This window comes from Streptomyces sp. NPDC059695 (genome assembly GCF_042733785.1).
In the GTDB taxonomy this organism is placed as follows: Bacteria; Actinomycetota; Actinomycetes; order Streptomycetales; family Streptomycetaceae; genus Streptomyces.
Window position 1 is genome coordinate 141254 of the sequence record NZ_JBHWFF010000010.1, and the last position, 55630, is coordinate 196883.

Below are 55630 nucleotides of genomic sequence, written 5' to 3' on the forward strand. Positions count from 1 at the left end.
CGGGGGCCGCGGGGGCGGGGGGGCCTCCGGGGGGGCGGGCGCCGGGGGGGGGCGTGTGGTTCGGGGCGGCGGGGGGGGGGGCGGCGCGCGGCCCCCCCCCCCCCCCCCCCCCCACGACCTGCTCGTAGACGGAGTCGAGGGGGATCTGGAAGGTCTGCCCCGGGACGAGGAGGGCCGTGGGGGCGGTCGGGTCGGGGAAGCGGGCCGCGAGGCGCCGCAGCACACCGCGGGTGGAGGCGGCCGGGTCGTCGGGTTCGAGCACGGACTCCAGCATCTGCACGTCGGCCGAGTCGGCGAGCTGGGGCACGAGGAAGCGGACGGCCTCCTCGGCCGTCTGCCGGAGGTCCAGGGTCGTGCCGATCCGGGCCCCGGCCTCGGCGAGCAGCGCGAACCGGTGGCGGGCTCGCTCGACCTCGATGTGCGCCTCCTGGCTCTCCGTGATGTCGACCAGGGAGGCGATGAGCCCGAGCGGCCGCGTGCCGGCGCGGTCGACGAGCGGGGCGTACGAGCAGGACCAGATGTGGTCGCGGTCGGGGTCGGCGGGGGTGCGGCCGACCCTCCGGGCGTCCACCACGGCCGTACCGCTGTGCAGGACCTGGCGCATGAGCGCTTCGAGCGAGTCGGCGTTGACTCCGGGCACGACCTCGGTGAGCAGGTGGCCCACGTGCCGCGCGGCCGACACCCCGTTCATCCGGGCCAGGGCGTCGTTGACGCGCAGGAAGCGCAGATCGGGGCCGAGCAGCGCGAGCCCGATGGGCGACTGGGTGAAGAGGCTCTCCATGGCCGCCAGGTTCTCCCGCATCCGCAGGACCTCGGAGGTCTCCACGGCGATGAGCATCGCCCCCGGGCGCCCCTGCGGGTCGGCGGCCGGGACGATCCACATCTCCATGGCGATCGTGTGCCCGTCGCGGTGGCGGACGGGCAGGGTGCCGACCATGGTCTCGCCCGCCTGGACGCGGTCGGTGAGCCGGCCGGCGAGCTCGCGGTTCGCGTCGGGGACGAGCAGCGGGGTGGCGAGCCTGCCGATGACGTGTTCGGGCCGGTGGCCGAGGAGGTCCTGCGCGGCGAGCGACCACTCGACGATGCGCCCCTCGGCGTCCTCCCGCCAGAGGGCGATCGGCAGCAGCTCGCGGAGCACGCCCGCATCACCGACGGCCGCCCGGGGCGGCTGCGGAACCCTGCTCGACGACTGATCAGTCTCCAACGCCTCGACCTACGCATCGGCCTGGCCCCAGGGGGCGCAATCCCTACCGATTCACCCTAGCCGAGGAGCTGACGGCGGGCGCTGCGCAGTGCGGCCGATCGGTACGGACCCGGGGCCCACCCGTACCGACCGGGGCCGCGCGGTGCGGCCCATCCGTACGCACCCGAGCCCCATCCGTACGCACCCGGGCCTCATCCGTACCGACCGGCGCTGCACCGTCCGGCCCGTCGACACCGACCCGGGCCCCGCCCGTACCGACGGGGGCGCCCGCGACGGTTCCGTAGTTCTACGGATGTGCGGGGCGGGACCGGGGTGCGAGAGTCGGTCCGACCTCTGCGCACGGGCCTCCCGCCCCGTCCTTCCCCGCCTCTCCCCGGAGCAGCCCCGCATGAGCAGCCGCTCGCCCGACGACCTCCTCCCCGGCGTGCCCCGGTACGGCTCCGGGGGCCGCGCCGCCGAGGGACCGGGCGACCCGCACGAGCTGCTCCACCGGGCCCGGCGGCTCACCGCCGACGGACACCCCTCGGCCGGCGGCGCCTGGGAACGGGCCTCGACCGCCCTGCGGCGCGCGGGCCACACCCTCGCACCCGGCGACCACGCGGACGCCCTGGACGCGACCGCGCTCGACTGCCGGGGCCGGGCCCGGCCCGCCGCGGGGCCGCTCTTCGCCCGCGCCGCGGGCCTGCACGAACGGGCCGGCCGGCGCGGCAAGGCGCTCGTCTCGCGGGCGCGGGCCCTGCTCAGCGAGCCGGAGCCGGGAGCGACGGTCTGCGCCGGGCTCGCGGACCTCGGCGAGCGGGCGACGGCCCTGCACACCAGCGGGCAGGCCACCGCCGCCGAGACCGCCACGGTGCTCCTGCTGCGCTGCCGGGCCCGCGCGGACCTGCTCGACACCGGCCCGGACCCGGCCGCGGAGGCCGCCGACCTGCGCCGGGACCTCGCCCGGCTGATCGCCTTCGCCTCGCCGCACCGGAGCGACCCCGCCGTCCTCGGCGCGCTCGCCGAGGCCCGGGCGCTGCTCGGCCGCGTGACCGTGCCCGACGACCCGGCCGCCGCCCTCGCCGAGCTGCGGGCCGCGGTGGCGGACCACCGCGCCGGCGGCCGGCCGTGGCAGGCCGCCGAGAGCGAACTGCTCCTCGCCGGGGCGCTCCGCGCCACCGGCGCCCCTCAGGAGGCGGCCGCGGTCCTCCGGGCCGCCACGCCGCCGCGCGGTGCCGACCGGGCACGGCACTGCCTCGCGCTCGCGCGCACCCTCGCCCTCTCCGGCGGCGAGCCCGACGAGGGCGCGGAGACCGCGCTGCTGGCGGAGGCCGTACGGGAGGCCGACGCGGTCACGGGGGACAGCAGGCTGAGCACCCTCGCGCGCCTCGCGCTCGGCATCGCACGGGCGGAGCGGGGTCGTTGGCGTGAGGCCTCCGCCGTGCTGGAGGAGGCCCTGTCCGGGCTCGCCGAGGACGGCGACGACGACGAGACGGCACGGGTACGGGCCAGGTCCTGGCTCGCCTACTGCGCGCTGTGCCTCGGCGAACCCTGCCGGGCCGCGGGGGACTTCGCCCACGCCGCGGCGGAGGTCCGGCGGTGGGAGGACCGGCGCCACGGCGCGGCCCTGAGCCACCTCACCGCGTACGCCCTCTGCGCCGCCGGGGCTCCGGAGAAGGCGGCCCGCGCCTACGAACGGGCGGCCGACCTGTGGCGGTCGGCCGGCGACCACGCCGCCGCCGCGCACTCCCTGCACGCCCGGGCCCGGCGCGTGCGCGAGGTGTGGGGCGCGGACGCCGCCGACGTGGTCGAGGAGGAGGCCCTGAGGGAGGCCGCGCGCGGGCTGCCGGGCTGCGGCGGCGGAGAACCGGCCGATGCACGGGCCTCCTTGCGGGGCCTCCCCGAGCCGTACGGGCCGCCCGGGCGCTATCAGGTGGACGCGTACGGCGAGGTGGGCGGGGCCGGGACCGGGCGGCGCCCCGAGGAGCAGGGTGTGACGCGGGTGCGGGGGTGCGGGTGAGCAGGGTGATCGACGGCCGTTTCGCACTCGTGGAGCGGCTGGGCGGCGGCGGGATGGGAACGGTGTGGCGCGCCCGCGACCTGGCGCTCCACCGTGACGTGGCCGTCAAGGAGGTGCGTCCGCCGGACCCCGCGATGGCCGAGTACGACGTCGAGGGCGCCCGGACCCTGCGGGCGCGCGTGCTGCGCGAGGCGCGCGCCCTGGCCAGGATCGACCACCCCAACGTGGTGACGATCCATCACATCGTGGACGCGGGTGAGGGAACGTACCCGTGGCTGGTGATGGAGCTGGTCACCGGCGGCTCCCTCCAGGACCGGCTGGAACGGGGCACGCTGACCCCGGCCGAGGCCGCCGTGCTCGGCCGGGAGCTGCTGTCCGCGCTGCGCGCCGCGCACGAGCGGGACATCGAGCACCGGGACGTGAAGCCCGCCAACGTCCTGCTGCGGCCGGACGGCCGGCCGGTGCTCACCGACTTCGGCATCGCGGCGATCCGCGAGTCGACCGTCCTGACGGCCTCGGGTTCCATCATCGGCTCGCCCGACTACATGGCTCCCGAACGGATCCGGGGCGGCTCCGGCGGCCCCGCCGCCGACTTCTGGTCCCTGGCCATGCTGCTGTACGTGGCGGTGGAGGGCCACCATCCGCTGCGCCGGGCGAACACCCTGGCCACCCTCGCCGCCGTCCTCTCCGACGACGTGCCCCCGCCGCGCCGGGCCGGTGCGCTGGCCGGCGTCCTCACCCGGCTGCTCGTACGGGATCCGGCGGCCCGTCCCGACGCGGACGCGCTCGACCGCGCCCTCGCGGACGCGGTGCGGGAGACCCCTGCGGCGAGGACCCCACCCTCCGAGGAGCCCCCGTCCTCCGAAGCGCCGGTCGGCGAGGAGGGGGCCGCCCCCGGCGGTCCGGTCGCCACCGCGCCGGTGGCGGGCGGTCCGGTGCCCGTCGCCGGAGGGCGGCGGCGGGGGCGCGTCGGCCGGTTCCTGGGGTCGGCCGCGGTGGTCGTGCTCGCCTTCGGGATCCCCGTGGCCGCGATGGCCTGGGAATGGCGGCCTGCCGACCCGGGGAGCGGGCCGAGCGGCGCTCCGCCCTCGCAGCAGGGTCCCTCCGCTCGGCGGCCGGCGTCCTCGGCGCCCGCGAAGGGGACGGCGTCGCAGCCGCCCGACCTGTTCACGGCCCCGGGGGTCCGGACCGCCGTGGCGGCCGTGAAGGCGGCCTCGGGCGGGGCGAAGGTGACGGGTTTCGTCGTGTACCGGGACTACGCGGTGGCCGAATCGCTGGTCAAGGGCAGTACGAAGCGGTACGACCGGTACGTGTACCGGGGCGGTGACGTGGCCGTCCGGGAGGGTCCGGGCGGCACCGCCTTCCCCGGCGCCGTCCCGGCCGACCTGGACTCCTTCGCGTGGGACGCGCTGCCGGCGCTCATGAAGCGCGCCGACAAGGAGCTGGGCGTCGACGAGCCGACGAGCCGCTACCTCGTCCTCACCCCGGGGTCGACGCTCGTCGGGAACGAGGCGGGGCTGACCGTCTACCTGTCCGACACGTACGGGGTGGCCTATCTGAAGGCCGACGCCAAGGGCCGGGTGACCGCCACCTATCCCCGCGAGGACTGACCGCCCGCCGCCCCGCCCCGGACGACCAGCGAGGCCAGGCCCGCCCGGGTCTCCACCCCCGTCTTGCGGTAGACCCGGGCGACATGGCTCTCGACGGTGCGGGGGCTCAGACCGAGCCGGTCGGCCATCGCCTGGTTGGTGAGGCCCTCGGCCACCAGGGCCGATATCTCCCGCTCGCGCGGGGTGAGGACGTCCAGGAGTCCGCCCGCGCCGTCGCCGCGGGGCGGTGCGGGCCGGGTCCGGTCGGCCAGGTCCACCAGCATGCGGGCGCCCGCTTCGGCGGCCAGCCGACGGCCCCTGCGCCACGCGGCGGCGGCCTGCGGGCCGTCGCCCGAGGCCTGGAGCTGCGGGGCGGCGAGCAGGAGGCTGTGCGCCTCGCGCAGGACCGCCCCCGAGCCGGCGCCGCGCCGTGCCGCCGCCGTGAACTCCTCTGCGGCCGCGGACGGTTCACCCCGTTGGGCGAGGACCCGGCCCCGGGCGCGGTGGGCCGCACCGTGCTGCAGGGGCAGCCCGAGCGCGTCCGCCTCGGCCCGGGCGAGGCGGGCGGTGCGCGCGGCCTCCGGGAGGTCCCCCGCGGCGAGGGCCGCGCCGGAGAGGACTTCGAGGTAGCCGGGGCGCAGGGAGGGCTGGAGCCGGGAGAGGTCCCGGTCGCCCCCGGCCCGCACGAGCACCTCCCGGACCAGGTGCGGGTCCCGGTCGGGCGGGACGGTGTGGGCGAGCATGCAGCGGGCCTGGGTGGCCCACCAGCCCTCGGCGGTCCCGACGGTCGCCGCGGCCTCCGACGCGGCGGCGGGCGCTTCGGGGTCGCCGAGGGGACGGGCGTGCAGGAGCACGGTGGCCCGCATCGCCCCGCTGAAGCCGATGAGTTCGGCGCCGCCCAGGGTGCGGGCCACCGCGAGGGACTCCTCGGCCCGGTCGAGCGCGGTGGCGACCCTGCCGGTCAGGAGGTGGACGTACGCCGAGCAGAGCAGGAGCTGCGAGAGGGCGAAGGGACGTCCCGCGCGGCGGGCCAGGGCGATGCCCCGGGCGGTGTGCCGCTCGGCCGCGCCGTACCGCTCCAGGAAGGCCTCGCTCCAGCCGAGGCGCACCAACGACTCGGCGTGTTCGGCCAGTCGGCCGTCGGTGAGGGCGTCCGTGAGGGCGGCGGCTTCGGTGACGTGGACGCGGGCGGCCTCGGTCCCGCCCTCGTACGCCTCGCCGAGGGCGGCCAGGGTGAGCACCTCGGCCGTGCCGGTGTCGTCGTGGCGACGGCGGGCCGCGTCCAGGCTCTCGGCGACGGTGGCCCGGACCTGGGGGTAGCGGGCGGCGAACAGGGCGCGGCAGCCCCACTCGACGACGAGCCGGGTCCTCAGGTCCGGCCGGGGGCCGGGGCTCCGCTCCAGCTCGCGGCGGAGCAGGGCGTCGGCCTCGGGGTAGCGGCCGAGGTGGCGCTCGGTGAACGCGCAGAGCAGCACGGCGGAGGTCCGCGGTTCCGCGTCCCCGGGTCCGTCCGACTCGCCGTGGCCGCCGTCGATGAGGTGGTGGAGGAGGTCGCGGCTCTCCGCGACGCGCCCCGCGGCGCCCAGGGCACGGGCCCGCCGGAGCGTCAGCTCGCGCCGGGCGGCGCGGTGCTCGGCGGCGGCCGGCAGCAGGTCGAGCACGGCACCGAGCCATTCGGCGGCGCGGGCGGGGTCGGCGGCGCCGATCCGCTCGGCGGCCTCGGTCAGCTCGGCCGCGGTGACCGGGTCCCAGACGGCCGTGGCCCGGACGAGGTGTGGGGCGCGCTCGGTCACGGACGCCCCGGCCGCGGCGAGCGCCCCGGCCGCCCGCAGGTGGAGCTCCCGGCGCCGCCAGGGGTCGAGCGCGCTGAGGACCAGCTCGGGCAGGGCGGGATGCCGCAGCACGAGGCCGCGCCCGTCCGGCCCGCACCGGACGAGGTCCCGGCGCACGAGCTCCCGCAGGGTGGTCCCCATGTCCTCCGGAACGGCCTGCGGGGGCGCCGCGAGGCACGCCCGTGGGCCGGCCACCGCGCACGGCGCGCCGGACACGGCAGTCGCGCACCGGTCGCCGGACGCCGGGTGCGGGGGCTCGTCGGGCGCCGCCTCGGGGTCCGGGTGCGGGCCCTCGGGCGCGGGGCGCGCGGCCGCCTCCCCCGGTGCCGGCCGGTCGTCCGGGTCCGGCGTGTCCCCTCGCGCGGGGCTCCGGCCGGGCCGGGTGAGCGTCGTGAGCAGTGCGGTGGTCGCGCTGTCGCCGAGGACCGCCAGCGCCTCAACGGCCGACCTCTGCGCCGGTGCGAGCGGGGCGAGTTCGGCCAGGAGGGCGGCCACGGATCCGGGGTGGGGCGCCTCGGCCCCGCGCGTGCGGGTGTGCGCGAGCGCGCGGTAGTAGAGCGGATAGCCGCGGCTCGCGGCGTGGATCTCCCGCGCCAGCGCGGGTGGCAGCCCGGCGCCGAGGCCCGCGGCGCAGTCCTCGGGCGTCAGGGGGGCGAGCGCCAGCCGCGCGAGGGACCCCGTGTCCTCGGCGCGCGCGAGGGCGGAGGCCAGGGCGGGCGGGGTCTGGCGCTCGCGCCGGGCGAGGACCAGCAGGACGGGCGCCCTCGGCGGATGCCGGAGGAGGTGGTCGACGAGCGCGACGGAGGCGGGGTCCGCGGCGTGGAGGTCGTCGAGCAGGAGCACGAGCCCGGGTGCGGCGACCCGTGTCAGGGCGGCCGCGATCCGCCGCACCTCTCCGGAGGTCTCGACGAGCTCCGCGAGTTCGGCCAGGTCGGGGGCGGCGGCGCGGTCGTGGTGGTCCAGGTCGGCCAAGGCGTCCAGGAAGGGCTGGAAGGGCGGGGCGGGCTCGGGGACCGTTCCCGCGCGGCCGTGCGCGACCGTCGGACCGCTCCGCCCGGCCCGGAGCGCGAACTCGGTCAGCAGACGGGTCTTGCCGATGCCGGGCTCGCCCGTGACGTCCACGGCCGCCGGGCCCGTGCCGCCGGTCCGGGCGCGCAGCAGGGCGTCGAGCCGGTCGAGCTCCCGGTCGCGTCCGGCGAGGGGCGCGCGGTCGACGCGCCCCCGGTCCGCGAAAGTGTCCACGTACGGTCCCCCTGTCCTGCCGGTGCCCCGTTCTCAGTTGTACGGCACGCCACCGACAGCGGTCAGCCGGTGGCGAGGTCCTTGAAGGCGCGGGTCTGCTCCGTGATGGCCCGCTCCGTGGGCAGGCGTTCGATCGAGGACGCTCCGAAGAAGCCGACGACGCCGCTGGTGTGCTCCAGGACGTAGCGGGCGTCCTCGGGCTCGGCGATGGGTCCGCCGTGGCAGAGGACGAGGACGTCCGGGTTCACCCGCTTGGCCGCGTCGTGCATCTCCTGCACGGCGGCGGCCGCCTGGTCGAGCGTCATGGCCGTACCGGCGCCGATGGCGCCCTTGGTGGTGAGCCCGACGTGCGGCACGAGGACGTCGGCGCCGGCCGCGGCCATGTCGGCGGCCTGCCCGGGGTCGAAGACGTACGGGGCGGTGAGCAGGTCGCGCTCGTGGGCGGCGCGGACCATGTCGACCTCGAGGCCGTAGCCCATGCCGGTCTCCTCCAGGTTGACCCGGAAGGTGCCGTCGTACAGGCCGACGGTGGGGAAGTTCTGCACTCCGGCGAAGCCCATGGCCTTGAGCTCGTCGAGGAAGAGGTCCATCCGGCGGAACGGGTCGGTGCCGCAGACGCCGGCCAGGACGGGGGTGTCGCGGACGACGGGCAGCACCTCGCGGGCCATGTCCTGGACGATCGCGTTGGCGTCGCCGTACGGCAGGAGTCCGGCGAGCGAGCCGCGCCCGGCCATCCGGTAGCGGCCGGAGTTGTAGATGATCAGCAGGTCGACGCCGCCGCCCTCGGCGCACTTGGCGGAAAGGCCGGTTCCCGCGCCCGCGCCGACGATCGGGCGGCCCGCGGCGACCTGGGCGCGCAGCCGGCCGAGCACGTCCTGGCGGCTGATGGTGGTCCGGGTGTTCACGGTGGTCTCCTCGGTGTCCGGGGGGGCGGTGGCGCGGGCGTTCTCGGTGGGTCGGTGTCTCGGCGGCCGGGCCTCGCGGCGCGGGCGTTCTCGGTGGCTCGGCGGTCGGTGTCTCAGGGGTCGGACCGGGGCGGCGCGGGCGTTCTCGGTGGCTCAGCGGTCGGCGGCACGGGCGTTCTCGGTGATCAGCCGGTGGAGGCGGTCGGCCATGGCGACCGCGAAGGAGGGGTCGTTGACGTGGGAGTCGAGCTCGTGGACGCGGACCTCGCCGCCCCGGACGGCGGCGCGCAGCGCGTCGAGCCCGGCGCGGTCCGCCTCGGGGTCGGCGAAGGGCCCGTCCGGCACGGACACGGCCGAGACGCCGCGCAGGGGCCAGAAGACCTCGGCGGGGCCCCGGGCCGCGCGGAGCTTGCGGCCCATTCCGGTGCCGAGCGCGGCCATCTCTCCCGCGGTGGTGCGCATCAGGGTGACCGTCTCGTTGTGGACGAGGAGCCGGCGGCCGGCGAAGCGCTCGGGGACGGTCGCGGCGGGGCCGAAGTTGACCATGTCGAGCGCGCCGGGCGCGACGACCTGCGGGATGCCGACCGCCCCCGCGGCGGTGAGCCGGGACGGTCCGGCGCTGAGCACGCCGCCGACGAGCTCGTCGGCGAGTTCGGTCGTGGTCAGGTCGAGGACGCCGTCGAGCATGCCGTCCCTGGCGAGCTTCTCGACGGCCCGGCCACCGGCGCCCGTGGCGTGGAAGACGAGGACCTCGTAGCCGAGTTCGGCGAGCCGGGCGCGGGCCGTGTCGACGGCCGGAGTGGTCACCCCGAACATGGTGGCCGCGACGACCGGCCGTCCCCGGCCCGCGGGCTCGTCGTGGTTGCGCTCGTGGCGGCGGGCCATTCCGGCGGCGGCCGCGGCGGCGTTGCCGAGGACCTGGCGGGAGACGGCGTTGAGCCCGGAGATGTCGACGACGCTGTACATCAGGGTGAGGTCGCTGCTGTCGACGTACGGGGAGACGTCACCGCCCGCCATGGTGCTGACGAGCACCTTGGGGACGCCGATGGGCAGGGCCCGCATGGCCTGGGCGGCGATCGCGGAGCCTCCGCTGCCGGCCGCGGCGAGCACGGCGTGCAGCTTTCCCTTGCGGTAGAGGTCGACGACGATCCGGGTGAGGCCCTGTGCCATGGCCGTGACGGCCGCCCCGCGGTCCCCGGCGGCCCGGAGCCGCGCCAGGTCGTGTCCCGCGGCCCGCGCGACGACATCGGCGGGGACGTCGGCCACCGGTCCCTGGGCGGACGGCGGCATGATCCCGGTGTCGACGAGGAGGACGTCGCTGCCGTACTCCCTGAGCCGCTCGCGCAGCCAGGCGTACTCCTCCCCCTTGGTGTCCAGTGTGCCGACCAGCACGACGGTCGCCATGCCCTCACCCTTCTCCCGGTCCGATCCCCGTGTCCCGGTCCCGTGCCCCGGTCCCGCCGTGTCGATCCTCCGTCGGGTGACCTGCGGGGACAACGACCAGTCGGGGCGGATTGGCCTGCGCCGCGGAGAGGGTGGAGCCGGTGCCGTGGAGCAAGATGGGTGCCATGGCCAGGATTGCTTCGACCCGTTTGTCCCGACTCCTCACCGGCTGGTCGTCGGAGGGGCCGGGGCCGCTGCCGCGCCGGCTCGCGGACGCGCTGCGGGAGCTGGCCGAGCGGGGGGACGTCGCCGGTGGCAGCGTGCTGCCCTCGCAGCGCGAACTGGCGCTCGTCCTCGGGGTGAGCCGGTCCACCGTGACGGCCGCGTACGGGCTCCTGGAGAGCGAGGGGTGGGTGGAGAGCGTGCGGGGCAGCGGTTCCCGGCTGCGCGGGTCGGGTGCGCTCGACCGGTACGTCGCGGAGGGGCGGCTCGTGAGCTTCAACGCACGGTCGGGCGGCTCCGGCACCGCCGATCTGTCGAGCGGGGCGCTGCCGGGGCTGGGCGCGGTCGCCGAGGCCGTCGGGGCGCTGACCCACGGCGACCTGGGCGACCTGCTGGGGGACGACGGCTACCACCCGTACGGGATCGCCGCGTTGCGGGAGGGCATCGCCGCGTACTACCGGGCGGCGGGGGTGGCGACGGAGGCGGAGCAGATCCTGGTGACCTCGGGCTCGCAGCAGGCGGTGTGGCTGGTGGCACAGGCGCTCGTCGAACCCGGCGACACGGTGGTGGTGGAGAACCCCACGTACCGGGGAGCCCTGGAGGCGCTGCGCGCGCGGGGCGCGCGCGTCGTCCCGGTCGGCGGGGACGGGGCGGACGGGGCCGGGGCCGGTCCCGCGGAGCTGCGGCGGCTGTGTGCGCACGCGCGGCCCCGGCTCGTGTACCTCCAGCCGACGGTCCACAACCCGACCGGGCGCACGCTCGACGGCGCCGCGCGGCGGGAGTGGCGGCGGGTCCTGGCGGACCGGGAGCTGTTCGCGGTCGAGGACACGGCCTGCGCCGAACTCGCCCTGGGCGACGGGGAGGGTGACGACGCCACCGCCCCGGTTCCGCTCGTGGCCGGTCTCCCGATGGCGTCGACGGTGACCGTCGGCACGCTCTCCAAGCTGTTCTGGGGCGGACTGCGGGTGGGGTGGGTGCGGTCCTCGCCGCAGGTGGTGGCCCGGCTCGCGAAGATCAAGACCTCGGTGGACCTGTCCTGTTCGGTCGTGGACCAGCTCGTCGCGGTCCGGCTGCTCGACCGGCTGCCCGAGGCCCGTGTCCGGCGCAGGGCCGGGCTTCGCCGGCAGCGGGACGCGGCGGAGGCGCTGGTGCGCGGGGCGGCCCCGCACTGGGAGTGGACGCGGCCGGCGGGAGGCCCGGCGCTGTGGGTGCGGATCCCGGGCGCCGACACGGAGGCCCTCGCCCAGCTGGCGCGGCGGCACGGGGTCTCGGTCGTGCCGGGGGCGGCGTTCTCGCCGGTGGACGGTTTCCGGGACCGGCTCAGGCTGCCGTACGCCCATGGCACGGAGGCGCTGGCCGCCGCGCTCCCGACGCTCCTGGAGTGCGCGGACCGCGCGGCGGGCTGAGGCAGGGGTCGCCGGGACCACGCACCGGGCGAGGTACGGACGGGCCGGAGCTCAGGGGTGCATCCGGGCTCCCTTCAGTACCTTGTCGACGGCGTTTCGCGGCCCGTACACGGCGAGGCCCACCAGATCGAGCTGCCCGGTGCCGACGGCGCGTACGGCGGCGCGGTTGTCGCGGTCGTTGCCGGTGCTGAAGAGGTCGCCCGTGAACACCGCGCGGGGCAGTCCGCGGGAGAGGGCCCTGCCGTGGGCGGCGGTCAGGGTCTCCTTCGTCCCCTCGAAGACCAGGACGGGCTGGCGGAACATCGGCAGGTACGGGGTGTCGTCGGCGTCGGCGTACGGTGCGCCGATCACCTCGGGGAGCTCCGAGCCGAGGCCGCTGACCAGGAACGCCGTCACGTTCAGCCGCTGCCAGGTCTCCAGGTCCTCGCGCAGCAGCACGGCGATCCTGGTGTCGAATCGTACGGGGGCGTGGTCGTTCGTCGTCATGCCACGAGACTGCCGCCGGCCCGGTCGTACGGTCTTGTACATTTCTTGCATGGTGGCCCGTACGGAGACCCGGCAGGAGGTCTCGGCGTGGCGCCCGCGTGTGCCGGGTGTCGTGGAGGTCTTCCACGCGCGGTTCACCGAGCACGCGTATCCGATGCACGTGCACGACGTGTGGACGCTGCTCATCGTCGACGACGGCGCGGTCCGGTACGACCTCGACCGGCACGAGCGCGGAACGCCCGGCGACACGGTGTCCCTGCTCCCGCCGCAGGTCCCGCACAACGGCTCGCCCGCGACCTCCGGCGGCTTCCGGAAGCGGGTCCTCTACCTGGATCTGACGCAGCTGGACGAGAGCCTCATCGGCCCGGCGGTGGACGCGCCCGACCTGGTCGACCCGCTGCTGCGGCGGCGCGTCGGACAGCTGCACTCCGCGCTCGCGGAGCCCGGGGACGAACTGGAGGCGCAGAGCCGCCTCGCCCTCATCGGGGACCGGCTGCGCGGCCATCTGCGGCCCCGGCTCGTCCCGCCCGTGCGCGGGGCCGCCCCCGGTGTGGCGCGTTCCCTGCGGGAGCTGCTGGACGCGCGCCTCGTCGAGGGCGTGACCCTGGACGAGGCCGCCCTGCTGCTCCACGCCCACCCGGCGCATCTCGTACGGGCGTTCAGCGGCGCCTTCGGCATCGCACCGCACCAGTACCTGACGGCCCGGCGGATCGACCGGGCCCGGAGGCTGCTGCTCGACGGGCGGCCGCCGGGCGACGTGGCGGCCGCGACCGGCTTCTACGACCAGTCGCATCTGAACCGTTCGTTCAAGCGGATCGTGGGCACCACCCCCGGGCGCTTCGCATCCGCGCGCGGCGAGCCGCGACCGCCGGCATGATCCGGCCTGACATGGAGCGGCTTTCCTCGCATACGACCGAATTCTGCCCATGGGCGCTCAAACGGCTCAGATGACGCACTGGTAGTCATCTGATCCGGTCCACGTGATTCCCGCGCCCGGCCGCACGCCCTGTCGAAGCCGATCTTCCGCCCGCACCCTGATCGGCGTGACGAGCGAACGGGGAGCGGGTGACCGGGTGGCCGGACCCGAGGGCGTGGGCGGCGACGTGGACGTGTGCGTGGTCGGGGCGGGGCCGGCCGGCCTGACGCTCGCGATCGGCCTGCGCCGTCTCGGGCTGCGGGTACGGATCGTCGACAAGGCGCAGGGTGCCGGGCACGGGGCCCGCGTCCTGGTGCTCTGGGCGCGGGCCCGCGAGGCGCTCGACGCCCTGGGGGTCGGCGAGCTCCTCCGGCGCCACGGCGTGGAGCCGGACACGGTCACGATCCACGCGCGCGACCGGTTCCTCGGTGAACTCACCACCGGCTGGGCGCTGTCCGCCCACGCCCGCCCCCTGGCCGTCGCGCGGCACGACGTCGAACGCCTCCTCCGCGAGGAGCTGGCCCGGCTCGGCACCCGCGTCGAGTGGAACGCCGAGGTGACCGGCGTCGAGGTCCACGCGGACCGGGCCGCGTTCACCCTGCGCCACGCGGACGGCCGGGTCGAGTCCGCCGCCGCTCCGTGGATCGTCGGCTGCGAGGGGGCCTCCAGCGTGGTCAGGGACCGGCTCGGCATCCCCTTCGAGGTCCATCGCCGCACCGGCCTCCGGGTCGCCCAGGGCGACGTCCGCCCCACCGGGCCGCTCGGCGAACGGCCCGGCCGCGGGCACCTCTTCCTGAGCCCGCACCGTTCGCTGCTCGTCCTCCCGCTGCCCGGCGGCGGCTTCCGCTTCTTCTGCTTCCGCGACGGCCCCGGCCCGTCCCGGGCCACCGCGCACACCGGGGCCGGACTGCGCGACCTGGCCGCGGACGTCCTCCACGCGCCGGGGCTCCGCCTCGTCGCGACGAAGGCGCCCGGACGGGACCGGGACCGCTTCGGCGACGGGGTCGCCGCCCGGCTCCGGCACGGCCGCGGACTGCTCGCCGGGGACGCGGCGCACACCTGGGCCCCGGTCGGCGGCCACGGCGTGAACGTCGGCATCCTCGGCGCCCACAACCTGGCCTGGAAGCTCGCCGCCGTGCACCGGGGGCAGGCGCACGAGGGGCTCCTGGACACGTACAGCGACGAGCAGCGGCGGATGGCGGTCCGGTACGTCCGCGCGATGCGGTTCGACTTCATGGAGCTGCCGCTGCCCCCGCTGGGGCATCGGGCGTTCACCGCCGCGCTCCCCCGCCGCGGCCTCCGGCGCCGCCTCGACCTGCGCCGCGACCACCGGGGCGGGGCGCTGTCCTGGCACCTCGCCGCCCCGCACCGCCGCAGCGGGCCCCGGGCGGGCGACCGCATGCCCGACGTCAGGGTCGCCGTCGGCGGCCCCGTCGCCCGGCGGATGCACACCCTGCTGTCGTACGGGCGGTGGACGCTGGTCCTGCACGCGGCGCGGGCCGAGCCCGCGGTGGTCGACGCCCTGCGGCAGGAGTGCGCCCGGTTCCCGGCACCGGTGCGGATCCTGTCCGTGACGCCCCGGGACGGCGTCGAGGCCGCCCGGCTCGGCCACCCCGGCCACCTGTGTCTGGTGCGGCCCGACGGGTACGTGGGTCTCGTCGCGCCGCTCGCCCGCCCCGCCCTGCTCCGCGCCTACCTGGCGGCGCTCGGCCCCGCCGGCCAGGGAACCGCCCGCGGTCCCCGGCGGATCCCCCCGCGCCGTGCGCGGTGAGCGACACTGCCCCCACCGTCCCGGGAACCTCTCGCACCCCGGGCGCGTTATACCCCCCAAGGGTATACAGAGGAGGGGTCCCATGATCACCAGAAGGCTGCCCGCGCTCACTCCCGAGCAGGCACCCGGCCGCGCCGGCGAGCTGCTCACCGACCTCGTCGAACGGCACGGCTCCGTCGGCGAGATGGTGTCCACGATGGCCCACTCGCCGGCCCTGCTCGACGGCTATCTCGGCCTCTCGCGCGCCATGAAGCGGGTGCGGATCCCGCGGGCCCTGAGCGAGAAGCTGTCGCTCGCCGTCCAGGAGTGGATCGGCTGCGGCACCTGCCGCGAGGCGCACCGCGAGGCCGGCCGGGCGGCGGGACTGACCGCGACCGACATCGAGCTCGCCCGACAGGGCACCTCGACCGACCCGGGGGGGGGGGGCCCCCCCCGCCCCCCCCCGGGGGGGGCGCCCCCCCCCCCCCCCCCCCCCGGCCCCCCCCCCCCCCCCGCCCCCCCGCTGCGGGTCCTCGCCGAACCGGGCTCGCTCTCGGACGAGGACGTGGCGGAGGTGCGGGCGCACGGCTGGAGCGACCGGGTGATCGCCGAGGTGGTCGGCGTGGTCACCCTCAACCTGCTCACCGGCGCGTTCAACCTCCTCGCGGGCATCCAGCCGGAGCACGAGGAGTGAGGAGGGGCGTGCGGGCCTACCCCGCGGTCGGCGCCGTGAACGTCACGTCCGCCGCAGTGACCGTGGTCTCCGCGTCGCTCCCGAGGGCGTACGCGGCGACGCGGGAGACCGTCGCGGCCGGTACGGCCTCTCCGATGCCCGGCACCGCCGGGATGTCCTGGGTGGCGTGGGCGTCGCGCGGGACGACGACCCGGTAGCCGAGCGCCAGGGCCGTACGCGCCGTCGCCTGCACGCACATCTCCGACATGACGCCGCAGACGGCGACGGCCCGCACGCCGGCCCCGGTGAGCACCTCGCCCAGCGCGGTGTCCTCGAAGCCGTCGTCGTGGGGCTTGCGGATCACGACCTCGGCGGGGCCGGGCTCCACGGCGTGGTGCAGCTCCCAGCCCGGCGTGTGCGGCTCGTCCTCGGCTCCGGGCGGTCCGTCGTTCTGCAGGTGCGCGATCAACGCCCCGTCGCGCCGGGCCCGTTGGATCAGGTCGCTCGTGCGGTCGACGAGCCGGCCGGCGGCGGGCACGGCTCCCTCACCGGTGACGAAGGCCGACTGTACGTCGACGACGATCAGGGCATCCACGGGCACTGCGCGCTCGGTCATCCGGTCATCATCACGCCCACCGGCCGCGCGCGCCACGGGGTTTCGGCCGCTCCGGGGCGGACGGAAACCCCCGGGCGCGCGTCCGCGACCCGCGGCTAGCCTCATGGTCCGGAGATCAGGGGGAGGATCCGCATGACCGAGTCGTCGACGTCCGCGTGGTGGGAGCTGCTGCCGGACGGCATCCGGAGTCAGGTCGACGGGTACGTCCTCCAGGACGCCCGGCTCCAGGCGGTGAGGATCGTCTGGCAGACCTGCCGGAGCCGCGGTCTGGGGCTCCACGACGCGGAGCGGGTCGTCCACGACCGGTACCTCCACCACGGCGACCGGATCGCGCGCACCCCTCCGAGCCCCCTGGACACGGAGTCGCTGGCGGCGCGGGCCTCGGGCTGTCCGGGGCGCGTGGTCGCGGTCGAGGCGATCTGGGACGGCGACACCGTGCACGACTGGTTCGTGCTCCTCCTCGCGCTCACGGACGATCCCGCCGGCGAGCACGAGCTCGCCGTGATCCACCGGGAGACCGCGGTGGCACATCTGGGCGAGGCCCGGGCCCGGGGGCTGCTCCACCCGGCGGCCGCGGCCGCCGGATCGGCCGGCCGGGCCCTGGCCCGACACCTCGCGGTGCCCTTCCACTTCGGGAGCCCGGACACACCGGACGACGGGGCGCCGCGATGGCGCCCGTGAGCCGCACGCGCACGCGTATTCGTTTGCCGGGGCGCGTCCGCTCCGATAGGAATCCCGCATGCTGCGAGGTACCACGATCGGGCTCAGGGCCCGCCACGAGGAAGACATCCCGCTCCTGCGGACCGAGCTCCACGACGACGTGGTCAACGGCTCTCGGTCCGGGGCCGCGGCGTGGCGGCCGATCACGCCCGGCGCGAGGGACCCCCGGCTCGTGGTGGACGACACCAACGAGCGGAACGTCCCCTTCTCCGTCGTGGAGTTGGAGGGCGGCACGCTGATCGGCAGCGCGAACCTGTGGGGCATCGACAACCACAGCCGGAACGCGCACATCGGCCTGGGGCTCTTCCCCTCGGCCCGCGGCAAGGGCTACGGCACGGACGTGGTCGCCGTGCTCTGCCACTACGGCTTCGCCGTGCGCGGCCTCCAGCGGCTGCAGATCGAGACGCTGGCGGACAACGCCGCGATGCTGCGCTCCGCCGAGCGCAACGGCTTCGTCCGCGAGGGCGTGCTGCGCTCCTCCGCCTGGGTCCTGGGCGAGTTCCTGGACGAGGTGCTGCTCGGCCTCCTCGCCGACGAGTGGAAGTCCGGCCGCTCCTAGGGGGTGTCGCCCGCCCGGACCGCGCGGGCGAGGAGCCACCGGCCCGAGAGGCCCGTGCCCAGGAGTCCGGCGACGAGGGTGACGAGGGCGGCCCCGGGGCCCGAGGTCCAGTCGACCGCGGAGGCACGGGCGGCGAGGACCGCGGCGAGGGCGAGGGCCACCGCCGGTACGGCCCCGAGGGCGGGGCGGATCCGGGCCAGGTCGTCCTCCGCCAGGGAGCCGAGGACGCCGACGCCGAGCGCGAGCGCCCACACGCCGAGGCCCTGGGCGTCGGCGCGGTTCACCGTCCAGGGGAGCAGCGCTCCCCAGAAGGCGGGGAAGAACAGCAGGCCGGCGCCGATGCCGAGCCATCCCGAGCCGAGCACGGCGAGCGGCGGCTTCGACCAGGCGGGGAGCGGTGCGACCGGACGCCGCCGTGCCGCTCCCGGGCCGACGGGCCGCCTGCGGTACTGCGCCGCGAGGCAGCCGACCGCGGCGAGGGCGAGGACGCCGAGGACGGCGACCCAGCCGAGGCTGAAGAGGGCGAGGAACAGCGGGCCGCCGCGTGCGGCCTGGAGGCTTCCGGCGTTCAGCAGGGTCACCGTGAACAGGCCGACGAGGACGATCGCGAGCGGCAGCGCCAGGCTCCTCGCCTCCTCCCAGACGCGGGCCCGGCCGATCGTGAACAGCGCGGGCGCCACGCCCGCCATGGCCGCCCCGACGAGGCCGGGGCTCAGCGCCTCGGGCGACACCCAGGCGCCCGCCGCGTGCCCCGTCAGGCCCGCCACGGCGAGCAGGGTGCCGACCGTGGCGCTGATGCCGCCGACGGCACCGCTCAGGACCACGACCGCGGGCGAGAGCGCCCGTCCCTCGGGGCCTTCCGCGCGGGTGGCCGCCTCCTGCCCGCTCGCGCTCATCCCCTGGCTCCTTCCGCGGGGGTGCCCACGGCGGCCGGAGCGTTCGCCGGGCTCGTGGGAAGATCGGCGAACTCCTGCTGCCGTCTGAGGACTTCACGCGCGTACAGGATCCGCAGGCTCACCACCGTGACGGCCGCGTACGCGAGCATGCCGCAGCCGATGCCGACGCCCGCGACGAGGGCCGTGAGCCGGTCGAGGCCCAGAGTCCGTTCGAGTACGGGCACGGTCACCGCGGAGAAGGCGGGGGCCAGGCAGAGCGCGGCGAGGTGCAGCGACCACTCCTCGCGCGCCCAGTCCGCGCCCCGGGCGCCGGCGCGCGCCGCCCGGACGGCGATGACGGCGTACGTCACGGCGTACGGGACGAGGTACGCGAGGAGCAGCCGCCGCCCGGCGGTCCCCTCGTCGAGGAACGCCGCCGTGATCCACACCAGGCCCGCGGCGCCCGCGAGATGGGCCGCGATCCGCACCGGCGGGGGGCACCAGGTGCCGGTCACGCCGGGGACGGTGGCCCGCCGGTCCAGGGCGCGGGAGGCGAGGAGGGCGCCGAAGGAGACGAGCGCGCCGAGGTGCATGATCGCGACCCGGTTGATGTCCGCGAGGCCGAGCCCGGGATAGAACGAGGGCAGGAGGCCCCATTCGATCCGGAGCAGCGGGGCGGTCATCAGGAAGCCGTAGCAGAGCAGCATCCAGCGCTGGTGGAGGTCGGGGAGGCCCCGGAGGGCCGCGAGGACGCCGAAGGTCACGCTGCCGACGGTGCCGGCCAGGATGGTGGCGAGGACGATCCAGAAGGCGGCCCCGCTGAACGCCTCCGCCGGCGGGGTGCGCACCAGGTAGAGCGCGGCGCCCGCCATCGACGCGTACACGGTGACCGCGAAGACGGTCCCGGCGATCCGGTGCAGCGGGACGCGGCGCCGGACGGCGGAGAGCAGCTGCACGGGTCCCAGCAGCATGAGGAGGCCGCCCAGGACCGAGTGCGCGAGCAGGGGGACGAGGCTGCGGCCGTACGGTCCCATCCGGTCGCGCACGGCCTCGGCCACGAACTCCGGGGAGACGGAGCGGCCGAGGAGCCACTCGCCGAGCGCGGGCGCTCCCGGCCGGGCGTACGGCAAGATCCCGGTCATGGCGATCGGCGCGTACGCCAGGCAGACCACGGTCACCGCGACGGCGGCCGCCCTCCCCCACCGCGCTCGCGTGCCGGTCGGACGCCCCATGGCGGTTCCCCCTTCCTCCATAGTCCTGTCTGGACTATGGAGGAAGGTAGGGCGGGACGCGACCGGGGTCAACCGGTGGGTAACAAAAGGCCGGTGGCGGGATCAGGGCTCGCGGCTCTCCACCCACTGCCAGAAATCGACCATCATCCGCTCATACCGGATGCCGAACTCCAGCGCCTCGCGCTGCCCCCGCGTCAGCAGCTCGCCGACGTCGTGCGCGAGGCCCTCGTACCCGTCCAGGGTCCTGCGGTGCTCGTCGATCTGGACCGGGGCGTGGACGCGCGGGCTGGCGCCGAACCACAGCTTGAGGATGCCGCGTTCGCGGGCCTCGACGGGGACGAAGGCGGGATCGGCCAGCCAGCCGCGCAGCGCCGCCGCCCCCTCGTCCGTCAGGCTCATCAGGCGCCGGTTGCGCCCGCCGGGCTGTCGCACCTCCGACAGCAGCCCCGCCTCCAGGAGCCGGTCGCACTGCGCGTACACCTGGGCGTGCGGCATCGACCAGAACGGGGCCACCGTCCGCGCGGCCTCCACCTTCACGTCGTACGGGGTGGCCTCGCCCAGCTTGTCGATGATGCCGAGCACGAGGAAGGAAGGCGTGGTCAAGCGGACTTCAGACATGCGGCGACGGTATCGCGGCGACGGCACGGGCCGCCCGTGCTCCTCCGGCTCCGCGCCCGGGCCCGGGCGGTGATCGCCGCCTACGGGACGGGCCATGTCGCGCCGGGCTCGGACGGGAGCGGAACCGTCGCGCCCGGGTCCGCCCGACCGAGCGCCTCCGGCGACCCCGGTTCGGGGCGGAGCAGGTCGGCGAGCGCGGTCAGCCGGATGAGCCGCAGGATCCACGGCTCCTCGCAGATGAGCCGCCAGCGCGCACCGCGCCGGTGCACGCGCCCGGCGCAGTGGGCGAGGAGACCGAGCCCGGTGGCGTCGCAGAAGGTGAGGCGCCGGATGTCGACGGTCAGGGCCTCGGCCTCCCGGGCGAGGGCGTCGAGCTCGGGCCGCAGGTGCCGCACCAGCACGAGGTCGAGCTCGCCCCGGAGGACGGCGACCGTGACCCCGCCGTTCGCACGGACGACGAGGTACGGGTCATGACGGGGGATCAGCTGCATCGGACGCTCCACAGGGTGGCTCCATGTGTCAGGTCGAGCGTGGCCGCCCCCCTGCGGGGAGGGACGTTTCGCCTCCACCGCTATCACCTGAATCGGTGAACATTCGCGCCCTCTTCTCTCGTTCGGACGCGCGCGGCCCGGACATGTGTACGGCGCGCCGGTGCCTGCGTCCGCGGGCCCGGGCGGCGAGGCCGTGGCGCGGCGCCAGCAGCCAGACCAGGGCGAAGACCCCGGTCAGGACGACGACGACCGAGCCGCCGGCCGCCAGGTCGTACGCGTAGCTCACGTACAGCCCGGCGACGCTCCCCGCGCAGCCGAGGACCGACGCCAGCAGGGTCATCGCCCACAGCCGCTCGGTGAGCAGCCGGGCCGTCGCCGCCGGGGTGATCAGCAGCGCGAGGACCAGGACGTTCCCCACGGCCTCCAGGGACATGACGACGGTGGCCGTCACCACGACGTACAGGGTCAGGTCGAGCGACAGGACGGGGAGCCCCGAGGCCCGGGCCGTCTCGCGGTCGAGGCCGACCGCGACCAGCTCCTTCCGGAGCGCCAGGACGACGGCGACGAGCACCGCCCCGAGGACGGCCACCCGCCACAGGTCCGCCGCGTCGACGGCCAGGACCTGCCCGAAGAGGAACGACGACAGGTCCGTCGTCCAGCTGTCGCGGGTCGAGACGAGGACGATGCCGAGCCCGAAGGCGAAGGCGAAGAACACCCCGATGACGGTGTCCTCCTTGAGCCGCCGGTTCTGCGAGACGAACGCGATGAGGACCGCCGTCGTGACACCGGCCGCCGCGCCGCCCAGGAGCAGGTTGCCCTCGAAGGCGTACGCGAGGGCCACCCCTGGGAAGGCGGAGTGGGCGACGGCGTCCCCGATGAAGGCCATGCCCCGCAGCACGACGTACACGCCGACGACCCCGCACACGAGGCCGACGACCGCCGAGACCGCGAAGGCGCGCCGCATGAACGGCAGCGACCACGGCTCGGCGAGGAGCGCGAGGAACCCGTTCACTCCGCCTCCCCCGTCCGGCCCCGGTCCAGGCCGAAGGCGCGGAGCATCTGGCCGGCGTCCGCGAGGAGTTCGGGACCTCCCCCGGCGACGATGCTCCGGTTCAGGAGGAGCACCCGGGTGCAGGTGCGGGCGGCGGCGGCCAGGTCGTGCGTGGTCATGAGCAGTCCTCTCCCCTCCGCCGCGAGCCGGCCGAACAGCTCGTTCAGCAGGTCCTGCGTGGGTACGTCGACCCCGGTGAACGGCTCGTCCAGGAGCAGCAGCCGGGGCTCGACGGCCAGGGCGCGCGCCACCAGGACGCGCTGGCGCTGCCCGCCGGACAGCTCGCCGATCGGGCGGCGGCGCAGCGCGGTGAGACCGGCCCGCTCCAGGGCCTCGTCGGCCGCCGCGCGGTCGTGCCTCCCGGGCCGGCGCAGCGGGCCCACGGTCCGGGTGCGCCCGCTGAGCACCGCACCCGCGACGTCGATCGGGAAGTCCCAGGCGAACTCGTGCCGTTGGGGCACGTAGCCGACGGGTCCGCGGGCCTCGACCGATCCGGCCGACGGCGGGAGGAGCCCGAGGACGGCGCGCAGGAGGGTGGTCTTCCCCGCGCCGTTCGGGCCGAGCAGCCCGACGAGTTCGCCGCCGGACACCGTGAGCGAGGCGTCCGCGACGGCCGTACGGCCACCGAGCGCGACGGAGACGGAGCGGACCCGCAGCAGGTTCTCGTGGTCGTCGCTCATGCGCGGCGCCTCCGGCGGGCGAACAGCACGGCCCCGGCGCCCAGGACGGCGAGCGCCGCGGCGGCGCCGGCCGACAGCACGGTGGACCCGGCCCCGGTGGCGGCCATGGAGCCGCGGGGGCCGCTGGTGGCCGGGCCCTCGGGGGTGGCGGTGGTGTCCGGAGTGCCGGTGGTGGCGGGGGTGCCCGCTGTGCCGGTGGTGGCGGTGCCCTCGGCCTCCGGCCCGCCCGTGACGGACCCGCCCGACGACGCCCCGGAAGCAGAACCGGAACCAGAACCGGAATCGGAAACGGAGCCGGAGGCGGAGGCGGAACCCGAGCCTGAACTCGTCCCCGTACTCGCACTCGTACCGGTGTCCGGACGACCCGCCCCGGAACCGACCTCGAAGGTCAGCGTCTCGGTGTCGCTCGTCCGCGTCCCGTCCGCGAGGAGCCCGGACATGGTGAGGGTCAGCCGGTACGTGCCCTCGGCGCCGAAGGCCCAGCCGCCGTGGGCGTGCGTGTTCTGGGGGACGCCGAAGGTGTCGGGCACCCCGTCCGCGCTCGCGAAGCGGACGGACGCGCCGGACAGCCCGTCATAGGTGAAGAGGGCGAACGGGCCCGGGCCTTCGGCCTTCACCAGGGAGAAGGCGATCTCGCCCCGCGTGGCGCCCGCCGCCATGTTGTCCGTGGACCAGCCGGGCCAGAGCAGTCCCGGCCGCTGGACCTGGTCGAGCAGCCACACCGGCGCGCCGGCCTTCCCCAGGAAGGCGAAGTCCGGGTGGGCCGGAACGCTCCTGCGGGCCTCGGGCTTGACCCGGAGGACCAGCGAGGAGGGCTCGCGCCAGACGGCCCTGCCCGGCACCGTCCCGTCCTTCACCTGGATCTGGAGCCTGCCGGCCACCACGCGCGCGGCGATGTCGACGTGGCCCTCGTCGAGGACCGTCCGCTCCGTCGCCGCCTCCCGCACGGGGGCGACGGCGGCGGAGAGCCGGGGTGCGGACGACCGCTCCCCAGGCGCCGGGGGCACCTCGACAGGAGTGGAGGCTGAAGCGGAGGGCGAAACGGAGGCAGGGACAGAGGGGGACGGCGCCGGGGCGGGTGCGGTGCCCCCGACCCGTACCGTGAGTGCGGCCGTGGCGGTCGCGGCGGGCTCGGCCTCTGCCTCGGGCTCGGCCTGGGCCGCGAGGGCGAGCCGGTAGACCCCCGGGGCGGAGAAGGCCCAGCGGCTCAGGCCCCGGGCGCCCGCCGGGAGCGCGGAGACGTCGGGGAGTCCGTCGGAGCTGTCGAACCACACGGCGGGCGCGCCGTGCGGACGGCCCTCCTCGGTCCCGTGCACGGTCACCGTGCCGGGCCCCTCCGCCCCGGTCAGGGACCAGCGGACCGAGCCGCCCTCCGGGAGTTCCGTGGTGTCCCACGGCGGGGTGAACTCCCAGCGGACCGTGCCGTCCTCGCCCGCGACCCGGTGGGTGTCGTCGAGGTCGAGCACGCCGTTCCCGCCGAGGTCCAGCACCCCGTCGGCCCACCCCGTCCCGGCCCGGCCCGGTGTCACCGGCGCGGTCGTGTCCGTCGGCGGTCCGGCCGCCGCCGTGCCGCCGAGGGCCAGTGCCCCGGCCGCCGCCAGGGCGACGCCCGTGTTCCGTGCGAGCCCCATCGGGCTCACCTCCTCTCCCGGCCCAGGCAGCGGGCCAGTTCGTTCGCGTTGTGGCGCATCATCGAGACGTAGTCGTGGACCGCGGAGTCGAAGGAGTCGCCGTAGAGCGTGCAGACGGCGACGCCCTCGTCCTCCGCCACCCGGCGCAGCACGTCCGCGCGGGCCGCCAGGTTGGGTTCCACGAAGACGGCGGGCACCTCGCGGTCGCGGATCGTCGCGCGCAGGCGCGCGATCTCGGCGGCGCTCGGCTCGCGGCTGGGGACCGGGACGACGAACCCGGCGATCTCCAGGTGGTAGGCGTGGGCGAGGTAGCCGAAGGCGTCGTGGGTGGTGATCAGTCTCCGGTTCGCCTCCGGGACCCGGCCGAGCGTCCTGGCCACCTCGTCGTCCAGGGCGGCGAGCCGCTTCAGGTACCGGGCGGCGTTCCGCCGGTACGTGGCACCGCCCTCCGGGTCGGCCTTCGTCAGCTCCTCCTCGATCCGGCGGACGTAGGCCTCGGCGTTGGCGACGTCCTCCCACGTGTGGGGGTCGGTGTCGCCGTGCACGTGGCGGCCGAGGACGGCCTGCGGCAGCACCCACAGAGGGGCCCCGGGCCGGCCGAGGAAGCGGTAGGCCTCCTCGCGGGGGACGGTCTCCCCGGCCCGTTGCGGTACGGAGAGGACGACGGTGTCCGGGGAGCGGTGCACGCGCCGGCCGGTCGCCGGGTCGTCGGAGCGGATCCGCACGGACCCGGTCCGGGTGTCGAGCGCGATGTCGGCATGCCCGCCGTCGAGGACGGTCCTGCCCGCCGGTGCGGGGGTGTCGCCGACGACGAACGTGACGGTTCCGCCGCCGATCGGCGCGGTCCTCCCGTCGAGCGTCTCGGTCCGTCCCCGTACGGTCAGCCGGTACGTACCGGGCCTGCTGAAGGCCCAGTTGACGTGGGTGTGCGCCTCGGGCGGCAGGGTGAAGGAGTCCTCGGCACCGAATCCGTCGGTGGAGTCGACGACGACCTGCGGGATGCCGAGCGTGTCGGTCAGGTAGACGTGGAGGTCGCCGGGGCCTTCCAGCGCGGTCGCGGTCGTCCGGACGTGGGAGCCGTCGCCCGCCACCTCGCCCTCGACGGCCCAGCCCAGCCAGAGCACGTCGAGCCCGAGGTCCTCCGTGAGCCTGATGGCGGAGCCGCCGTACTGTTCGAGGCGTTCGCCGAGGGGCACCTTGGGGGTTCCGCCGGGGGCGTTGGTGTGGATCATCTTCATGATCCCGGGCTCTTCGAGGAGGAGCCCGTTGCTGAGGACGAGGTCCGAGCGCGCGACGCGGGCCGCGTCGCCGGGGCTGGGCTCGTAGGAGTGCGGATCGCCGTGGCGCGGGACGACGGAGGCCACGTCGACCCGGTCGCCGCCGACGTTGCGCACGAGGTCGGCGAGGATCGCGGTGGTCGTGGAGACCGTCAGCGCGGCCCTGCCGCCGCTCCCGCTCCCGGGACCGGGGCCGCAGCCGGACAGCAGCAGCGCGGTGCCGAGCACGAACGCGAGGGCGGTGCGGGGAGCGTTCACCGGGCCGCCCGCTTCCCACGGACGCGGACGAGGACGACCGTCACGGCCCCGGCCGCCAGAGCGGCGGCGGCCAGACCGGCCGGCAGGGCGAGCGGGACCGCGCCGGTGGCCGCCAGCCGGCCGCCGCCCGAGGGGGCCGCAGGGGCCGGAGCCGAGGTACGGCCGGCCGTCGGGAAGGGCGCGAGCGGGGTGGCGGCCGAGGTCGTACGCGCCGGGCCCTGCACCGGAGGCGCCGCGCCCGTGGACGTACGGCCCGGGGTCGGAGTCTGCGCAACGGACGCGGACGGGGGCGGAGTCCGCGTACCGGACGGGGTCGGAGTCGGAGCCGGAGTCGGCCCACCGGACGCGGACGGGGTCACCGGGGATGAAGGGGTGGACGTCGAAGTCGGCGTGGGCGAGGTCGGTGGGGGCGTGGGCCCCGGCGTCTCCTCCCCCGGGCCCGGCTCGACGGTCGACGGGTCGATGTCGCCCACGACGACGGCGAGCGTCTCGCGGTCGGAGACCCTCGCCCCGGAGGGCAGGGTGGCGCTCATCTCCAGGGTGATCCGGTAGACGCCCTCCCTGTCGAAGATCCACAGCGGGTGGGCGTGCGTGAAGGACGGCAGGCGGACGGTGCCGGGGCGGGCCCTCGCACTGTCGACGTCGACGCCGATGCGCAGGCCGAGTTCGGGGTCGTCCTCCCACCGTCCGAGGACGAACCGGCCCGGCCCCCGGACCCCGGAGAAGGCGACCTCCACGCCGCCGGTCACGTCGGCGGGAAGGATGCCGAGCGTGTTCCAGCCGGGCCAGAGGAGACCCTCGGTCGAAGCGAAGTCCTTGTCGACCCAGAGGCTCGCGCCGGGAGCGCCGAACCCCTCCAGCTGCGGGACCTCCTCGCGCGGAGGGATGACGATCTCGTGGCGCGGGTCGAAGTGGAGGAGGACGTCGGAGGGTTCGCGCCAGACGGTGGCGCCGGGGACGGTGCCGTCCTTGACGCGGAACGCGAGGCGGCCGCCGGTCAGCCGGGCGGCGAGGTCGAGGTGGCCGCCGTCGAGGACGACGCGCTCGCCCGCGGGGGCTTCGCGCGGGGGCGGTTCGGCCGCGTGCGCGGGTGGCGCGCCGGACGACAGGGCGAGCGCGACCGCGACGATGAGTGCGAGGGCCGGTGGGAGGGAGGGGGTGCTGCGGGCCCGCATGACGGGGCGGCTCCTTCGGGAGGCGTACGGGAGACCACGGCCGCGCCGGAGGCGGTGCACAGGGAGGGTCGCCCCGCCCCCGGCGCGGGGCTCATGGAGGGGTGGGCGTCAGCCGACCTGGAAGGTGTACGTGGCGGAGGCCGGGCCGACCGCGGTGCCGTTCGTCAGGGTGCCGCGGACGCTGAAGGTCGCGGTGTACGAACCGGCCTTCGTGAAGACCCAGTTGGCGTGGTCGTGCTCGGCGGCGGCGATGTCCCGGGTGTTGGCGAGGGTGGCGTCGCCGCTGTCGTAGGCGCGGTTGTTCCGGGGGCAGAGCCCGTTCTTGTAGACGGTGAGCTTGCCGGGGCCGCTCAGGGAGGTGAGCTCGACCTGCACCTTGTCGCCCTGGAAGACGCCGGTGGCGAGGTGTTCGCCGGATATGCCGGGCCAGAGCAGTCCGGTGTTCTGGGTCTGCGGCAGGCGGTGGACGGTGGTTCCCGCGGTGCCGAGGTGGCTGTAGCAGGTGCCGGTGGGGACGGTGTAGGCGGCGGCCGGCAGGGCCTTGAGCACGACGTCGGCGGGGGCGTACTCGACGCCCGGGGTGACGGACTCGTCGTGGACGTGCAGGGCGAGGGCGGTGCCGTCGTACTCGACGTCGAGGACGTCGACGTGCCCCTGGGAGAGGGTGGTTCCGGCGGCGTGGGCGGCGGTGAGTCCGCCGACGGCGAGGGTCGCGGCAATGGTTCCGGCCAGCGTGAGAGAACGCGTGAAGACACGCAAGAGAAGCCCCCCTTGGGCGAATGGTGAGTGTGCGCGAACAAGGAAGACGATAATCATTTTCATTAAGAGATGGCAAGCGGGTGCCGCGTGGGGACACCCCGCACGGGGCGGCCGTTCCAGAGGTGCTCGCGCGCTACCGCGCGGCGCCGGTGAGCGCCCGCAGGGGAATCCGCCGGAACTCGACGGTCTCGTACGGACTCCTCGTCCCGGTCTCGTACAGCAGGCCGACCGTCGCGGCGTCCAGGGGCACCAGGTCCGAGTAGCCGGCCTTCCGCCGGTCCACCGTCAGCGCCTTCGTGAAGGTCCGCCCGCCGTCCCCGCTGCTCCACAGGGCCGGCTCCTCGCGCGCGGTCGGCACCGAGGGGGCCGAGAACAGCAGCAGCCCGTCCGGCCCGCCCACGTACAGCAGGCCGCCCTGCACCACGGGCACGCGGTCCAGGGCGTGCTGGGGCGCGAAGGGGCGGTCGAGGCTCCGGCCGCCGTCGCGCGAGGTGGCGTCGGCGCGGTTGCCCGGACTCGTCCCCAGCTGGTCGCGAGAACTGAAGTACAGCTTGCCGTCCGGGAGTTGGGCGACCGCCGTCTCGTTGGCGTTGACGAACCCGTCGTAGGTGTCGTCCACGAGGCCGAGGGACCAGGTGCGGCCGCCGTCGTCGCTGTGGAGGGCGTGCGCCCCGTAGTACCGGGGCTCCTCGCCGGTGTCCGGTGAACCCGCGGGCGGCGCCGCCGAGTGGTCGGCGGGCACGACGAGCCGCCCGGCGTGCGGGCCCCGGGTCAGGGCGAGGGCGTGGCCGGGACCGGTGGCGTACCAGCGCCAGCCGGGCTCCTTCACGCGCGCGGTGATCTCCTCCGGCGCGGAGAACGTCCGCCCGTCGTCGGAGCTGCGCTGGACGAACACCCGGCGCCCGCGCGCCGGGGCGACCTCGCCGCGCAGGATCCGCCGCTCCGTGGCCTCCGCGCCGTTGAACGAGCTGAGCAGCACCACGTCGCCCGATCGCGGGTCGACGACCGGCGCGGGGTTCCCGCGGGTGTCACCGCGCCCCTCGGCGGCGACCGTCTGCGGCTCCCACGTACAGCCGCCGTCGCCCGACCGGCGTACCACGATGTCGATGTCGCCGGTGTCCCCGGCCCCGCCCCTGCGGCCCTCGGCGAAGGCGAGCACGGTCCCGGCGCGGGTCATCACGACGGCGGGGATGCGGTAGCTCGCGTAGCCGCCGGCCCCGGCGGCGTACGGGACGGAGACCTGGCACCCGGCCGGGGCCGCCGTCGGGCCGGGCGCTCCGGCGGCTCCGGGCCCGCCCCGGTCCGCGGCGTACAGGCCCGCGCACACCAGCAGGAGGAGCAGCCCCAAGCACTTCACCGTCACACGCCCCATCCGCCCCACAGTCCCCGCCCGACGGGACGCCGGGAGGAACACCGGGGCAACACGCGGGGGGGGCGGGGCGGGGGCGGCGGCCGGGGGCCCCGCCCGGCCGCCCCCCGGCCCCGCGTGCGGGACGACGGATCAGCCCGCGAAGCGGGCCATCCACGCCTCGACCTCGGCCGAGGAGCGCGGCAGACCGGCCGACAGGTTCTCGTGGCCGTCCTCGGTGACGACGAGGTCGTCCTCGATGCGGACGCCGATGCCGCGCCACTCCTCGGGCACGGTCAGGTCGTCCGGCTGGAAGTACAGGCCGGGCTCGACCGTGAGCACCATGCCCGGTTCGAGGACGCCGTCGACGTACTCCTCCGTGCGGGCCTGCGCGCAGTCGTGGACGTCCAGGCCGAGCATGTGGCCGGTGCCGGCCATGGTGAAGCGGCGCTGGAGGCCGAGCTCGTACGCGCGGTCGACGGGACCCTCGATGAAGCCCCACTCGACGAGGCGCGCCGTCAGGTGGCGCTGCGAGGCCTCGTGGAAGTCGCGGTACGGGGCGCCCGGCTTCACCGCGGCCATGCCCGCCTCCTGCGCCTCGTACACGGCGTCGTACGCCTGGCGCTGGACCGGGGTGAAGGTGCCGCTGATGGGGAGGGTGCGGGTGACGTCGGCGGTGTAGAGGGAGTGCGTCTCCACGCCGGCGTCGAGGAGCAGCAGCTCGCCGGGGCGCACCGGGCCGTCGTTGTCGGTCCAGTGCATGATCGTGGCGTGGTCGCCGGCGGCGCAGATCGAGCCGTAGCCGACGTGGTTGCCCTCCAGGCGGGCGCGGCGGAAGAAGGTGCCCTCGATCCAGCGCTCGGAGGAGGCGACGGCACGGGAGAGCTCGGCGACGCAGTCGGTGAATCCGCGCACGGTCGAGTCCACCGCCTTGCGCATCTCGCCGAGCTCCCACGCGTCCTTGACGAGGCGGAGGTCGCTGAGCGCGCCCTCCAGCTCGGCGTCGCGCTCCTCGTCGGTGGAGACGGCGGCTTCGAGGGCCGCGTCGACGCCCCGGACGATCCGCGTCGGCACGCCGGAGCCGGCGGCGAGGTCCTCGGTGACGGTGCGGACGTCGCGGCAGGGCAGTCCGAGGACGGTCTCCGCCTCGGCGAGCGAGCGGCGGCGGCCCATCCAGAGCTCGGCCGTGTAGCCGATCCAGAACTCGTCGTTGTCCCGGCTGTCGCGGGGCAGCTGGTAGCAGTAGGCGTCGTGGCCGCCGTCGGCGCGGGGTTCGAGGACGAGGGCGCCGTCGCGGGCCTGGTCTCCGGTCATGTGCACGTAACCGGAGTACGGGCGGAACGGGTAGGTGTCGTCGTTGGAGCGGGTCTTGAGGTTCCCCGAGGGGACGATCAGGCGCTCGCCCGGGAACAGCGCGGAGAGCGCGGCGCGGCGTGCGGCCGCGTACGGGGCCTGCTCGGCCGGTTCGAGGTCGTGCCGCTCGGTGTCCGCCCACCCCGTCCTCATCAGAGCGGAGAGCTCCTCGGAGACGCCTTCGTAGAGGCCGTTCTTGCGACCCTTCGCCACGTCCTGCACCTTCTTCCCGGTACTTCTCGGCCGCCGGACGTCGGCGGCACCCGGACGGTACGTCGCCGCGGGCCCTCCCGGTGCCCTGATCCGCCAGTGGCACGAATCGGCCACACCCGGGAGGCGGGGAGGTCCGGGGCCGGTCGATAATGCGGTCCATGGCGAACGAGAAGCTCGGTGAGGCGCTGCGGCTCCTCGGGATCGGGGACGAGGCACGGCGGGTCTACGTCCGGCTCCTCGACCTCGGCCCCGCGCCGCTGAGCGCGGTCGGCGACGCGGCCGGTCTCGGCGGTCCGGCGCTGTCCGCGGCGTACGGGGAACTGGTCGACGCGGGTCTGGCGAGCCCCGCGTCGCAGGGCCCGGACCTGGTGGCCCCGGTGCCCCCGGCCGCGGGTCTGGAGATCCTGGGGCGGCACCGGGCGGCCGAGCTCGACGAGTCGCGGATCACCGTGGGCGGCGCCTTCGAGTCGTTCCGGCGGCAGCGGCTCGCCGCGTACAACGACGATCTCGTGGAGGTCGTGACCGGGGATGCCATCGGCCCCCGGTCCCGGCAGGCGTGGAGCAGTGCCCGCGAACAGATCCGGCAGTTCGACACGCCCCCGTACACGCCCATTCCGGGCTCGACCGACGACGCGCTGGCGACCCTGGCCCGGGGGGTGACGCAGCGGGTCATCTACTCGCAGGCGTCCCTGGAGCACCCGGACACCATGCGGACGGGCATCGAGCCGTGCATCGAGGCGGGTGAGCAGGCCCGGGTGCTGCCGCAGCTCCCGGTCAAGCTGATCATCATCGACGAGTCGTACGCGCTGGTGTCGCTGTCGATCAGGGAGGCGGACGTGCACAACACGATGCTGGTCGTGCAGCCGTGCGGGCTCCTCTCGGCGCTCATCGCCCTGTTCGAGCAGACCTGGCGGACCGCCCTGCCGTTCCACGGCCGCACGACCCGTCCGGCGGGCGTGCTGCCCGCCGGACTGCTGCCCTCCGACCGCCGGCTCCTCTGGCTGCTCGCGGGCGGTGCGGGCGACGACGTGATCGCCCGGGAGATCGGGGTCAGCCGCCGCACGCTCTTCCGCCGGATCCAGGTCCTCATGGCCCGGCTGGGCGCCACGAGCCGCTTCCAGATGGCGCTGCAGGCGCAGCGCCAGGGGTGGCTCTGAGACTCAGGCGAGGTGCTGCCGGAGGAAGGTGTGCACGAGGGCGCTGTTGTGGGCGGCCTGTTCGTTGTCCCCGGCGCCCGCGTGGCCGCCTCCGGTGTTCTCGTGGAACAGCACCGGGTGGCCGAGTTCCCGGAGCCGGGCGGCCGTCTTGCGCGCGTGGCCGGGGTGCACCCGGTCGTCGCGGGTCGACGTCATCAGGAGGACCGGCGGATAGGTCCGGTCGGCCGCGAGCCGGTGGTACGGCGACAGTTCGCGCAGGTGGGCGAGGTCGGCCGCGTCATCGGGGTCGCCGTACTCGGCGATCCAGGAGGCTCCGGCGAGGAGCTTGTGGAAGCGGGTCATGTCGAGCAGCGGGACCTGGGCGACGATCGCGCCGAACAGCTCGGGGTAGCGGGTGAGCATGGCGCCCATGAGCAGGCCGCCGTTGCTGCCGCCCGATGCGCCGAGCCGCTCGGGGGTGGTGATGCCGCGGGCCACGAGGTCCCGGGCGACGGCGGCGAAGTCCTCGAAGGCCCGCGGCCGGTCCGCGCCGAGCGCGGCCTGGTGCCAGTCCGGTCCGTACTCGCCGCCGCCCCGGATGTTCGCGATGACGTGGGTGCCGCCGCCCTCCAGCCAGGCGCGGCCGGTGACGGCGCCGTAGAAGGGGGTGAGGGAGACCTCGAAGCCGCCGTAGCCGTACAGCAGGGCCGGTCCCGGGCCGCTGACGGCGTGGTCGGGGCCGATGACGAAGTAGGGCACCCGGGTGCCGTCCTCGGAGGTCGCGAAGTGCTGCCGGACCGTGAGTCCGGTGGTGTCGAAGCGGTCCGGGGCCCGCTTGAGGACCTCCGTGTCGCCGCCGACGTGCCCGCGGTGGAGGCTGGAGGGCTGGAGGAAGCCCGAGACGTCGAGGAAGTACTCGTCGGAGACGTCCGGATCCGTGTCCACGACGCCGACGGCGGACAGCGGCGGGACGCCGACGAGCGGCGTCCGCGTCCAGCCGGCGCCGTCGCGGCCGGGGGTGAGGACCTCGATGTGGGTGCTGACGTCCCGCATCGTCTCCAGGATCAGGTGGTGCCTGGTCCAGGAGTGACCGGAGAGGGCGGTCCGCTCGTCCGGGGTAAACAGCACCTCGGCGGTGCGGTCGCCGGCGAGGAAGGCGTCGAAGTCGAAGGCGAGGAGCGAACCGGTGGGCTGCCCGAGCCAGTCGGACTTCAGGGTGACGAGCAGGTGCCGGCGGTGGGCGTCGACGAGGGCGTCCTCGGGGACGTCGACGCGCTCGGTCGTGCCGTCGGGCCGCAGGAGGTACGTCTCGCTGCGGAAGAAGTCCAGGGAACGGCCGACGAAGTCCCGCTCGAAACCGGGCGTGTCGTCGCGGTAGCCCCAGGCCGACACGTCGCCGTCGGCGGCCTCGTACACGAGCTCGGACTCCTCGACGGGCGTGCCGCGCCGCCAGCGGCGGACCGTGCGGGGGTAACCCGACCCGGTCAGCGAGCCCGGTCCGGTGTCCGTGCCGACGAAGACGGTGTCGTCGTCGATCCAGCCGATGCGGGTCTTCGCCTCCGGCACCTCGAAGCCGCCCTCGACGAACTCCCCCGCCGTCAGGTCGAACTCACGGACCACGACGGCGTCCCCGCCGTCCCGTGACAGCCGCACCAGGGCCCGGTCGTGGGCGGGGCGGCGCACCCGCGCCCCGTCCCACACCCACTTCTCGTCCTCGGCCGCGGCGAGGGCGTCGACGTCGAGGAGCACCTCCCACTCGGGGGCGTCCTTGCGGTACTGCTCCAGGGTCGTGCGCCGCCAGACCCCGCGCACGTGCTCGGCGTCGCGCCAGAAGTTGTAGAGGAACGCACCGCGCCGGACGGTGTACGGGATGCGGTCCGAGGCGTCGAGCACCTCACGGACGCGCGCCTTCAGCGGGGCGAACCCGGCGTCGGCGGCCAGCGCCTCCGCCGTCTCGGCGTTCCGCTCGGCCACCCACGCGAGGGCGGCCTCGCCGGAGATGTCTTCCAGCCACAGGTACGGGTCGTCTTCGTTCACCCCCGTATTGTGCGGGACCGCGGTCAGTCGCGGTGCGCCCGGTGCAGCCGCACCGCCAGGTGGTGCTGGAGCGGCCGGCCGACGGCGGCGAGGTCGTGGACGAAGTCGAGGGTGTCCCCGCCGGTGAGGGTGTAGCGGCGGCGGGTCGCGTCGACCTGCTTGGCGGTGGGGGCGAGGGCGACCTGCTCGGTGGCGAGGTCGACGGTCGTCCCGTCCGCGCGCCCTACGGCGATCTCCGCGATGCCGGTGGGCTGGGTGATCAGCGCCTCGACGCGGCCCTCGGGCTGGAGCCGCCACCAGCCGCTCTCCCGGGCCGAGGGCCGCAGCGGCGTGCCGTCCTCGTCGATCAGCCAGGCCCGTGCCACGTAGTGCAGGAAGGGGCGCCCGTCATGGCTGAAGGTGACCTCCTGCCGGTACGCGAACTCCTCGGCGAGCGTGGGGTAGCCGCCCCGCCCGTGCCCGGTCCAGGTGCCGAGCAGCCCGGTCACCGGCGCGAGCAGCGGGTGCGGCGCGGGCGCCTCGCCCTCGTGGAACGCGTCGGGGTAGGGGTACTGCCGGTCGCGGTCGTCCATGGGGTGTGCTCCTGGGTCGGGTTCGGTGCCGTGTCGCAGCCTGTGCGCCGGGGGCCGGGGGGCCGGACGGCAGCTTAGGCGCCCGCCGCCCGGGTGCCGCGCAGGGACGCCCGGAGCACGAGCGTGGTGGCGACGCCCGCCACCGTGCCGAGGAGGAGGGCGGCCGGGATGCCGTCGCCGACGCCGGCGGAGGAGTACGGGAGGCCCTGGTCCGCACCGATCCGGGTGACCGCGATCCGGAGGAGCTGGCTCGCGAGGAGTCCGATGACGGTCGCGCAGACCGCGCCGACGGCCATCGCGGGGAGCGTGGCGCGGGTGAGCAGCCCGGGCAGGCGGCGCAGGGCCCACCAGACGACGGCGAGGAGGAGGACGTCGGGGGCGCGGTGGAGGAGCCAGTCGCCGAGCGGGCCGCCCTCGGGGCCGGACCAGGCGCCGAGCAGCAGCCACTGGCGCAGCAGGTCGCCCGGTTCGGACAGGAGTCCGCCGGCCGGGGAGAACGCCTGGAGGGCGGCGGCGACGGACCGGTACGAGAGGACGACGAGGGACAGCGCGATCACCGCGGCCCCCGCGGTGGCGGCCAGGCGGGCGGGGCGGGCCGGGACGTCGGTCCGCGGCGGCCGGTCCGCGTTCCCGGCGGTGATCCGTGCGACGAGGACGGTCGCTGCCGCGACGACGAGCCCGACGGCCACGGGGAGCTGCCGTCCGGAGGCGATCACGTTCGCCAGCTGGGGCAGGAAGCGGTAACTGCCGTGTCCGGTCGAGGCGATCAGCCACGGCAGCGGACACGGCGACCGCGAGGGTCCCGGCCACCGCGGCCCAGGCCCAGAGCGCGAGGAACGCGGCCGTCGTGCGCCCGCCCACCGGCGGCAGCCTGCGGATCAGGAGGAGGGCGCCGAGCACGAAGGAGACGAACACGGTGCCGAAGCGGATCTGCAGACCGGTCGTGTACAGGCCCCCGTAGAAGGCGCGGTCGTCGCCGCCCGAGGTGTCCGGGACGTAGCCGGAGACCGCCGCACCGGCGTCGAGGAAGGCCGGCGGGTCGTACGCCCACGGGGTCAGCCAGCGGCGGAGCTCGGCGAGCGCGTCGACGCCGAGCGTCCCGCCGCTTCCGGGCAGGTGGAGCGCGTCCGCGCTCGCACCCGCCCACCACAGGAGTGCGGTGAGCAGCAGCCCGCCGGTGAGTGCGGGTATCACCGCGCGCCGGTACGTCATGTCGTGTCCCCTGTCGTGTACGCGTCTGGTGAGCTGGAGACTAGGCGGTCGCACGCCGGTTCGACCGGTTCCGCCGGCGCGGGACGTTCGGCGGGCGCGGGACGTTCAGTGGGCGCGGGACGCCGGTCGGGCACGGGACACCGGTCGGCGCGGGACGTTCGGCGGGCGCGGGACGTCGGTCGGCGCGAGCCCTTCGGCGGGCGCCGGACGGCCGTCCAGTGTCCGAGACACCGTTGACCCGGCGCGTGACGGCCGCTACGTTCGCGCCATGTTGCGTACAGCCCTGCTCACCACGCGCGGTCACATCGACCTGCTGCGGGTGGCCTCCGCCGCGTGTCGCCGCGGCCGCTGACGCCCTTTCACCCGCACCACCCCCTTCTGACGCCCTGATCGCCGTGCGCGCGTGTCCGTTCCGCGCCCACGGCCGCTGAGGCGTACCTTCACCCCCCTTTCTCCCGGAGTCCGTCATGACGGTCGACCACGCCCCACCCTCCACTCCGCCCGACATATCGCCTTTGCCGGACGTCGAGTCCCTGATTCCGGCCCGGCGTCCCGGCCGCGGCCCGGCCGTCCCGCGCTGGCTGCGCCGGACGGCGGGCCCGGTCCTGCTGCTCGTCCTCTGGCAGGCGAGCAGCGCCGCCGGGATCCTTCCGGCGGACGTCCTGGCCTCGCCGGGGACGATCGCCCGGGCCGCCGGCGCACTGGTCGGGGACGGGACCCTGCCGACCGCGATGGGGGTCTCGCTGCGACGCGTCGCCGTGGGGCTGCTGCTCGGTGGGGTGGCCGGGATCGCCCTCGCCCTGGTGTCCGGGCTCTCGCGGCTCGGGGAGGACCTCGTCGACGCCCCCGTACAGATGCTGCGGACGGTGCCGTGGGTCGGTCTCATCCCGCTGTTCATCATCTGGCTGGGCATCGGCGAGGCGCCCAAGGTGGCGCTGATCGCGCTCGGCGTCGCCTTCCACCTCTACCTGAACGTGTACGCCGGGATCCGGGGCGTCGACGCCCAGCTCGTCGAGGCGGGCGAGTCCCTGGGCCTCGGCCGGTGGGGCCTGGTCCGGCACGTCGTCCTGCCGGGCGCGCTGCCCGGGGCCATGACCGGGCTGCGGTACTCCCTCGCCACCGCCTGGCTCGCGCTCGTCTTCGGCGAGTCGATCAACGCCGACGCCGGGATCGGCTTCCTCATGAACCAGGCACGGGAGTTCTTCCGTACGGACGTGATCGTCGTCTGCCTGGTCGTGTACGCCGTCCTCGGCCTGCTCGCCGACGCCCTCGTCCGCACTCTCGAAAGGCTGCTGCTGCAATGGCGACCGACCTTCACCGGGCAGTGACCGTCCAGGACCTCACCCGCTCGTTCGACGGGCGACCCGTCGTCGACGGACTCGATCTCACCCTGGGAGCAGGACAGTTCACCGCGCTCCTCGGGCACAGCGGCTGCGGCAAGTCGACGCTCCTGCGGATCCTCGCGGGGCTCGACCGGGAGGTCTCCGGCACGGTCCTCGTGCCGCGCCGCCGTGCCGTCGCCTTCCAGGCGCCCCGTCTGATGCCCTGGAAGAAGGTCTGGCGGAACGTCCTGCTCGGGCTGCCGGGCAAGCCCGGCCGGGCGGTGGCGGAGAAGGCGCTCGCGGAAGTGGGGCTCTCCCACCGCTCCGGGGCGTGGCCGAAGACCCTGTCCGGCGGCGAGGCCCAACGCGCCTCCCTCGCGAGGGCGTTGGTACGGGACCCGGACCTGCTGCTGCTCGACGAGCCGTTCGGCGCGCTCGACGCGCTGACGCGGATCAAGGCGCAGCGGCTCGTGGCCGAACTCTGGCAGCGACGCGGCTGCACGGTCCTGCTCGTCACGCACGACGTCGACGAGGCCCTGCTCCTCGCGGACCGCGCCCTGGTGATGCGGGACGGGGCGATCGCCTACGACACCCCCGTCGACCTCGACCGTCCCCGTTCCCCCGGCGATCCCGCGCTCGCCGCGCTCCGCACCCGACTGCTCGCCGAACTGGGCGTCGCGGAGGGTGATTTCGCCGGTCGGGCGACAGCCTGACCGGCGCACCCCGAGCCCCACAACCTTCCCCGAGGAGACATCCGTGAAGTCGTTCCGCCTGTCCGCCGCGGCCCTGCTCGTGCCGCTCGCGCTGCTCGCCTCCGCCTGCTCCGGCGCCTCCGCCGCCGGTGACGCCTCGAACTCCGACGGCAAGGGCTCCCTCGTCCTGAACGTCGGCGACCAGAAGGGCGGCGCGGAGGCCATGCTGCGCGCCGCCGGTGAACTCGACGGCCTCCCGTACCGCGTGAAGTGGTCGACGTTCACCTCCGGCCCACCCCTCCTCGAAGCGGTGAACGCGAAAGCCGTGGACTTCGGCTCCGTCGGCAACACCCCACCGGTCTTCGCCGCCGGCGCCGGGTCGAAGATCACCGTGGTCGCCGCGACGCACGGCGACTCCGCGGGCGAGGCGATCCTCGTCCCGAAGGACTCCCCGCTGCGCACCGCGCGGGACCTGAAGGGGAAGAGCGTCGCCGTCGCCCAGGGCAGCTCCGCCCACTTCCAGCTGATCGCCTCGCTCCGCGCGGCCGGCCTCGAACTGTCCGACATCCGGGTCAGCCTCCTGCAGCCGGCCGACGCCCTGGCCGCGTTCACCAGCGGCAAGGTCGACGCCTGGGCGGTCTGGGATCCGTACACCTCCCAGGTGCTGCTGAGCGGCAAGGGCCGGGTGCTGAGCGACGGCCGCGGCCTCGTCAACGGCCTCGGGTTCCAGGTCGCCGCTCCCTCGGCGCTGGCCGACCGGGAGAAGGCGAAGGCGATCGGCGACTTCGTCGAGCGGCTGCGCCGCGCCCAGGGCTGGGTGTTCGACCACCCCGAGGAGTGGGCGAAGGCCTGGGCGAAGGAGACCGGACTGCCGTACGAGGTGGCCCTCGCCGCCGTGAAGCGCAGCAACGGCACCCGCATCCCCGTCGCCCTCGACGACGCGGCGATCGCCTCGGAGCAGAAGATCGCCGACACGTTCGTGGCGCTGAAGCTCGTCCCCCGCACGTTCCGCTTCGCCGACTTCGTCGACACCCGCTTCAACAAGGACCTGCCGCCGTCCACCACACCGGCGCGCCGCTACGGAAAGGCCTCCTGATGACCGTCCACCTGCACTGGTTCCTGCCGACCGGCGGCGACGGCCGGACCCTCGTCGACCGGCACGCCTACACGGACGGCGGGATCACCCGGAACCGGACCGTGTCCGGGGTGCGCGCTCCCGACATCGACTATCTCGTCCAGATCGCGAAGGCCGCCGAGCAGCTGGGCTTCGAGGCCGTGCTGACCCCGACCGGCACCTGGTGCGAGGACGCCTGGCTGACGACGGTGGCGCTCGCCCAGCACACCGAACGGCTGAAGTTCCTGGTGGCGTTCCGGCCGGGGGTGATCTCGCCGGTGCTCGCGGCGCAGATGGCGTCCACCTACCAGCGGATCACCCGGGGCCGGCTCCTGCTCAACGTCGTGACCGGCGGCGACTCCGCCGAGCAGCGCCGTTTCGGGGACCACCTGGACCACGACCGGCGGTACGCGCGCACGGCCGAGTTCCTGTCGGTGGTGCGGGGCGTGTGGGGCGGGCGGCCGTTCGACTTCCAGGGCGAGCACTTCCGGATCGACGGCGGGCTCACCGCCCTGCCGCCGGACCCGCTGCCCGAGATCTTCTTCGGCGGTTCGTCCGCGGCGGCCGGTCCGGTCGCCGCGGAGCACGCGGACGTCTACCTGACGTGGGGCGAACCGCCGCGGCAGGTGAAGGAGAAGATCGACTGGATCCGGCGGCTCGCCGAGGAGCGCGGCCGGACGGTCAGGTTCGGGATCCGGCTGCACACCATCTCGCGCGACTCGGCGCGCGAGGCCTGGGCGACCGCCGACCGGCTGCTCTCCGATCTGGACGCGGAGACCGTCGCCTCGGCGCAGGAGCTGCTCGGCCGGAGCGAGTCCGTCGGCCAGCAGCGGATGCTGGCGCTGCACGGCGGGGGCTCGCTCGACCGCGACCGGCTGGAGATCTCGCCGAACCTGTGGGCGGGCGTCGGCCTGGTACGGGGCGGGGCGGGCACCGCGCTGGTCGGCAGCCACGCCGACGTCGCGGACCGGATCGAGGAGTACCACGCCCTGGGCGTCGAGCACTTCGTCCTGTCCGGCTACCCGCACCTGGAGGAGGCGTACTGGTTCGGCGAGGGCGTGACGCCCGAGCTGGCGGCGCGCGGGCTCCTCGCGTCGGCGCCCGCCTCCCCGCTGCTCGGCGTCCCGGCCGCGAACGGCCGCCCGGCCTCGGCCCCGGGCGGCGCACCGCTGCTCGTGCCCGGCGGACGGTAGGAGCCAGGGGGGTTCCGGGCGGCGGGCGGAAGACCGCGGAAGCGGGGCCGCGCCCGCCGCCCCTCGGCCTCACGCGAGGCCGACGAGGCCGCCACCCGCTGAACCGGTCGCGGGCCCGCGGTCGCCCTCGACCGGTACTCCGCGGGCGCCGGCGGGCCCGTTTCCGCGAGGTTCCGGAGACGGTCGGGCGACGCGGCTCCCCCGGAGCCCGGGACAGGCCCTACGCTGCCCGGCATGAAGATCGGTGAACTGATAGGCACCGGCCGTACGGCCGACGTCTACGCCCTCGACGACAACCGTGTGCTGCGGCGCTACCGCGACCCGTCGCACGGCGACCCGGCCTCCGAGGCCGCGGTGATGATCCACCTCGCGCGGCACGGCTACCCCGTCCCCGCCGTCCGGCCGGAGGACACCCCCGGCCCCGACAGCCTGATCATGGAGCGGATCACCGGCCCCACCATGACCGAGGCGCTGCTCGCCGGCACGCTCACCCCCGACCGGGCCGGCGAGGTCCTGGCCGGGCTGCTGAACCGTCTGCACGCCGTCCCCGCTCCGGAGGCCGCGCACCCCGGACACCGGATACTCCATCTCGACCTGCACCCCGAGAACGTCCTGATGACCGGCTCCGGGCCGGTCGTGATCGACTGGAGCACGGCGGAAGTGGGCCCGCCCGGCCTGGACTCGGCCATGTCGGCCCTGATCCTCGCCCAGGTCGTGGCCGGCATGTCCGTCGGGATCCCCCCGGCCGCCCTGGAAGCGGTCCGGAAGGTACTGGCCTCCCTGCTCCGCCATCTGGACGACCCGGCCGCGCCGCTCTTCGAGCAGGCCCGCGACCGCAGGGCCGCCAACCCCACCCTGGGCCCCCACGAGGTCGCCCTGCTGGACGACGCCCTGGGGCTCATCGAGGCGACCCTCCGCTGAGACGCCGGCGGGGCCGGGGAGCCGGGAAGAACCTCACCCCCGCCCCGGTTGCTGGAAGCGTGAACGATTTCGGGTTCGAAGCGGTCAGGACGGTGGACGTCGTCGTCATAGGCGCCGGACAGGCGGGGCTCTCGGCCGCCTTCCATCTGCGGCGCACCGGCCTGGAGCCGGACCGGGACTTCGTCGTCCTGGACCACGCCCCCGAGCCCGGCGGCGCCTGGCAGTTCCGCTGGCCGTCCCTCACGTACGGCAAGGTCCACGGGATGCACGCGCTGCCCGGCATGGAGCTGACCGGCGCCGATCCCGGGCGGCCCTCCTCGGAGGTGATCGGCGCGTACTTCGACACGTACGAGCGGACCTTCGGCCTGCGGGTGCACCGGCCCGTGGACGTCACGGCCGTCCGGGAGGGCGAGGGCGGCCGGCTCCGGGTCGAGACCTCGGAAGGGGTGTACGAGGCCCGGGCCCTGATCAACGCCACGGGCACCTGGGACCGCCCCTTCTGGCCGCGCTACCCGGGGCAGGAGACCTTCCGGGGCCGCCAGCTGCACACGTCCGGGTACCCGGGGCCCGAGGAGTTCGCCGGGCAGCGGGTGCTCGTCGTGGGCGGCGGGGCCTCCGGCACCCAGCACCTCATGGAGATCGCGGAGGTCGCCGCGGGGACGACCTGGGTGACCCGGCGCGAGCCCGTCTGGCGTGAGGGCCCCTTCGGCGAGGCCGAGGGCCGCGCGGCCGTCGCGCTGGTCGAGGACCGGGTGCGGCGCGGGCTGCCGCCCCAGAGCGTCGTCTCGGTCACCGGGCTTCCGCTGAACGACGCGATCCGCTCGGCACGCGCGCGCGGGATCCTGGACCGGCTCCCGATGTTCGACCGGATCACCCCGACCGGGGTGGCCTGGGACGACGGCCGGACCGTCGACGTGGACGTCATCCTGTGGGCGACCGGCTTCCGGGCGGCGATCGACCACCTGACGCCCCTGCGGCTCCGGGAGCCGGGGGGCGGCATCCGGGTGGAGGGCACGCGCGCGGTGCGCGACGAGCGCGTCCACCTCGTCGGCTACGGGCCCTCGGCCTCGACGATCGGCGCCAACCGGGCCGGCCGCGCGGCCGTCTCCGACATCCGCCGCCTGCTGCGTCGCGAACCGGTGGCCGCCCCGGCCGGCTGAGCCGTCGGGTCAGCGCTTCTCGGCCGCCCGGTTGGCGTTGAACTCGGCCACGTTCGCCTGGTGGACCGCGTAGTCGGCCGTGAACCGGGTGTCCCCGGGGGCCACCGTGACGAAGTAGAGCCAGTCGCCGTCCGCCGGGCGGATCACCGCGTCCAGGGCCTCGTCCCCCGGATTCCCGATGGGCGTGGGCGGCAGGCCCTTGCGCGCGTACGTGTTGTACGGGCTCCCGGACTTCATGTCCGCGTGGCTCGTGTCGACGGTGGTGCGGCCGAGGCCGTAGTGGAGCGTCGAGTCCATCTGGAGCGGCATGCCCCGGGCGAGCCGGTTGTGGACGACGCGGGCCACCTTGGCCATGTCCTCGGGGTTGTCGGCCTCGGCCTGCACGATGCTGGCGGCGACGACCGTCTCGTACACGCTGAGTCCGTGCGCCCGTGCCCCCTCGGCGATCCGGGCCGTGCCGTAGTGCTTGCCCGCGGTGTCCGCCATGAAGCGCAGCAGCGCCTCCGGGGTGGTGGTGGAGAGCACCGGGTACGTCGCGGGGAACAGGTAGCCCTCGGGGTTGCCGCCGGCCGTGGCGGGCAGCGGGAGGACGCCGGGGGCCGTGGCGGTCCTCCGAGCGGTGCCGTCGGGCAGATGGAGTGCCCGGTCGACGGCCCGGTAGACCTGGCCGGCCCGCCAGCCCTCGGGGACGAGGAGGGTGCGGGGCTGCTCGGCGACCGGTTCGTCATGGGTGAGCAGCAGCGGGACGGCGACGCCGGCGGTCACGGTGAGGACGGCGCCGAGGAGCAGCGCGAGCCGGCCGCGCCGGGTGAGACGGCCGCGGCGGGGCGGCCGGGGCAGAGCGGGGCGGCGGGGACGGCGCGGGGGCGCGTACGGGGACGGCGGCCGGTACGTCATGGCCGCACGCTAACCCGGCCCGTGCGCGATTCCGGGGAACCTCGCACGCGGCGGCGCCGCCGGCCCCCTGGGACGGGGGACCGGCGGCGCCGTGCACTGCGATCGTCAGACGAGCCAGCCCAGGAAGTGGAGGACGCCGGCGAGCAGGTTGGTGATGACGTTCATGGTGGTGCTTCTCCTCATGCAGGTACATCAGTGGGACGGTGCGGTCGCGGTCTGCAGCCCGTCGCTCGCACTCCGTAATCTTCCGACGCCGCACGGGGGTCGGGCAACGAATCCCGGCACGATCACACGTTCTGGGGAACAACCGCTCCCACGTTCGCCTGTTCGGTACGGGCGTCCCGGCGGACGAGGTCCGCGTACCGCCCGTCCCGGGCGAGCAGTTCCTCGTGGGTCCCGCGCTCGGCGATCCCGCCCGCCTCCAGGACGACGATCTGGTCGGCGTGGCGGACGGTGGAGAGCCGGTGCGCGATGGTGACGGTGGTGCGGCCCGCCGAGAGGGCGTCGATGGCGCTCTGCACCGCCTGCTCGGTCCGGGTGTCGAGGGCGCTGGTCGCCTCGTCGAGGATCAGCACCGGCGGATCGCGCAGGATGGTGCGCGCGATCGCGAGGCGCTGCTTCTCCCCGCCCGAGAAGCGGTAGCCGCGCTCGCCGACGAGGGTGTCGTACCCGTCGGGGAGCGAGGCGATGTGGTCGTGGATCTGGGCGGCGCGGGCGGCGGCCTCGATCTCCTCGTCGGTGGCCTCCGGCTTCGCGAAGCGGAGGTTGTCGGCGACGGAGGCGTGGAAGAGGTACGTCTCCTGGGAGACGACGCCGACCGCGCGGGCGAGGGTGTCGAAGTCCAGGTCGCGCACGTCGACGCCGTCGAGGGTGACGCGGCCGGCGGTGACGTCGTACAGCCGGGGCACGAGATAGCTGAGGGTGGACTTGCCGGAGCCGGTGGGGCCGACGACGGCCAGGCTGCCGCCGGCGGGCACGGTCAGGTCGATGCCGTCCAGGGTCGGGCGGCTCTGCCCCTCGGGGTCGTAGTGGAAGGCGACCTTCTCGAAGGACACCTCGCCGCGGATCCGCGGCAGCCGGACCGGCTCCTCGGGCTCGGTGATGTCGACGGGCAGGTCGAGGTACTCGAAGATGCGCTGGAAGAGCGCGAGGGACGTCTGGACCTGAACGCCGGTGGAGAGCAGGCTCACGGCGGGCCGGAAGAGGCCCTGCTGGAGCGAGACGAAGGCGACGAGCGTGCCCAGCGAGATCTCGGAGCCGCCCGAGCCGAGGGCGATGCCGGCGGCCCAGTAGATCAGGGCGGGCATGGCGGCCATGACGATGCCGATGGTGGACATCCTCCACCGCCCGGCCATGGAGGAGCGCACTTCGAGGTCGACGAGGCGCTCGGACTCCTCGGCGAAGGATTTGGTCAGCGAGTCGGCGCGGCCCATCGTGCGGCCGAGCAGGATGCCGCTGACCGAGAGGGACTCGGTGACGGTCGCGGCCATGGCGGCCATCTGCTTCTGGCGCTGGGTGGTGATCTTCTTGCGCTCGCGGCCGACGCGCCGGCTGATCCAGACGAACACCGGCAGCAGGAGCAGCGAGACGAGGGTGAGGCGCCAGTCGAGGGCGAGCATGGCGACGACGGTGGCGACGACGGCGGTCAGGTTCGAGACGAGGGAGGTGGCCGTTGAGGTCACGGTCGCCTGCATGCCGCCGATGTCGTTGGCGATGCGGGACTGGACCTCGCCGGTACGCGTGCGCGTGAAGAAGGCCAGCGGCATCCGCTGGAGCTGCTCGTAGACCCCGGTGCGCAGGTCGTGCATGACGCGCTGGCCGACCGTGGTCGAGATGAGGGTCTGGAGCACGCCGAAGACGCTGGTCAGGACCGCGGTGGCGATCATGCCGAGGGCGAGCAGGCTGAGCAGCCCGGTCCGGCCCTGGGGGATGGCGACGTCGAGGATCTCCCGGAGGAGGAAGGGCGAGGCGACCGAGACGAGCGAGGCGGCGCCGACCAGGAGGCCGACGAGCGCGAGGCGCGCGCGGTAGGGGCGGAAGAGCCGCAGGATCCGCCGCACCTGGGCGGGCTCCTGGGGCTGGCCGGAGTCGCGGGGCGGAGGCGTCCAGTCGGACTGGTCGTGGGGGCGCATGGGCTCCTTCAAGGTGGACGATCGAACGGAGCATAGCTCACTGTTACCTACACTCACAATGAACCAGGTCCTGATATTGTTCCCGCATGAGCACCTCCGACCGCCCGAGCGACTCCGACCGGCCGAGCGGCACCGACCTCCCGGCCGGCACCGACCTCCCCGGCGGGACCGGCCGCCCGGGCGGCACCGACACCGACGGGCTCCTCGCCGAGCAACTGCTGCGCCTCACCCGGCGCCTGCACCGCATCCAGAAGCGCCACCTGGAGCCGGTCGGCATCACGCCCGCGCAGTCCCGCCTGCTGCGCATGGTCGCGCACTTCGGCGAGCCGCCCCGGATGGCCGACCTCGCGGCCCGCCTGGAGGTCGTCCCGAGGGCCGTGACCAGTCTCGTCGACGGCCTGGAGGCGGGCGACCGGGTCCGCCGCGTGCCCGACCCGAGCAACCGCCGGGTGGTGCGCATCGAGCTCACCGACACCGGCCGCGCCACGCTGCGCGAGCTGCGCAGCGCGCGCCGGGCCGCCGCAGAGGACATCCTTGCTCCATTGACCGTCGAACAGCGCGAGGTGCTCGAAGGTCTGCTGTCCGCCCTGGCCGACCCCGGCCCGGAGCGCGGCTGCTGACCCGGCGGGCCCGGGGACGCGCCGAAGGGGAGTCGTCAGATGCCGCTGCTCGAACCCGACCCGCGGGCCCTCCGTCCCGGTACGAAGCGGACCCCCGCCCCGGACCGCGTGCCGGAGCTCCAGGCCCGGGGCACGCCGCGGCGGCTGCGCGAGGAGCTCACCGAGCTCCTGGGGCCCGGAAAGGTCCTGTCGAAGATCTCCGACCTGGTGCGCTACGCCTCGGACGCGAGCCCGTACCGCTTCGTCCCCCAGGTCGTGGTGGTCGCCGAGGACATCGACGACATCTCCGCCGTCCTGTCGTACGCCCACGGCAAGGGCCGCGAGGTGGTCTTCCGGGCCGCCGGGACCAGCCTCAACGGGCAGGCCCAGGGCGAGGACATCCTGGTGGACGTGCGGCGTCACTGGGCGGGCGTCGAGGTCCTGGACGGCGGGGCGCGGGCCCGGATCCGACCCGGCACCACCGTGGTGCGGGCCAATGCCGCGCTCGCCCCGCACGGGCGGGTCCTGGGGCCCGATCCGGCCAGCGCGATCGCCTGCACGATCGGCGGGGTCGTCGCCAACAACGCCTCGGGCATGACGGCGGGCACCACCCGGAACTCGTACCGGACCGTCGCCTCCCTCACCGTCGTGCTGCCCAGCGGGACCGTGGTCGACACGGCGGACCCGGAGGCCGACGCGGAGCTCGCGCGCGCCGAGCCGAGGCTGTGCGCGGAGCTGACGGCGCTGAAGGCGGAGATCGAGGCGGACGCCGAGCTGACCGCCCGGATCCGCGCCAAGTACGCCATCAAGAACACCAACGGCTACCGGCTCGACGCCTTCCTCGACGGCGACACCCCGGTGCGGATCCTGCGCGGTCTGATGGTCGGCTCCGAGGGCACCTTCGGCTTCATCTCCGAGGTCGTCTTCGACACCGTGCCGCTGGACCGCGAGGTGTCCACGGCGCTGCTCTTCTTCCCCTCGCTGCCGGCCGCCGCCGCGGCCGTGCCCCTCTTCAACGGGGCCGGGGCGCTCGCCGTCGAGCTGATGGACGGCAACACCCTGCGGGCCTCGGTGAGCGTGGCGGGCGTGCCCGCGGACTGGGCGGAGCTGCCGAAGGAGACGGCGGCGCTCCTGGTCGAGTTCCGGGCCCCGGACACAGCGGCCCTGGAGGCGTACGAGCGGGCGGCCCGGTCGGTTCTCGACGGCCTCTCCACGGTCGCCCCGGTGGCGTCCGTGGAGAACGCCTTCACCCGCGACCCGAAGCGGATCTCCGGCTACTGGAAGGCCCGCAAGGCCTTCGTGACGGCCGTCGGCGGCTCCCGCCCCTCCGGTACGACCCTGATCACCGAGGACTTCGCGGTGCCGCCGGACCGCCTCGCGGAGGCCTGCGAGGCGCTCCTCGCCCTCCAGGACCGGCACGGCTTCGACGCCGCCGTGGCCGGCCACGCCGCCCACGGCAACCTCCACTTCCTGCTCGCCTTCGACGCGGCCGACCCCTCCGACGTCCAGCGGTACGCGGCGTTCATGGACGAGTTCTGCAAGCTGACCGTGGAGCGGTTCGACGGCTCGCTGAAGGCGGAGCACGCCACCGGCCGGAACATCGCGCCCTTCCTGGAGCTGGAGTGGGGGGCGAAGGCGACCGATCTGATGTGGCGGGTCAAGGAGGCCCTCGACCCCGCCGGTGTGCTGGCCCCCCGGATCGTCCTGGACCGCGACCCGCAGGCCCATCTGCGCGGCCTGAAGACGATCCCGGCCGTGGAGCGGATCGCCGACCCCTGCATCGAGTGCGGCTTCTGCGAACCGACGTGTCCCAGCCACGACCTGACGACCACTCCGCGCCAGCGGATCGTGCTGCGCCGGGAGATGATGCGCCAGTCCGACGGCTCCCCCGTCGAGGCCCGGCTCCTGGAGTCGTACGGGTACGACGCCGTCGACACCTGCGCCGGCGACTCCACCTGCAAGCTGGCCTGCCCGGTCGGGATCGACACGGGGGCGCTCATGAAGGAGTTCCGGCACGAGCGTCACTCGCCGCGCGAGGAGCGGATCGCCGCCCTGGCCGCGCGGAACTTCCGCGCGGTGGAGGCCTCCGCGCGGCTCGCGGTCGGCGCCGCGGACCGGATCGGCGACCGGGTCCTGGAATCGGTGACCGGCCTCGCCCGCCGGGCCGTCCGCCCGGACCTGGTTCCCGAGTGGCTGCCGGAGATCCCGGGCGCCGCGGCGCGGCGGCTGCCCCGGACCCACCGTCCCGCGGCCGCCGCCGTCTACTACCCGGCCTGCGTGAACCGGATCTTCGGCGGCCCGGACGGCGAGCCGGGGCCCTCGCTCCCGGAGGCCGTGGTCGCGGTGTCCGCGCGGGCCGGGCGCCCGGTGTGGATCCCCGACGACGTGGCCGGAACGTGCTGCGCGACGATCTGGCACTCCAAGGGGTACGCGCGGGGGAACGAGGTGATGGCGAACCGCATCGTCGAGGCGGCCTGGGGCTGGACGGCCGGCGGGAAGCTGCCGCTCGTGGTGGACGCCTCCTCGTGCACCCTCGGGATCGCGCACGAGGTGGTGCCGTACCTCACGGACGACAACCGTGAGCTGCACGCCGAACTGACCGTGCTCGACTCGCTGGTGTGGGCGGCGGACGAGCTGCTCCCCCGGCTGGAGGTGCGGCGCCGCGTCGCCTCGGCCGTGGTCCATCCGACGTGCTCCATGCGGCACCTGGGCGACGAGGACCGGCTCACCGCTCTCGCCGCCGCCTGCGCGGAGGAGGTCGTCGTCCCCGCCGACGCCGGCTGCTGCGCCTTCGCGGGCGACCGGGGCATGCTGCACCCGGAGCTGACGGCCTCGGCGACGGCCCGGGAGGCGGCCGAGGTCACGGCCCGGCCGTTCGACGTGCACCTCTCGGCCAATCGCATGTGCGAGATCGGGATGGACCGGGCGACGGGCCGGAGCTACGGGTCGGTGCTCCTCGCCCTGGAGCGCGCCACCCGCCCCTGACCGTCCTCGGGCGAGAACGCGCCATCCGGCCCCTGACCGTCCGTCAATCCGCGCGGTGCCCTGCTGCGGACAGGCCTCCTCACCCCTACGGTGAGGAGGCCTTCGTATGTTCGGGTGATCATCCGCGGCCGGTGCGGCCGGGCGGGCGAACCGGAACAGTACAGTCCAACCACCCGTCAGCAGGGAGGTTCCATGGACGACCAGACACCGCGCCCGCCGAGCCGTCGCACGGTCCTCAGGACCGGCGCGGGAGCGGCCGGTGCCGGGCTCGGCATCGCCGCCACGAGCGGGCGGACCGCCCAGGCCGCCGGAGGATCCGCCCCCGCCCGGGCGCCGGAGGCCCCGGCCGTGCCGAAGCGCCTCGGCGCCACCATGGCCGGGGTCCCGTTCGAGCGACGCTCCACGGTCCGGATCGCCCTCGTCGGACTCGGCAACCGCGGCGCCGGCATGATCGGCAACTTCCTCGCCCTCCCCTGGGTCCGGGTGGTCGCCGTCTGCGACCCGGTGCGCGAGAAGGCCGAGCGGGCCTCCGCGGCGGTCGTCGCCGCGGGACAGCCCGCCCCCGCGCTGTACACCCGCGACGAGGACGACTACGAGAACCTGTGCACCCGCACCGACGTCGACTTCGTGTACGTGGCGACCCCCTGGGACACCCACTTCGCGATCGCCCGGACCGCGATGCTGAACGGCAAGCACGTCGGCGTGGAATGCCCGGTCGCGATGGAGCTCGCCGAACTGTGGGACCTGGTCGACCTGTCGGAGCAGACCCGGCGCCACTGCATGCAGCTGGAGAACTGCTGCTACGGGCGGAACGAGATGCGGGTGCTGCGGATGGCGCACGCCGGGAAGTTCGGGGAGCTGCTGCACGGGGCGGGTGCGTACAACCACGACCTGCGCGGTCTGCTGTTCGATCCGAAGTACTACGAGGGGCCCTGGCGCCGTCTGTGGCACACCCGGCTGCGCGGGGACCTCTATCCGAACCACGGCTTCGGTCCGGTCGCCGGCTACATGGACGTCAACCGCGGCGACCGGGTGGTGAGCATCAGCAGCTTCGGCACCCCGTCGCTCGGGCTCGCCGAGTACCGGGCGGCGCACATGCCGCCCGGTGACCCGAGCTGGAAGGAGACGTACGTCGAGAGCGACCGGACGATCAGCATGGTCCGGACCGCCAAGGGCCGGCTGATCCGCCTGGAGCACGACGTCTCCACCCCGCACCCGTACAGCAGGATCAACAGCCTCGGCGGCACGCGCGGGGTCTTCGAGGACTACCCGGCCCGGATCTACCTGGAGCCGGACCACAAGGACGACGTGTGGGGCGACTTCTCGGCGTACGCCGCCGAGTTCGACCACTGGCTGTGGAAGGAGCACGCCAACCCGCCGGGCGGCCACGGCGGCATGGACTACATCATGGTCTTCCGCCTGATGCAGTGCCTCCAGCTGGGCCTGCCGCCGGACTTCGACGTGTACGACGCCGCCACCTGGACGGCGCCGGTGCCGCTCAGCCACGCCTCGATCAAGGCCGACGGCGCGGCGCAGGAGATCCCCGACTTCACGCGCGGCGAGTGGCGGAAGGCCCGGTCGGGCGTGGACTCGGCGAAGCCCGCCTGACGACCGCCGCCCGGTGCCCGGCCCCCCGTGCTTCCCGGAGGGCCGGGCACCGGGCCGTTCAGCAGCGCCGCAGGTCCTGGGTGACCGTGCCCTGGACGGTCGTCAGGGACCGGTCGTAGCAGCCCGCGGAGCCGTACAGCCGGTAGCGCTCGCCCGTGGTGCCGACCGCGTGCCGCTGGTCGCGGGGCACCCCCGTGGTGTACGTGGCGTCCCCGGTGTACGTGTCGTCGAGCCGCGACCAGGAGAGCCGCCGGCCGTCGCGCAGGACGACGGTGTCGGCGCGGTCCCCGAGGGTGAGGACGGTCCGCAGCCGGTCGCCGGCGCCGATCGTGGTCTCGCCGTCCATGGTGTACGAGCGGTCGGTGCGGGTGACGGTCCGGCCGCTGGTCACGGTCTCCCGGTCGGTCCAGCGGGCGGTGAGCGCGTCCGGGTTCTCGTCCTGTCCCCAGCGGTGGACGATGTCGCTGGTGACGGTCCTGCTCACGGTGGTGTCGACCCGGCCGTGCGAGGTGTTCAGGTGCCCGGCGACGGTGAGCCGGTGGTGCGCGTCCGTTTCGACGCGCTGCGGCGAACCCGGGCTGTGGACCGAGGAGTTGGAGGGGGCGGTCTCCTCGTGGCGGTCGAGTCCGCCGGTGACGACCCGGCTGCCCTCGTCCTGCCAGAGCAGCACGTTGGCGGGGACCGACCAGCCGCTCAGACCGGCCGGGACCCCGGCGACCGAGACCTCCACGCGGTGGGCGTTCCCGTCGTTGAGGAGGGCGGCGAAGGGCGTCAGGTCGTAGACGACCGGCTGGACGTCGAAGGCGCGCGGCCCGGGGGTGACGTACCAGAGGAAGGGGTTGGACCAGCCGCCCGTCCAGACCGTCGGGAAGGGCGCGGCGATGCCCGCGAGCCGGCCGTCGACCGAGACCCGGACCTCGCGGTGGGGCCCGTCGGTCGCCCGGCAGGAGTAGGGGGCGGTGTCCGGGACGGAGAGGTACCAGTACTCCTCGCAGCCGCCGCCGGAGCCGGTGGCGTACACCTCGGCGAGGACGCGTTCGGTGTTGCGCGGGGTGGTGAGGGTGTCGCCGGTGAGCGGGAGGACCCGGTCGGGGGTGCCGGCGGCGGGCTTCACCGGGCCCCGGGCGGTGTGGAAGGCGAGGGTGACGCGGACGTCGATGACACCGGTGTACGTCTCGTTCACGACGTTGCCGATGAGCATCTCGACGGGCTGCGGGCGGCTGAGGGTGTCGCGGTAGCGGGTGACGTCCTTCTCGACCGACCAGGCGATGCCGTCGGGCGAGGGCTGGGGCGTGGAGGTGCGGAGGATCTCCACGCCGCCGACGGAGAGGTGGCCGAGCCGGTCGTACTGGCGGCCCTTCACCTTTCCCTCCAGCCGCAGGACGACCTTGTTCCAGCGGGTGCCGCACTCCTTCGGCGGGGTGTAGTCCCCCCGGTAGGGGGTGAAGTCGCGGAACTGGGCGGCGGCGAGGGTGACCTCGCAGCTGCGGGTTCCGGGGGTGTCGACGGGCGGGGCGGCGGTGACGGGGTCGTGCCAGTCGCTGGTGAACTCGGCGGGTGGCGTCGGGCCGTTCGGACCGTCGGCGGCGGCCGGGTGCGCGGTGAAGAGCGCTCCGGCGGCGAGCACCAGGGCGCCGATCACGCTCGTGATCTTGAGTGATCCCATGGGCCGGAAGTGAAGCGCGGTCGTGGGGCGCGGTCCAGAGGACGATGAGCGGACATGGCGCGATCTGTTCCCCCGTGGGGAAAATCGATTGCCGCGCCGCGGCGGAAAAGCGAACCTTGCACGGTTTCCCCCTCGTCCTCGGACACCGCCGTCGCACACCACCGGCGCGCGCTCCCCCGAACAGACCCGGAGATCCTGGGCAGCCATGCAGATTCGAGATCTTCCCTACGCCGACCCCGGGGTCCCCGATGTCCGTTCGGGCACGCGGTTCCTGCTCTGGCTCGGCCGTCAACAGCTCGCCGGGCAGGTGAAGTCCCTGCTGTGGGGGCTGCTGCACCATCTCGGCATCGCCGGTCTGCCGCTCGGCGTCGGCCTCGCCGTCCAGGCGGTCGTGGACCGCGACGGCGGGCGGCTGGCGCTCGCCGGGGTCCTGCTCGTGGTCCTCGGGTCCGCGATCGCCGCCGGTGACGTGATGCTCCACCGGACCGCCGTCACCAACTGGATCACCGCGGCCGCCCGGGTGCAGCAGCTCCTCTCCCGCAAGACCGCCGAGCTCGGATCCGTCCTGACCCGGCGGGTCGCCGCCGGCGAGGTGGTCGCCGTCTCGACGGGTGACGTCGAGCGGATCGGATGGTTCGTCGAGGCGCTGTCCCGGTTCGCCGCGGCGGCCGTCACCCTGCTGATCATCTGCGTGGGCCTCGTCGTCTACCAGCCGGCCCTCGGGGTCGTCGTCGCCGCCGGCATCCCGGTCCTCGCGCTCGCCGTGCTGCCGCTGCTCCCCCGCGCGACCCGCCGGGCGGACGTCCAGCGGGAGAAGGCGGGCCGGGCCACCGAGCTGGCCTCGGACACGGTCGCCGGGCTCCGGGTGCTGCGCGGCATCGGCGGCGAGGAGCTGTTCCTCGGACGCTACCGGGCCGCGTCCCAGGAGGTCCGCCGGGCCGCCGTGCACAGCGCGCGGATGTGGGCGCTGATCGCCGCGCTCCAGGTCGTGCTGCCGGGCCTGCTGCTCATCGCGGTGGTGGCGTACGGGACGAGGCTCGCGCTCGACGGGCGGATCCAGGTCGGTGAACTGGTCACGGTCTACAGCGCGGTGGCCCTCACCCATCACGCGCTGCGCAACTTCGAGGAGATCGCCCAGGCCTTCTCCTTCTCACGGCCGTCCGCGAAGCGCGCGGCCCGGGTGCTGGCACTGGCCCGCACGACGACCCCGGTCCCGGAGGTCCGCGAGCGCGCGGAGCCGGGGGCGGGTGGCGACCTGTACGACCCGCTGACCGGGCTGCGCGCCCCCGCCGGCGTCTTCACGGCCGTGGTCTGCGGCGATCCCGACGTCGCCGGGCGGCTCGCCGACCGGCTCGGCGGGCACCCGGCCGAGGCGGAGCCGGGCCACACCTCGGTGCTCCTCGGCGGGGTCCCGCTCGACGAGCTGCCGCTGACGGACGCCCGCACCGTCGTCCTCGTCCAGGACAAGGAGCCGGTCCTGCTCTCGGGCACCCTCCGCGAACTGCTGGACGTGCCCGCGTCGGGCGCGGTCGGGGCCGGGGAGGCGCTCGCCGCCGCCCGGTGCGAGGACGTCCTCGACGCCCTCGCGCAGGCCTCGGTCGACTCCGGCGGCGACCCGATGCGCACCCGCATCACCGAGCGGGGCCGCTCGCTCTCCGGCGGCCAGCGCCAGCGGCTCGCGCTGGCCCGGTCCCTGGTCGCCGACCCGGAGGTGCTCGTGCTCGACGAGCCGACCTCGGCGGTCGACGCGCACACGGAGGCGGCCGTCGCCGCCGGGATCGCGGAGCTGCGCGGGGGCAGGACCACGGTGGTCCTCGCCTCCTCGCCGCTGCTCCTGGACCGCGCCGACCGGGTCGTCCTGGTCGACGGGGGCCAGGCGGTCGCCGTCGGCACCCACCGCGAGCTGCTCGCCGGCGAGCCCCGCTACCGCGCGGTGGTCACCCGCGAGACGGACGAGGAGCTCGCCACGGCCGGCGGCCGCGCCGGCGCACTCGAAGCACGGGAAGGGGAATCGGCATGATCGGCCTGGCGCCTCCGGCGTACGACCCGGCGGCCCCGAGGACGGCGACGACACTGCCCGTCGCCGGGTCCGCCACCGTCCGCCGCTACGTCCGCGAGCTGCTGAGGCGGCACCGCAGGGCGTTCGTGCTGCTCATCGGGGTGAACGCGGTCGCCGTGACCGCCTCGATGGCCGGCCCGTACCTGCTCGGGTCGGTGGTGGACGGCCTCGCGGACGGGGCCCGGGACCTCCGTCTGGAGCGCACGGTCGCGCTGTTCGCGGGCGCGCTGCTCGTCCAGACCGTGTTCACCCGGCTCGTCCGGCTGCGCGGGGCGATGCTCGGCGAGGAGATGCTCGCGGATCTGCGCGAGGACTTCCTGGTGCGCGCGGTCGGGCTGCCGCCCGGCGTCCTGGAGCGGGCCGGGACGGGCGATCTGCTCTCCCGGATCACCACCGACGTCGACCGGCTCGCGAACGCGATGCGCGAGGCCGTGCCGCAGCTGGCCATCGGCGTCGTCTGGGCGGGGCTGCTCCTCGGCGGCCTGGCGCTGACCGCGCCGCCGCTCGCGCTCGCCGCGCTGCTCGCGGCTCCGGTGCTGATCGTGGGCGGCCGGTGGTACTTCAAGCGGGCGCCGTCCGCGTACCGCTCGGAGTCCGCGGGGTACGCGGCGGTGGCGGCGGCCCTCGCCGAGACGGTCGACGCGGGCCGTACGGTCGAGGCGCACCGCCTCGGCGCGCGGCGGATCGCGCTGTCGGACCGGCGGATCTCCGAGTGGGTCGCGTGGGAGAGGTACACGCTCTTCCTGCGCTCGGTGCTCTTCCCGGTCGTCAACCTGACCCATACGACGGTGCTGTGCGCGGTCCTCCTGCTCGGCGGGGTGTTCGTGCTCCAGGGCTGGATCGACGTCGGGCAGCTGACGACGGGCGCGCTGCTGTCGCAGATGCTCGTGGACCCGATCGGGATCGTGCTGCGCTGGTACGACGAACTCCAGGTCGCGCAGGTGTCGCTGGCCCGCCTCGTCGGCGTCCGGGACATCGAGCCCGAAGCGGGCGACCGGGAGGTGCGGCCGGAGGGCCGCGCGGTGCGGGCGGACGAGGTCCGGTTCGGCTACCGCGAAGGGGCCGACGTGCTGCACGAGGTGTCCCTCGACGTGGCGCCGGGCACCCGTCTCGCCCTGGTCGGCCCGTCCGGCGCGGGCAAGTCCACCCTGGGGCGGCTCCTCGCGGGGATCTACGCCCCGAGGACGGGGTCGGTCACGCTCGGCGCAGCCGAGCTGGCCCGGATGCCCGCCGAGCGGGTCCGCGAGCACGTGGCCCTGGTCAACCAGGAGCACCACGTCTTCGTGGGGTCCCTCCGCGACAATCTGCTCCTCGCCAGGAGCGGGGCGTCGGACACCGATCTGTGGGCGGCGCTCGCCTCCGTGGACGCGGAGGTCTGGGCCCGGGCTCTCGACGAGGGCCTGGACACCGAGGTCGGCTCGGGCGGCCGGTCCCTGACCCCGGCGCAGGCCCAGCAGATCGCGCTGGCCCGCCTCGTCCTCGCGGACCCGCACACCCTGGTCCTCGACGAGGCGACCTCGCTGCTCGACCCGCGTGCGGCCCGGCACCTGGAGCGCTCGCTCGGCCGGGTCCTGGAGGGCCGCACCGTCGTGGCCATCGCGCACCGGCTGCACACCGCGCACGACGCCGATCTGATCGCGGTGGTCGAGGCGGGCCGGATCACCGAGCTCGGCAGCCACGAGGAGCTGGTGGCGGCGGAGGGCGCGTACGCGGCCCTGTGGCGGTCCTGGCACGGCTGACCGGTCGGGCGTGGGAGCGGGACCGGGGGGGGGGGGGGGGGGGCGCGCGCGGCCGCGCGCCCGGCGGAGTCACGGGATCGACGCGAGGAGCGCGCGGGCCACGGGGCTGGCAGGCGCCCGGCA

44 protein-coding genes are annotated in these 55630 nt (G+C 75.3%); 20 read left to right on the top strand and 24 right to left on the bottom strand.

All coding sequences use genetic code 11. The features are described from left to right. Window positions 1-1204, bottom strand: a 1204-nt coding sequence (locus ACFV2S_RS15090) for a PAS domain-containing protein (RefSeq protein WP_385558094.1), incomplete at its 3' end; no start/stop codon positions are given. Window positions 1205-1592: 388 nt separating this feature from the next. Between ACFV2S_RS15090 and ACFV2S_RS15095 the strand changes: the two genes are divergently transcribed. Both ACFV2S_RS15095 and ACFV2S_RS15100 read left to right on the top strand, forming a co-directional pair. Then, the gene (locus ACFV2S_RS15095; protein WP_385558097.1) at window positions 1593-3203 is read left to right on the top strand and encodes a hypothetical protein; all 1611 of its coding nucleotides are present in this window, start codon (window positions 1593-1595) and stop codon (window positions 3201-3203) included. Then, entirely contained in the window at window positions 3200-4813 is a 1614-nt protein-coding gene (locus tag ACFV2S_RS15100) for a protein kinase (protein WP_385558099.1), read from the top strand. The genes ACFV2S_RS15095 and ACFV2S_RS15100 overlap by 4 nt, the downstream gene beginning before the upstream one ends. Here the strand turns inward: ACFV2S_RS15100 and ACFV2S_RS15105 are convergent. The 3 genes from ACFV2S_RS15105 to ACFV2S_RS15115 form a co-directional block, all read right to left on the bottom strand. Next, the gene (locus ACFV2S_RS15105; RefSeq protein WP_385558102.1) at window positions 4795-7866 is read right to left on the bottom strand and encodes an AAA family ATPase; all 3072 of its coding nucleotides are present in this window, start codon (window positions 7864-7866) and stop codon (window positions 4795-4797) included. The two genes, ACFV2S_RS15100 and ACFV2S_RS15105, sit on opposite strands and share 19 nt — an antisense overlap. Window positions 7867-7928: 62 nt before the next feature. Then, entirely contained in the window at window positions 7929-8771 is an 843-nt protein-coding gene (locus tag ACFV2S_RS15110; protein WP_385558105.1) for a phosphoenolpyruvate hydrolase family protein, read from the bottom strand. 153 nt (window positions 8772-8924) lie between these two features. Next, window positions 8925-10175 carry a Tm-1-like ATP-binding domain-containing protein gene (locus ACFV2S_RS15115; protein ID WP_385558108.1) on the bottom strand — a complete coding sequence of 417 codons (1251 nt, stop codon included), beginning with the start codon at window positions 10173-10175 and terminating at the stop codon, window positions 8925-8927. 164 nt (window positions 10176-10339) lie between these two features. On the opposite strand from ACFV2S_RS15115, the gene ACFV2S_RS15120 reads away from it, so the two are divergent. Next, window positions 10340-11782: a PLP-dependent aminotransferase family protein gene (locus ACFV2S_RS15120; RefSeq protein WP_385558110.1), complete on the top strand. Its 1443-nt coding sequence runs from the start codon at window positions 10340-10342 to the stop codon at window positions 11780-11782. A 51-nt stretch (window positions 11783-11833) separates the two neighbouring features. Here the strand turns inward: ACFV2S_RS15120 and ACFV2S_RS15125 are convergent, their stop codons facing one another. Next, window positions 11834-12319 (bottom strand): DUF2000 family protein, encoded by a 486-nt coding sequence (locus ACFV2S_RS15125; protein ID WP_385558113.1) that lies wholly within the window; start codon window positions 12317-12319, stop codon window positions 11834-11836. On the opposite strand from ACFV2S_RS15125, the gene ACFV2S_RS15130 reads away from it, so the two are divergent. The 3 genes from ACFV2S_RS15130 (at window position 12318) to ACFV2S_RS15140 (ending at window position 15628) form a co-directional block, all read left to right on the top strand. After that, window positions 12318-13145, top strand: coding sequence for an AraC family transcriptional regulator (locus ACFV2S_RS15130; protein WP_385558115.1), 828 nt, complete (start codon window positions 12318-12320; stop codon window positions 13143-13145). The two genes, ACFV2S_RS15125 and ACFV2S_RS15130, sit on opposite strands and share 2 nt — an antisense overlap. A 166-nt stretch (window positions 13146-13311) precedes the next feature. Further along, window positions 13312-14955, top strand: a complete 1644-nt coding sequence (locus ACFV2S_RS15135) for an FAD-dependent monooxygenase (RefSeq protein WP_385558118.1) — start codon at window positions 13312-13314, stop codon at window positions 14953-14955. Between the two features lie 82 nt (window positions 14956-15037). After that, window positions 15038-15628 (top strand): carboxymuconolactone decarboxylase family protein, encoded by a 591-nt coding sequence (locus tag ACFV2S_RS15140; RefSeq protein ID WP_385558121.1) that lies wholly within the window; start codon window positions 15038-15040, stop codon window positions 15626-15628. 16 nt (window positions 15629-15644) lie between these two features. Here ACFV2S_RS15140 and ACFV2S_RS15145 read toward each other — a convergent pair whose 3' ends face one another. Next, complete coding sequence (locus tag ACFV2S_RS15145) at window positions 15645-16223, bottom strand: isochorismatase family protein (RefSeq protein WP_385558124.1); 579 nt, start codon at window positions 16221-16223, stop codon at window positions 15645-15647. Between the two features lie 132 nt (window positions 16224-16355). Between ACFV2S_RS15145 and ACFV2S_RS15150 the strand changes: the two genes are divergently transcribed. Then, window positions 16356-16904 (top strand): hypothetical protein, encoded by a 549-nt coding sequence (locus tag ACFV2S_RS15150; protein ID WP_385558126.1) that lies wholly within the window; start codon window positions 16356-16358, stop codon window positions 16902-16904. A gap of 58 nt (window positions 16905-16962) precedes the next feature. Next, complete coding sequence (locus ACFV2S_RS15155; RefSeq protein WP_385558128.1) at window positions 16963-17502, top strand: GNAT family N-acetyltransferase; 540 nt, start codon at window positions 16963-16965, stop codon at window positions 17500-17502. Here ACFV2S_RS15155 and ACFV2S_RS15160 read toward each other — a convergent pair. The 12 genes from ACFV2S_RS15160 to ACFV2S_RS15215 all read right to left on the bottom strand — a co-directional run bounded on the left by ACFV2S_RS15160 (window position 17499) and on the right by ACFV2S_RS15215 (window position 30463). Next, window positions 17499-18398, bottom strand: a complete 900-nt coding sequence (locus tag ACFV2S_RS15160) for a hypothetical protein (RefSeq protein WP_385558131.1) — start codon at window positions 18396-18398, stop codon at window positions 17499-17501. The genes ACFV2S_RS15155 and ACFV2S_RS15160 overlap by 4 nt on opposite strands. Next, window positions 18395-19609, bottom strand: a complete 1215-nt coding sequence (locus tag ACFV2S_RS15165) for a DUF2306 domain-containing protein (protein ID WP_385558134.1) — start codon at window positions 19607-19609, stop codon at window positions 18395-18397. The genes ACFV2S_RS15160 and ACFV2S_RS15165 overlap by 4 nt, the downstream gene beginning before the upstream one ends. Window positions 19610-19711: 102 nt before the next feature. Continuing rightward, entirely contained in the window at window positions 19712-20227 is a 516-nt protein-coding gene (locus ACFV2S_RS15170) for a PadR family transcriptional regulator (protein ID WP_385558136.1), read from the bottom strand. A gap of 80 nt (window positions 20228-20307) precedes the next feature. Beyond that, window positions 20308-20718, bottom strand: a complete 411-nt coding sequence (locus tag ACFV2S_RS15175; RefSeq protein ID WP_385558139.1) for an STAS domain-containing protein — start codon at window positions 20716-20718, stop codon at window positions 20308-20310. 28 nt (window positions 20719-20746) lie between these two features. Continuing rightward, window positions 20747-21730 carry an anchored repeat-type ABC transporter permease subunit gene (locus ACFV2S_RS15180; protein WP_385558142.1) on the bottom strand — a complete coding sequence of 328 codons (984 nt, stop codon included), beginning with the start codon at window positions 21728-21730 and terminating at the stop codon, window positions 20747-20749. Beyond that, window positions 21727-22449: an anchored repeat-type ABC transporter ATP-binding subunit gene (locus tag ACFV2S_RS15185; RefSeq protein WP_385558145.1), complete on the bottom strand. Its 723-nt coding sequence runs from the start codon at window positions 22447-22449 to the stop codon at window positions 21727-21729. The genes ACFV2S_RS15180 and ACFV2S_RS15185 overlap by 4 nt, the downstream gene beginning before the upstream one ends. Continuing rightward, window positions 22446-24080 (bottom strand): choice-of-anchor M domain-containing protein, encoded by a 1635-nt coding sequence (locus tag ACFV2S_RS15190; RefSeq protein ID WP_385558148.1) that lies wholly within the window; start codon window positions 24078-24080, stop codon window positions 22446-22448. The genes ACFV2S_RS15185 and ACFV2S_RS15190 overlap by 4 nt, the downstream gene beginning before the upstream one ends. Window positions 24081-24085: 5 nt before the next feature. After that, entirely contained in the window at window positions 24086-25615 is a 1530-nt protein-coding gene (locus tag ACFV2S_RS15195; RefSeq protein WP_385558151.1) for an anchored repeat ABC transporter, substrate-binding protein, read from the bottom strand. Beyond that, window positions 25612-26790, bottom strand: a complete 1179-nt coding sequence (locus tag ACFV2S_RS15200; RefSeq protein WP_385558154.1) for a choice-of-anchor M domain-containing protein — start codon at window positions 26788-26790, stop codon at window positions 25612-25614. The genes ACFV2S_RS15195 and ACFV2S_RS15200 overlap by 4 nt, the downstream gene beginning before the upstream one ends. 108 nt (window positions 26791-26898) lie before the next feature. Continuing rightward, entirely contained in the window at window positions 26899-27549 is a 651-nt protein-coding gene (locus ACFV2S_RS15205) for a choice-of-anchor M domain-containing protein (RefSeq protein ID WP_385558157.1), read from the bottom strand. A gap of 133 nt (window positions 27550-27682) precedes the next feature. Then, on the bottom strand, window positions 27683-28864 hold the full coding sequence (locus ACFV2S_RS15210; protein ID WP_385558348.1) for an exo-alpha-sialidase: 1182 nt from the start codon (window positions 28862-28864) through the stop codon (window positions 27683-27685). A gap of 186 nt (window positions 28865-29050) precedes the next feature. Beyond that, window positions 29051-30463 carry an aminopeptidase P family protein gene (locus ACFV2S_RS15215; RefSeq protein ID WP_385558160.1) on the bottom strand — a complete coding sequence of 471 codons (1413 nt, stop codon included), beginning with the start codon at window positions 30461-30463 and terminating at the stop codon, window positions 29051-29053. A gap of 158 nt (window positions 30464-30621) precedes the next feature. Between ACFV2S_RS15215 and ACFV2S_RS15220 the strand changes: the two genes are divergently transcribed. Further along, on the top strand, window positions 30622-31620 hold the full coding sequence (locus tag ACFV2S_RS15220; RefSeq protein ID WP_385558163.1) for a LuxR family transcriptional regulator: 999 nt from the start codon (window positions 30622-30624) through the stop codon (window positions 31618-31620). Window positions 31621-31623: 3 nt separating this feature from the next. Here ACFV2S_RS15220 and ACFV2S_RS15225 read toward each other — a convergent pair whose 3' ends face one another. The 3 genes from ACFV2S_RS15225 to ACFV2S_RS15235 form a co-directional block, all read right to left on the bottom strand. Further along, complete coding sequence (locus tag ACFV2S_RS15225; protein WP_385558166.1) at window positions 31624-33636, bottom strand: prolyl oligopeptidase family protein; 2013 nt, start codon at window positions 33634-33636, stop codon at window positions 31624-31626. 23 nt (window positions 33637-33659) lie between these two features. Continuing rightward, window positions 33660-34208, bottom strand: coding sequence for an FABP family protein (locus ACFV2S_RS15230; RefSeq protein WP_385558169.1), 549 nt, complete (start codon window positions 34206-34208; stop codon window positions 33660-33662). A gap of 74 nt (window positions 34209-34282) precedes the next feature. Beyond that, window positions 34283-34924 carry a hypothetical protein gene (locus ACFV2S_RS15235; protein ID WP_385558172.1) on the bottom strand — a complete coding sequence of 214 codons (642 nt, stop codon included), beginning with the start codon at window positions 34922-34924 and terminating at the stop codon, window positions 34283-34285. A gap of 963 nt (window positions 34925-35887) precedes the next feature. Here ACFV2S_RS15235 and ACFV2S_RS15240 point away from each other — a divergent pair. The 6 genes from ACFV2S_RS15240 (at window position 35888) to ACFV2S_RS15265 (ending at window position 41822) form a co-directional block, all read left to right on the top strand. Continuing rightward, complete coding sequence (locus ACFV2S_RS15240) at window positions 35888-36748, top strand: ABC transporter permease (RefSeq protein WP_385558174.1); 861 nt, start codon at window positions 35888-35890, stop codon at window positions 36746-36748. Beyond that, complete coding sequence (locus ACFV2S_RS15245; protein WP_385558177.1) at window positions 36721-37455, top strand: ABC transporter ATP-binding protein; 735 nt, start codon at window positions 36721-36723, stop codon at window positions 37453-37455. The genes ACFV2S_RS15240 and ACFV2S_RS15245 overlap by 28 nt, the downstream gene beginning before the upstream one ends. A gap of 43 nt (window positions 37456-37498) precedes the next feature. Beyond that, window positions 37499-38530 (top strand): ABC transporter substrate-binding protein, encoded by a 1032-nt coding sequence (locus tag ACFV2S_RS15250; RefSeq protein WP_385558180.1) that lies wholly within the window; start codon window positions 37499-37501, stop codon window positions 38528-38530. Next, on the top strand, window positions 38530-39741 hold the full coding sequence (locus tag ACFV2S_RS15255; RefSeq protein WP_385558183.1) for an LLM class flavin-dependent oxidoreductase: 1212 nt from the start codon (window positions 38530-38532) through the stop codon (window positions 39739-39741). The genes ACFV2S_RS15250 and ACFV2S_RS15255 overlap by 1 nt, the downstream gene beginning before the upstream one ends. A gap of 234 nt (window positions 39742-39975) precedes the next feature. Further along, complete coding sequence (locus ACFV2S_RS15260) at window positions 39976-40662, top strand: phosphotransferase (RefSeq protein ID WP_385558186.1); 687 nt, start codon at window positions 39976-39978, stop codon at window positions 40660-40662. A 59-nt stretch (window positions 40663-40721) separates the two neighbouring features. Then, window positions 40722-41822 (top strand): NAD(P)-binding domain-containing protein, encoded by a 1101-nt coding sequence (locus ACFV2S_RS15265; protein WP_385558189.1) that lies wholly within the window; start codon window positions 40722-40724, stop codon window positions 41820-41822. A 9-nt stretch (window positions 41823-41831) separates the two neighbouring features. On the opposite strand, the gene mltG is transcribed toward ACFV2S_RS15265, so the two are convergent. Beyond that, window positions 41832-42719, bottom strand: a complete 888-nt coding sequence (gene mltG / locus ACFV2S_RS15270) for an endolytic transglycosylase MltG (RefSeq protein WP_385558192.1) — start codon at window positions 42717-42719, stop codon at window positions 41832-41834. A gap of 287 nt (window positions 42720-43006) precedes the next feature. After that, entirely contained in the window at window positions 43007-44851 is a 1845-nt protein-coding gene (locus ACFV2S_RS15275) for an ABC transporter ATP-binding protein (protein ID WP_385558195.1), read from the bottom strand. A gap of 86 nt (window positions 44852-44937) precedes the next feature. On the opposite strand from ACFV2S_RS15275, the gene ACFV2S_RS15280 reads away from it, so the two are divergent. The 3 genes from ACFV2S_RS15280 to ACFV2S_RS15290 all read left to right on the top strand — a co-directional run bounded on the left by ACFV2S_RS15280 (window position 44938) and on the right by ACFV2S_RS15290 (window position 50043). Next, on the top strand, window positions 44938-45471 hold the full coding sequence (locus ACFV2S_RS15280; RefSeq protein WP_385558198.1) for a MarR family winged helix-turn-helix transcriptional regulator: 534 nt from the start codon (window positions 44938-44940) through the stop codon (window positions 45469-45471). Between the two features lie 39 nt (window positions 45472-45510). Next, window positions 45511-48435 (top strand): FAD-binding and (Fe-S)-binding domain-containing protein, encoded by a 2925-nt coding sequence (locus tag ACFV2S_RS15285; RefSeq protein WP_385558201.1) that lies wholly within the window; start codon window positions 45511-45513, stop codon window positions 48433-48435. 192 nt (window positions 48436-48627) lie between these two features. Further along, window positions 48628-50043, top strand: coding sequence for a Gfo/Idh/MocA family protein (locus ACFV2S_RS15290; RefSeq protein WP_385558203.1), 1416 nt, complete (start codon window positions 48628-48630; stop codon window positions 50041-50043). A gap of 58 nt (window positions 50044-50101) precedes the next feature. On the opposite strand, the gene ACFV2S_RS15295 is transcribed toward ACFV2S_RS15290, so the two are convergent. Beyond that, window positions 50102-51709 (bottom strand): peptide-N4-asparagine amidase, encoded by a 1608-nt coding sequence (locus ACFV2S_RS15295; protein ID WP_385558206.1) that lies wholly within the window; start codon window positions 51707-51709, stop codon window positions 50102-50104. Window positions 51710-51914: 205 nt separating this feature from the next. Here ACFV2S_RS15295 and ACFV2S_RS15300 point away from each other — a divergent pair, with 205 nt between their 5' ends. Further along, window positions 51915-53729, top strand: a complete 1815-nt coding sequence (locus ACFV2S_RS15300; protein ID WP_385558209.1) for an ABC transporter transmembrane domain-containing protein — start codon at window positions 51915-51917, stop codon at window positions 53727-53729. Beyond that, window positions 53726-55507 (top strand): ABC transporter ATP-binding protein, encoded by a 1782-nt coding sequence (locus ACFV2S_RS15305; protein ID WP_385558212.1) that lies wholly within the window; start codon window positions 53726-53728, stop codon window positions 55505-55507. Before ACFV2S_RS15300 ends, ACFV2S_RS15305 begins: the two co-directional genes overlap by 4 nt. Window positions 55508-55630: the final 123 nt, after the last annotated feature.

Coding starts and splice junctions, on each gene's coding strand:
- ACFV2S_RS15295 (WP_385558206.1), bottom strand. CDS start 51,709: ATGGGATCACTCAAGATCACGAGCGTGATCGGCGCCCTGGTGCTCGCC.
- ACFV2S_RS15275 (WP_385558195.1), bottom strand. CDS start 44,851: ATGCGCCCCCACGACCAGTCCGACTGGACGCCTCCGCCCCGCGACTCC.
- ACFV2S_RS15155 (WP_385558128.1), top strand. CDS start 16,963: ATGCTGCGAGGTACCACGATCGGGCTCAGGGCCCGCCACGAGGAAGAC.
- ACFV2S_RS15185 (WP_385558145.1), bottom strand. CDS start 22,449: ATGAGCGACGACCACGAGAACCTGCTGCGGGTCCGCTCCGTCTCCGTC.
- ACFV2S_RS15285 (WP_385558201.1), top strand. CDS start 45,511: ATGCCGCTGCTCGAACCCGACCCGCGGGCCCTCCGTCCCGGTACGAAG.
- ACFV2S_RS15170 (WP_385558136.1), bottom strand. CDS start 20,227: ATGTCTGAAGTCCGCTTGACCACGCCTTCCTTCCTCGTGCTCGGCATC.
- ACFV2S_RS15300 (WP_385558209.1), top strand. CDS start 51,915: ATGCAGATTCGAGATCTTCCCTACGCCGACCCCGGGGTCCCCGATGTC.
- ACFV2S_RS15160 (WP_385558131.1), bottom strand. CDS start 18,398: ATGAGCGCGAGCGGGCAGGAGGCGGCCACCCGCGCGGAAGGCCCCGAG.
- ACFV2S_RS15200 (WP_385558154.1), bottom strand. CDS start 26,790: ATGCGGGCCCGCAGCACCCCCTCCCTCCCACCGGCCCTCGCACTCATC.
- ACFV2S_RS15305 (WP_385558212.1), top strand. CDS start 53,726: ATGATCGGCCTGGCGCCTCCGGCGTACGACCCGGCGGCCCCGAGGACG.
- ACFV2S_RS15125 (WP_385558113.1), bottom strand. CDS start 12,319: ATGCAAGAAATGTACAAGACCGTACGACCGGGCCGGCGGCAGTCTCGT.
- ACFV2S_RS15190 (WP_385558148.1), bottom strand. CDS start 24,080: ATGGGGCTCGCACGGAACACGGGCGTCGCCCTGGCGGCGGCCGGGGCA.
- ACFV2S_RS15220 (WP_385558163.1), top strand. CDS start 30,622: ATGGCGAACGAGAAGCTCGGTGAGGCGCTGCGGCTCCTCGGGATCGGG.
- ACFV2S_RS15260 (WP_385558186.1), top strand. CDS start 39,976: ATGAAGATCGGTGAACTGATAGGCACCGGCCGTACGGCCGACGTCTAC.
- ACFV2S_RS15115 (WP_385558108.1), bottom strand. CDS start 10,175: ATGGCGACCGTCGTGCTGGTCGGCACACTGGACACCAAGGGGGAGGAG.
- ACFV2S_RS15095 (WP_385558097.1), top strand. CDS start 1,593: ATGAGCAGCCGCTCGCCCGACGACCTCCTCCCCGGCGTGCCCCGGTAC.
- ACFV2S_RS15145 (WP_385558124.1), bottom strand. CDS start 16,223: ATGACCGAGCGCGCAGTGCCCGTGGATGCCCTGATCGTCGTCGACGTA.
- ACFV2S_RS15130 (WP_385558115.1), top strand. CDS start 12,318: ATGGTGGCCCGTACGGAGACCCGGCAGGAGGTCTCGGCGTGGCGCCCG.
- ACFV2S_RS15150 (WP_385558126.1), top strand. CDS start 16,356: ATGACCGAGTCGTCGACGTCCGCGTGGTGGGAGCTGCTGCCGGACGGC.
- ACFV2S_RS15245 (WP_385558177.1), top strand. CDS start 36,721: ATGGCGACCGACCTTCACCGGGCAGTGACCGTCCAGGACCTCACCCGC.
- mltG (WP_385558192.1), bottom strand. CDS start 42,719: ATGACGTACCGGCCGCCGTCCCCGTACGCGCCCCCGCGCCGTCCCCGC.
- ACFV2S_RS15140 (WP_385558121.1), top strand. CDS start 15,038: ATGATCACCAGAAGGCTGCCCGCGCTCACTCCCGAGCAGGCACCCGGC.
- ACFV2S_RS15175 (WP_385558139.1), bottom strand. CDS start 20,718: ATGCAGCTGATCCCCCGTCATGACCCGTACCTCGTCGTCCGTGCGAAC.
- ACFV2S_RS15230 (WP_385558169.1), bottom strand. CDS start 34,208: ATGGACGACCGCGACCGGCAGTACCCCTACCCCGACGCGTTCCACGAG.
- ACFV2S_RS15120 (WP_385558110.1), top strand. CDS start 10,340: ATGGCCAGGATTGCTTCGACCCGTTTGTCCCGACTCCTCACCGGCTGG.
- ACFV2S_RS15255 (WP_385558183.1), top strand. CDS start 38,530: ATGACCGTCCACCTGCACTGGTTCCTGCCGACCGGCGGCGACGGCCGG.
- ACFV2S_RS15240 (WP_385558174.1), top strand. CDS start 35,888: ATGACGGTCGACCACGCCCCACCCTCCACTCCGCCCGACATATCGCCT.
- ACFV2S_RS15280 (WP_385558198.1), top strand. CDS start 44,938: ATGAGCACCTCCGACCGCCCGAGCGACTCCGACCGGCCGAGCGGCACC.
- ACFV2S_RS15290 (WP_385558203.1), top strand. CDS start 48,628: ATGGACGACCAGACACCGCGCCCGCCGAGCCGTCGCACGGTCCTCAGG.
- ACFV2S_RS15165 (WP_385558134.1), bottom strand. CDS start 19,609: ATGGGGCGTCCGACCGGCACGCGAGCGCGGTGGGGGAGGGCGGCCGCC.